Here is a 57,671-nt window from a genome sequence, read left to right on the forward strand (position 1 = left end):
CAGGGACGGCAGGGACGGCAGGGACGGCAGGGACGGCAGGGACGGCAGGTGCGCCGGGGACGGCAGGTGCGCCGGGGATGGGGTGGGATTGCACGGGCAAGCCCTTGCGGGCTTGTCCGTGGCACACCTGGGGTGATGGGGACGGGGTGTGGCGATTTGTGGGGGCGTCGCCTGGTGGTCAGATTAGGACGAGGTTGTCGCGGTGGACGACTTCGTCGTAGAGTTTCTGGCCGAGGATGGCCTGGATTTCATGGCTCTGTCGGCCCATGATGCGCGCGACTTCGGCGCTGGAGTAGTTGACGAGGGCGCGGGCGATGAGTGCGCCGTGCTGGTCTCGGATTTCGACGGCGTCGCCGGCGCTGTAGTCGCCTGTGGATTGTGTGATGCCGGCGGAGAGGAGGCTTTTGCCGTGGGTGACGATGGCTTCGCGGGCACCGGGGTCGACGGTGATGGCTCCGTGGACGGTTCGCCCGAAGGCGATCCAGCGTTTGCGGTGGGGGAGGGCGCTTTCGCCGGGTTTGAAGAGGGTGCAGCGGGCGTCGCCATCGAGGACGCTGTGGATGATGTTGGGTGTGTGCCCGTTGGCGATGACGGTGGGTACGCCGGCGGCGACGGCGATGCGGGCGGCGACGATCTTGGTGCGCATGCCGCCGGTTCCGGTGAGGGTGCCGGCCCCGCCGGCGAATTGCTCGATTTCGGGGGTGATTTCTTCAACGACGGGGATGTGGGGGACGTCGGGGTTGGTCTGGGGGTTGCCGGCGTAGAGGCCGTCGATGTCGCTGAGGATGATGAAAAGGCCGGCGCCGAGCTTGGCGGAGATTTTGGCGGCGAGGGTGTCGTTGTCGCCGAAGCGGAGCTGGTCGACGGCGGTGGAGTCGTTTTCGTTGACGATGGGGATGATGGATTTCATCTGGAAGAGGTGCTGGATGGTGTTGCGCACGTTGAGGTAGCTTCCGCGCTCATCGAGGTCGCGTAGCGTGAGGAGGACCTGGGCGGTGTGGAGTCCCTCGCCGTAGGTCATGAAGAGGGTCTCGTAGTAGTGCATGAGGGTGGCCTGTCCGACGGCGGCGACGGCCTGTTTGTCGGGCAGGGCTTCGGGACGGCGGACCAGCTTGAGCGTGTTCATGCCGCAGCCGATGGCGCCGGAGGTGACGATGAGGACGCTGAGGGGGTGGGCCTCCTTGAGGCGGCAGATTTCCTTGACGACGGACTCCATGACCTGGCCTTCGAAGGCGCGGCGTCCGCTGAGGAGGCTGGTTCCGATTTTGATCACCAGGGTCTGGATGCTGTCGGGATCGAACTTCATGGATGCTCGGGTGCTCTGTGTGTGGTGTGGCGGCGCGGGCCGCCGGGAGACCGTTCCGGAGCGTGGCGCAGGCGCGCGGCGCGGGGCCGAATCACCGGCGGGAAGGCGCTATCTGGCGCGTCCGGGGCCGGTGTCGCGTTCCGTTGCGGGGCTTCGGGACGGGCGAGTAGTATGCGGCTTATTCCGGGTGATACTCAAGCTCCAGGTCGCCGATGAAGACGGATTGTCCGGCGTGGGCTCCGAGGCGTTTGAGTGCGCGGTAGATCCCCATTTTTTCGAGGACCTTCTGGAGGTGGGCGACGGCTTCGGGGTTGCCGAAGTCGGTCATGCGTACGGCGCGTATGGCGCGGTCGCCGGAGACGCGGAAGCCGCCGGCTTCCTTTTCGATGGTGAAGGGGGCCTCGTAGACGTACTCCCGCTCGGGCTCGGGCTCGGCGGGTTCGGCGAGATCGGCCTGGCGGGCGGCTTCGACGAGTCCCCAGAGGTGTTCGATGAGCGCGGGGATGCCTTCGCCGGTGGCTCCGGCAATGGGGAAGGCCCCGGGGAACTGATCGAGGAGATCGCCGAGGCGTTCGCGGTTTTCGGTGATGTCGATTTTGTTCAGGGCGATGGCGAATGGGCGCGCGGCGAAGACATCGCTGTATTGCTGGAGCTCGTTGCGGAGGGTTTCGAGCGTTTCGGCGGGGTCGGGGTCGCCGGTGTCGATGAGGAAGAGGAGGAGGCGGGTGCGCTCGATATGGCGGAGGAAATCGTGCCCCAGGCCTTTGCCGCCGGCGGCCCCTTCGATGATGCCGGGGATATCGGCGACGGTGAGCGAACGGTGGTCACTCAGGGGGACGACGCCGAGGTTGGGCGTGATGGTGGTGAAGGGGTAGGCGCCGATTTTGGGGCTTGCGGCGGAGATTGCCGAGAGGAGCGTGGATTTGCCGGCGTTTGGAAGCCCGACGAAGCCGACTTCGGCGATGAGCTTGAGTTCGAGGAGGTATTCGCGGTCTTCGCCGGGCTCGCCGCGTTCGGCGAATTTTGGGGCGCGGTTGGCGTTGGTGGCGAAGCGGGTGTTGCCCTTGCCGCCCTTGCCGCCGCGGGCGGCGACGAAGGCCTGGCCGTCCTCGGTGAGGTCGGCGAGGATGTCGCCGCTTTCGAGGTCGCGGATCATGGTGCCGAGGGGCACGGTGACTTCGAGGCTGGCCCCGCAGCGGCCGTGGAGGGTCTTACCCTTGCCGTGCACGCCGCGGTTTCCCTGCCATCGGGGGTGAAAGCGGATGTCGGTGAGGGAGGAGGCGCGTGCGGCGGCCACGAGGACGACATCGCCCCCGTTGCCCCCGTCGCCCCCGTCGGGGCCGCCGAGAGGCACATAGGCCTCCCGGCGGAAACTCACACAACCGTCGCCGCCACGGCCACCGATGACGCGAATCTTAACGCGATCTACAAACATGGCGGGCGGCGAAACACGCTGCTATTCAGCAGCGGGAACGATATCGACGCACTGGCGGCCCTTCTTGAAGAAGCGGAACTGCACGATGCCGTCGGTCAGGGCGAAGAGGGTGTGATCGTTGCCCAGCCCGCAGTTCTTGCCCGGTGCGAACTTGGTGCCGCGCTGGCGGACGATGATGTTGCCGGCGACGACCGACTGGCCGCCGTAGCGCTTTACGCCGAGGCGTTTGGACTGGCTGTCGCGCCCGTTGCGGGAGCTGCCGCCTGCTTTCTTGTGTGCCATCTGGGTAACCCTTCCTTATGCCTTGATTTCGCGAATGGTGATTTCGCTGAAGCTCTGGCGGTGTCCGTAGGTCCGCATGTAGTTTTTGCGGCGTTTCTTTTTGAAGACGCGGATTTTCTTGCGGCGTCCGGCCCCGGTGACTTCGGCGATGACGCGTGCCCCGCTGAGCGCGTCGGGCTCGGCGACGATGCCGTCTTCGTTGACGAGCAGGCAGACGTTATCGAGCTCGACGCTCTCGCCGACGGGGGTGTCCAGCTTTTCCACCCGGAGGCGGTCTCCCTGGGCGACCTTATACTGTTTGCCGCCCGTAACCACTACAGCGTACATGGGTATTCTCCGTTGTTTTTCTCGCTGCCGGCGGCTGCGCCCGCAGATAATCTCACTTAATTCGTCTCACGCGAACGGGCCTGGCCGCGCCGTTCAGGAATCTGAAAACTGCCGCGTGAAGGCCATGGCCGCCGCGCGCAACTCCGCGCTCGCCGAGAGTGACGCCAGGTAGCTCGACTTGGCGTTTCGCGGCGATGGCAGGTTCGTCGTCACGGTTTTGAGCCGCCCGAAGGCGCCTTCCGCGTCCACTTCGTGGCTGTTGCGGGTGGCGTTCGGGTCGGCGATCACGCAAACCTTGGTTTCTTCGGGCCCGATGCCGATGAGGCTGAGCGCTCCCGCGACGTTCACATTTGCGGGAAAGGCCTTGACCGCCTCCAGGGCGTTGCCCTCGAATACGACTTTCGGTTCCGTCAGATTTTCGATGTCGATATTGTTTTCAACGAGGTACGGCGCGCCGGCGAGCCCTTCCGGGGGCTTGCGCGTGGTCAGGGTGACCATGTGCAGGCCGCCTTCCATGGCGGCGCGAATTCCGTCGAGGCCGCAGAGGGCTCCGGACGGTATCCGTACCTGAATTCCGCTTTTCCGGGCCTGTTCGAGGACATCGGGTACGGCCATCAGGCCGCCGACGCTCATGATCAGGCAATCTTTGTGGTGTTTCATGGCGGCTTCGAGCACGGCCTGAACCGCGCCGCCGACCGCGCACTCGATGATGAAGTCGACCTCGGCGGCGAGTTCATCGAGCGAGCAGATTTTTGCGTTCAACTGGAAGGTGCGCAGGAGCACGCCGGCGCGTTCGGGCGCGACATCGTGCAGGGCCGCGATTTCGGCCGGTATCGTCCCTTTGTGGAGGGCGATGCAGATATCCGCGCCAATATTGCCACACCCGACCAAACCAACCTTCATCTTGGCCATGGTGTTCCTCTCGCTATTTCGTCGGCAGCCCGCCTCGACTACCGCGATTGCCGCCGGTTACAAAACGGGGCGGGGAAGGGGGTATGCGGCAGGCTTAACACATAAACCGCGAGATAGTAGCATGTGGCGGAAGGGCAAGTCAATGTTATGGCGATGTTTAGGGGGCCGCGGTTGGAAGGGGGGCTGGTGATTTGGGCGGCTTCGCCGCGTTGGACAGCCGGGACGGCCGTCCTACATTTTTCCGAGCAGATATGGGCGGCTTCGCCGCGTTGGACAGGCGGGACGGCCATTCCGCCTTCGGCGGACTTTGAGCCTGCGTTCTTCCGGGATGGCCGGGTTCCCGAGGGGGTGGATGATGGGGTTGAAAAAGAAACCGGGCGCCCTGGCGGTTGGCCGGGGCGCCCGGTGGTGGTGGCTGGTAAGCGCTAGTTGTTGACCTGGATGAACGCGTTTTCGGTGCGCGTTACGGAGAAGCGGACACCGGTAATGGCGTGGTCGAACTCGACGGTCAGGGAGACGTTGTAGAGTCCCGGGTCGAGGTAGCGGTGGGTCGGGTTTTCATCCGCGCTCACCACGCCGTCGCCGAAGGTCCAGAGGCGGCTGAGGATGGGCTCGCTGTTGCTGTCGTCCGACTGGTCGAAGAACTGGACCTGGCTTCTGACGGGCGCGATCCGCGGCAGGGCGCTGAATGCGGGGGTTGGCGGCACATCGACCGCGATTTCGCGGGTTGTTGTGTCGGAATTGGTTGGTGTGGTCACGGTGAGCGTTACGGTGTAGGTACCGGGATTCTGGTACTGGTGCAGCGGCTGGCGCTGGGTGCTGGAGTTGCCGTCACCGAAATTCCAGGCGTAGGAGAGGAGCGCCGGGTCCGTTTCGGTGCCGGGCACGGTCTCGTTCAGGAACTGGAGCTGGTCGGTGGTGAGCGCGCCGTCTTCGAGCACGTTTTCGCGGGGTTCATCCTCGTTGGTCTGGACGCTGAAGCCCGCGACGGGCGGATTGAAGACGACGGTCACGGCCTGGGAGGTGGAAACTTCCCGGGCGGGGGTGATTGCGGTGAGGGTCACGGTGAACGTTCCGGCCGTTGTGAAGCGGTGGGTGGGGTTCTGGGCCGTGCTGGTGTTGTTCGGGCTGTTTGGATCGCCGAAGTTCCAGAGATAGCTGGAGATCGGTTCGCTGCCCTGCAGGGTCATGTTGTTGAACTGTACGACATCGGGCGCGGCCGGATTCGGCACGTTGAAGGTGAAGGCCGGGGCCGGTCCCTGCACGACATTGATGTACGCGGTTTTCACGATGGTATCGGCGTTGTTGGACGGGGCGGTTGTGCGGACCGTCAGCGTCACGGTGTAGAAGCCGGGCGCGTTGTAGGTGTGTACGGGGTTGCGGCTGTTGCTCATATTGGCGGCGCCGCTGTCCGGATCGCCGAAGTTCCACAGCCACTGGTTGATCGGGATGGATTGTGGCGCGATGGATTGGTCGGTGAACTGGACCGGTTCGCCCACGTTCGGGTCGAGGCGGGATGCGCTGAATTCGGCCCGCGGTGGCATGAAGGAGACGTTTATGGTCTCGGTTGCGGTATCGGAACCGTGGGCGGTGACGACGGTGAGCCGTACAACCAGCTGGCCGGCGATATTGTAGGAATGGGAGGGGTTTTCCTCGGTGCTGCCGGCGCTCGAATCACCGAATTCCCAGATATACCCGGTAATGGGCGCGGATCCCGGCTCGGAGGTGTTGGTGAAGTTGACGGTTTCGAAGACGAACGGCGTACGGTCGCTGATTTCGAAGGATGCGGTGGGTGGCACGGTCACCACGGTGACAGTTTGGGTGTGCGTGTCGCTACCGTGGGCGGTGACGACATAGAGTGAGACTTCGTAATTGCCGCCGGTCTCGTAGGTGTGCGCGGGATTCTGCTGGCGGCTGGTGGCGCCATCGCCGAAGTCCCAGAACCATTGGAGGATTGGCGAGGAGCCGGGATCGGAGACATCGGAGAATCGCGCTTGCTGCAGGGCAATCGGGCGCGAGGGGTTGACGGCGATCCGGGCTTCCGGAGCCACTTTGCGCTGGACCACGATGAGGTTTGGCTTGGTGACGGTCTGGGAGGAATTGGCGGTATGCACGGTCAGGGAGACGGTGTAGATGCCGGCGGTCCGGTACTGGTGTATCGGGCGAAGGTCCTCGCTGGTCCGCCCGTCGCCGAAGTCCCAGACCACCCGTGTGATGGGCTCGGCGCCCGGTACGGAGAGGTTGGTGAAGGTGACGGTTTCGCCCTCGATGATGTTGGTTCTTGAGGCTTCAAAGTTTGTGGTCGGGGCGGGATTCCCGACGGTGATCCACGCCGCTTTCCGGGTGGTTTCCTCGGCGTTTGCGGTGGTCACGGTGAGGCTGACGCTGTAGAGGCCGGGTGTCGCGTAGACGTGTACGGGGTCGGTGGCGGTGCTGGTGTTTCCGTCGCCGAAGTCCCACAGGCGGGCGACGACATCACCGGCGGACTCGGTTTTCTCGCTGGCGTCGCGGAAGTTGACGGCCTGGCCGACATCGGGGCGCCGGTTGCTCGCGGTGAAATCAACCTGGAGCAGGTCCTCGGCGTATACGGTGAGCTTCTGGTCGGCGGCGCCTCCGGTGCGGATGATGATTTCGCCGCGGTTCACGCCGAGGAGCATGAGATTCCTGTCGACGCGGACGGGGACGAAAAGCCGGTTTACCGGCCCGAAACCCACGCAGTTGTCGCGGTTCTCGGTGCACAACTCCGGGATAATCCAGGGTTGGCTACTGGAGACGACGACGGGTTCCGCGGGCGAATTGGTGAGATTCCGGTGGACCTGGAATGTCAGCGCGTCCTCATCCGTCCCGAAATCGAGCACATTCGGCGTTAGAATCAGGGCGAGCCCGTTGTCTCCCTTCCACGGGCATCCGGCCAGCATGGCCGCTAGACAAACCACTAACGCTACGCGAGTTACACTACCCCGATCAGCAAACATGCAAAAGACTCCTTGCTTCCGCTATTCTATCGATAACGGATCCCTCTGGTCCCGTCAGGCATTACGGCTCATGTTGGCATCATGCCATTTTCACAGTTCCGTGTCAACAGTATATTCGATCCGGCCGATCGCCCAGATTGCCCGGTAGCTCCTCCATCATAGAGAAACGGCGCGGCGGATTGCACGTTTTCGCAACCGGGCTGGTATACTCTACGCAGCCTGGACGTTTCTGTTACCTCCACCCCCTGTAACAGGCCCGCCACATTCCAAGTGGATCAGCGGCTCGTGGACGGGCCCCTTTCTCCAATTTCCGCAGCCGCCACGGGCTCCCGGGAGTTGTTTTCCGGGTTCCGGCGGGTACGCGCCCGCGGCGTGAGACCGCGAGAAGGGGCTCCATCGTATGATTCAGAACGATCCGGGCCACTGGCGGCCATCCCCGCCGGTCATTTATTGCGGCGGGATCCGCGCAAGTTGTTTTTGGCGCGGCCGGGGCCACCTGGCGCCCGGCCCGAGACGTATAGTGAAAGGATACCGATTTCCAATGCACAAGGGACGTTATTGCCTGTGCGCCGCGGTTTTGATGTTGGCGGGGGCGGGGTGCAACCGTTCGGACGGGGGCAAAGTGAACGCCACTCAGGCGGCCGGCCCGGTGCGGACCGCATCGCTGGTGGAGGCATCGCACCCGGAGCGCCGGGACATATCCTCGTACCTCGAGGAGACCGGCATTGTGACGGCGGAGAGCCAGGTTGAGGTGCTGGCGAAGGGGACGGGGCATTGTCTGTTGGTGCGGGTGGAGGAGGGCGATCTGGTTTCGGACGGCGACGTGCTCGCGGAGCTCGACAAGGCGGAGATGGAGGCGCAGGTCCGGCAGTCCGAGGTGAATCTGGCGCAGCAGCGGATCGTGTATGAGCGAACGGAGAAGGGCCTTTCGCAGGGGATTTTCAGCCGCGCGGAACGCGACAATGCGCAGGCCAGTTATGAGCAGGCGAAGGCGACGCTGGAAATGCAGCGCGTGCAGCTTTCGTTCCTGACGATCCGCGCGCCAATCAGCGGTGTGGTGACCCGGCGGATGCTTCAGGAGGGGATGCTCGTATCGACGGGCATGCCGGTATTTAATATTGTTGACCCCAATTCCTTCATCCTCCCGATCAATGTGGCGGAGCGGTATATCCCGCGCCTGCGGGTGGGCCAGGAGGCCCGTGTGCGGATAGACTCGGTGGGGGACCGCCGTTTTCTGGCGCGGGTTCGCCGGATCAACCCGGGGGTGGATCCTCAGACGGGCACGGTAAAGGTGGTGCTTGAATTTGAGCGCGCGGATCACCCTTATCTTCGGGAGTCGGCCTTCGCGCGGTACAGCCTGGTGATGGAGACGCACGAAAACGCACTGGTGGTACCGAAGGACGCGATTGTGGAGGAGAATGCGCAGCGCCATGTAATGGTGGTGCGGAAGGCGCAGGCCGAGACGGGGGAAGCCGGGGCGGAGGGCGGTGGCGCATCGGGGCTGGAGGCGTCGCGTATCGCGGTGGAAACGGGGTTGGAGGATGCCTTCTACACAGAGATACTCTCTGGAATCGGCGAGGATGATCTGGTGATTACGCTGGGCCAGCAGACGGTCAAGGATGGTGAGCCGATCCGCGCGGGCAACCTGGAGGAGACGCTCGAATCCCGGGGCGCGCTCCCTGCGGGCGCGCTGCTGGACCAGGCCCGCGAGGATCGGCGTCAGATTGACGCGGCGGATTCCGGGGGTTCCCGGGCGGAAACGGACGCGCCGGACTCCTGATCGGCCGGGTGAAGGGTGCAACCGCATGACTCCGCGCCCGGAGCGGGCCGGGGAAACAGGATCGCCATGAGTGAACAAACGACGACGCCGGCGCAATACCGGCTTGCCATCCGGCGCCCGGTAACGACGGCGATGCTGTTCTTGACGCTGATTGTGTTCGGCGTCCGGTCTTACCAGCAGCTCCCGATCAACCTGATGCCGGATATCGACTATCCGACGCTGACGATCCGCACGGAATACGAGGGGGCGGCTCCGGAGGTGGTGGAGAACCTGGTCACGCGCCCGCTCGAAGAAATGCTGAGCATTGTGGGCGGCCTGGTGGAAATCAGCAGCGTGTCCTCGCCGGGGCTTTCGGAGATCATCCTGGAGTTTACGTGGGGCACGGACATGAACGTTGCGCAGCAGGATGTTCGCGATCGGCTGGACCTGTTCGACGCCCCCCAGGAACTGACCGAGAAGCCGGTAATACTGCGGTATGATCCCACGCTGGACCCGGTAATGCAGGCCGCGATCACCACGCCACCGGGGACGGCTCCGGGCAGCGAGCGTGAGAAGCAGCTGCTGACCGAAATCCGCGATACGACGGAGCGCCACCTCAAGAGCGATCTTGAAGCGAAGGCGGGCATTGCGCAGGTGCTGGTGAAGGGCGGCCAGGAGGCGGAGGTGCAGGTACTGGTGGACCCGCAGCGCGCGAAGGGTCTGGGCCTGACGATGGAGATGATCGGGAACAGCCTTGCCCAGCAGAACATCAGCCGATCGAGCGGCATCTTGAAGGAGGGCAAGTCCGAATTCCTGGTGCGGACGTACAACGAATTCGAGACGGTGGACGAGATCCGGGAGGCGCTGGTGACGTCGGTGACGGGGAGCCCGGTCCGTCTGGGGGACATTGCGCAGGTATTCATGGGTACGAAGGATGTGGAGACGATCGTCCGGGTCAATGGCCGGGAGGCGGTGGGTCTCGAGATCTACAAGGAGGGGGACGCGAACACGGTTTACGTTTGCAATCTGGTCAAGGATCTGCTGGGGTTCGAGCGGGATCGCGGCATGATCGATCGGATCAAGGAGAAGATTCAGGAGCGCGCCCGCGAGGCGCAGTCCGCGCGCGGCGGCAAGCCGGCGCCGGTGCAGCTTGCGGACATCACGCTGTTGGACGAGCTTCCGAAGGGAATTGAGCTGGTGCTCATCAGCGATCAGTCCCGCTTTATCCAGGGATCGATCGACGAGGTCAAGCAGGCGACCATAGCGGGTGGCCTGCTTGCGCTTATGGTGCTTTTCGTGTTTCTGCGCGAGATGAAGAGCACGCTCATTATCGGGGTGGCGATCCCGATCTCGGTAATTGCGACGTTTATCCCGCTTTTCATGCGGGACATTTCGCTGAATATCATGTCGCTGGGCGGGCTTGCGCTTGGGGTGGGGATGCTTGTCGACAACTCGATTGTGGTGCTGGAGAGCATCTTTCGATGCCGCGAGGAGGGGGATGGGGTGGTCGACGCGGCGGAGCGCGGCACCCGGGAGGTTTCGAGCGCGGTTACGGCTTCCACGCTTACGACGGTGTGTGTGTTCATGCCGATCGCCTTTGTCGAGGGCATTGCCGGGCAGCTTTTTGGCGACATGGCGCTCACGGTGACGTTTTCCCTGCTCGCGTCCCTGCTGACGGCGCTTTATTTTATACCGCTGGTTGTGTCCCGGCGGGGATTGCAGGCGGGGCCGGGTGGCTCCCACGTTTTCTGGGCGCTTCGCGCGTACCACGCGCTGCGTGACGAAGGGCGGGGCCGGGTGGCCTCCGCCCTTGGGACTCCGGGCCGCGGCGCGGGATATGCGCTGGCCGCGCTGCGCCACCATACCCGGGAGAGCATGCGCCCGGCGGCGGGCCTGATCGGCCAGTGGCGGCGCGGCGCGGGCGGGAAGGCGCTTTGCGCGGTGGTGCTGCCGCTGGTGCTCCCGCTGATCCTCGTGTTGCTGGTTTGCCAGTTGCTGCTTTCGTTTCTTGCCGCGATAGGGATTACCTTTCTCTTCCTATGGGCCGCGTGCCTTCTTGCGGTGTTTCTGGGGGTTCGTACGGCGATGCGGCTGTTGCTTTGGGCTCCGCTGCGTGTATTCGATCTTGGGTACAATGGGCTGCGGGGGGCTTACGCGACGTTGCTCACCTTCGCCCTGCCGTTCAGCCCGGCCGTCATTCTCCTGGTGCTTGGCGTGGCGGTTCACGCCGGCTACACGGCCACGGAGCTCGGGGGGGAGCTGATTCCCCCGATGAAACAGGGCGAGTTCATGGTCCGGCTGGAGATGCGTGCGGGAACCCGTATTGAGGAGACGGAGTTGCGGGCCGCGCGTTTCGAGGAGATAATCCGGTCGAATCCGAATGTTGATCGTGTTACCGTGGAGGTGGGGGAAGAGCGGTCGCGCGGGGGGTCGGATCGGGGGGAGAACGTGGCTGAATTCACGGTGTTGCTGAAGGATCCCAAGCGGCTTGCGCTCGTGCAGGACGAAATCATCGAGACGCTCCGTGACGCGCTTCAACCGGGCCCGAACGAGGAGATCACGTTTCAGTTGCCGTCGTTGTTCAGTTTCAAGACGGCGATCGAGCTTCAGATCGTGGGCGACGACTTGCAGCAACTGCGCGCGATCGGGGAGGAGGCGCTGGCGCATGTGGCGCGGGTTCCGGGCGTAACGGACGCGGAGCTGAGCGTGAAGCCGGGGTATCCGGAGATCATCATCTCGCCGGATCGCCCGCTTCTTGCGGCGCGGGGGATGTCGACGGCGGAAGTGGCCGCCCGCGTGTATTCGGAGTTGCAGGGCGACGTGCCCACGCGGTTCAGCGTCGCGGGCGAGAAGATAGACATCCGCGTGCGCTCCGACAAGTCCTTCCTGGGGAGCCGGAAGGAACTTGAGTGGTTGAATTTGCAGTCGGCGGCGTCTCCGGTACCGCTTGCGAGCGTGACGAATATCCAGATTCAGGAGGGGCCGAGCGAGATCCGGCGCGTTGGGCAGCGCCGGACGGTGGTGATCACGGCGAATATTGACGGGCGCGACCTTGCGGCGGTGTCGCGGGACATACTGGCTTCGGTGGAGCCGCTTCCCCGTCCGCAGGGCTATTTTTTCGAGCTGGGCGGGCAGAACCGGGAGCTTGAGACGTCGTACGCGAGCCTGAAGTTTGCGCTGGCGCTGGCCATATTTCTGGTGTACGTGGTGATGGCGTGCCAGTTCGAGTCGATCTGGCATCCGGCGCTTGTCATGTTCAGCGTGCCCCTGGCCTTTATCGGGGTGATTTACGCGCTGCTGTGGTCGGGGATCGACCTGAGCATCATGGTCTTCCTGGGCGGCATAATTCTGGCGGGGATTGTGGTGAACAACGCGATCGTGCTGGTGGACTACATCAACCAGCTGCGGCGCCGCGGCCGGACGCGGGCGGAGGCGATTGTCGAAGCGAGCACGGTGCGGCTTCGCCCGATCTTGATGACCACGATAACGACGGTGCTGGGGCTGCTGCCGATGGTGGCGGCGTCGGGCGAGGGCGCGGAAATGCGGCGCCCGATGGCGATGACGGTGATGTCGGGGCTGACGTCGGCGACCCTGCTTACGCTGATCATCATCCCCATGGTGTATTACCTGTTTGGCGGGCGCGATCCCCGGCCCGAGCTGGAAGAGGCGGAAGAGCAGTGAAGTATTCGCTACCCGCGTTCGCGCTCAAGCGGCCCGTGACGGTCACCATGCTTACGGCGAGCATGGTGCTTCTGGGGGTAATTGCGGCCTACCGTATACCGCTGGAGTTTTTGCCGGACGTTGAGCCATCTTTCCTCGGTGTGATCGTGCCGTACCCCGGGGCGACGCCTGCGCAGGTGGAGCAGCAGATCGCGATACCGGTCGAGGGCGAGTTTCGGACGGTGCCGGGGCTGTCGAGCATCCGGACGATATCCGACAGCAACGGCTGCTTTGTGAGCATGCTTTTTAATGCCGAGACGGATATGGGGCTGGCCGCCGCGGAGGTGCGCGATCGGATCGAGCGGCTGAAGCTGGTCCTTCCGGACGACGTGGACAACATCCAGATCCAGCGTTTCAGTTCGCAGGCGATTCCGGTGATGGCGTTTGGGCTGTTCCGGCCCGGCGGGGACGCCGCTTTCGTGGAGTTGCTGCGCCGGGTGATGGAGCCCCGCCTTCGCCGCCTGGACGGGGTTGCGGATGTGGAACTGCGCTCTTCCAGCCCGGAGAAGGAGGTTGTGATCGAGTTCGAGCAGGATTACCTCCGGAATCTCAACCTCGGCCTGTTCGATTTGATTTTGACGCTTCGTGACAGCAGCCTGAATGTTTCCGTTGGCGAGCTGGTGGACGGCGATCGCAAGTACATCGTTCGCGTCGTGGGCGAGTACAACCGGCTCAGCGAACTTGGGGAGCTGACGGTCACTCCGGGCGGGAAGCGCCTGAAGGATATTGCCGACATCCGCTATGCGACGCGCACGGATACGCTGCACGTGTCGTTGGACGGGCAGGGCGGGGCGCTGGTGCTGATCACGAAGGAATCCGAGGCCAATACCGTGTCGACGTGCCGGCTGGTTCGGGAGGAGATGGAGCGGATCATGGCGCTGGAGGACTTCGAGGGGGTGGGGAAGAAGACGTTTTTCGATCAGTCGGAGTACATCACGAGCGCGCTTGAGAATCTTTTCAAGGAGGGGATTTACGGCGGCGCGATGGCGCTCATCGTGCTCTTTGTGTTCCTGCACCGTTTGCTCCCGACGGTCGTCGTGGCGCTGATGATTCCGACATCGCTGGTCGTCGCGCTGGTGTTCATGTTTTTCGCGGGCATTACGCTGAACATGATCACGATGGTCTCGCTGATCATTGTGGTCGGGATGCTGGTGGACAACGCGATCGTGGTGGTGGAGAATATCATCCGCCACCGCAATCTCGGGGAAAGCCCGGTTGCGAGCGCGCGCCGGGGCGCCCAGGAAGTGGGGCTGGCGATTCTCGCGGCGACCACCACCACGTGGGTTGTATTCGTTCCGATGTATTACATGGATACCGGCACGATGTCGGTGTTCATGCGGCAGCTCGGGCTTCCGCTGATCGTGGCGCTTGGGGGCAGCCTGGTGCTTTCGCTGACGGTGGTTCCGCTTGTGATGACGCGGCTGGGCGCCCGGGACCCCTTCGACTTCATGCGGGTGATGCACGGGGAGGTGCGGCCCCGCGGCCGAATCTTTCGCGTGCTCCGCCGGCTCGGCAGTTTCCACCTGGTGGATCGGATCATCGGGGCCTACGGCGCCACGTTGCGTCTGGCGCTTTCCAACCGGCTCGCGGCGTTGCTCCTGCTTGCCGCTCTGGGGGCGGTGACGTACCTGATACCGTTCAAGAACGTGGGGATGCGGGGCATGCCGAAGCTGGACACGCGCGAGGTGGCGATCAACGTACGCCTCGACCAGAGCTACGACATGGAGCGGGCCACCCGGCTTTTCACGGCGTTCGAGGACCAGCTCAACCGGCGGCGCGACGAGCTCGGGATCAAGAACATCATGACGTTCTTTTCCGCAAATGAAGGGAACATGAACCTGTACCTTTACACGGAAGAGGACGGCCCCATCGGGAAGAATCCGCCTTACACGACCGACGAGGTGCGCGAGATTGTATCGGTGCTCCTCGGGAAGCGTATGCCGGGCGCGGAAATCCAGTATGTCGTCACCGACACCGGGAATACGGGCGAGGGGGAATCGGTCCGGATGTATGTACACGGGGACGATCGGGAACGCCTTGAGTTCTACGCGCAACGCTTTCTGGAGCGGGTGGAGCGGCTGCCTTCGGTGAGCGATGTGAAAACGGACCTGGAGAACGAGCGGAACGAGATCCAGATCCGAATTGACGGCCCGCTTGCGGAGCAGTATGGCGTGAGCGCGCAGGCCATCGCGCTGACGGCGGACGCGGCGATGCGCGGTGCGCGCCTCCCCTTCATGAAGCAGGGGAACCGGGAGATCCCGGTGTGGGCGCAGTTTCGGGAAGAGGACCGCAAGTCACGGTCGAACCTGGACAAGGTATCGGTGCTTGGGGCGAGCGGCGAGCTGGTGCCGCTGAACCGCCTGGTGGACTTTTCCAAGATGAAGACGGCGGCCTCGATCCACCGCTTCAACGGGAAGAATGTAATTCGCATCACGGCGCAGGCGGATTCGGAGGATCTGGGCGGCATCCGGCGGGATCTCGCGGAGGCTATCAATGACTACCCGCTGCCGCCGGGGTACTACATCGATTTCGGGGATTCCCTGCGCGAGGTGGGCGAGAACATGGCGAACTTCACGAGCACGATGATCATGGCGCTGATCCTGATTTACCTCGTCATGAGCGCGCTCTTCGAGTCGGTGTTTTTCCCGATGTCAATCCTGACGTCGGTGCCGCTGGCGCTTGGCGGCGCGGTTTGGATGCTCTACGGGATGGGTTCGCAGTTCGACAGCGTGACGCTGATCGGTTGCATTCTCATGGCCGGGGTCATTGTGAACAACGGGATTGTGATTGTCGATCACATCAACACGGTGCGCAAGTCCGAGCGGTCCTTGACGGACGCCATCGTGCGTGCGGGCGGCGATCGCTTCCGCCCGGTGATGATGACGGCGCTTACGACGATCCTGGGGCTTGTGCCGCTTGCGTTTATGACGACGGGCAGCGCGGCGACATTCGCGGGGTTGGGCCAGGCGCTGATAGGGGGGCTTACGGCGGGGACGGTGCTGACGCTGGTGATCGTGCCGGTGTTTTACAGCATCATCGACGAGTTCCAGGGCTGGTTCCTGCGCTTCATCGGGGGTTTCAAGCGGCGCGTCGCGCCCGCGGCGGAGGGCGCCGGGGAGGGGTGATCGCGCCCTATGAAGCGGCCGCCATGGCGCGCTCGGGGTGCCGGAGATCCTCATCATATGCGGCGAGATCCGCCTCGATTTTGGCGATCTTTTCGGCCCGCGCGATCATATCCTCCCGGTAGCGCTTGAGGAAGTAGCCGATGGTTTCCACGCGGATCTTGATGGCTCCGGCGGGCTTGTTCTCGTCGATGTCCTTGAAGTAGAAGAAGGGCGTGCCGGAGTTTTCGACGATTTCCTCGATCACGGTGTAGATGGGGGCGTCGTGGCCGCACTTGAAGTTGCTCAGTTCGAGGGCGACGAGGTTGGGGTGGCGGGCGACATATTTCGCGGCCCATACCTTGCGGGAGGTGTTTTCCGAGTAGCTGTTTTTCCAGACATCGGCGATATCGAAGCCGCTGTCGATTTCGCCGCGGGCGATTTCGTCGCCGAAGAGGCGATCGATGATGTCGCTGTCGATGGGAAGGCTGTCCTGGGTGAAGACGGGGTAGCCGAGCTTCTGGAACTCGTCCATGATTTCGTGGTTGATGCCGGGGTCGTTGTGGTAGGGGCGCGCGAGCAGGACGATGCCGAGGCGCTGTTCGCGCTCGAGGGTGTCGAGCATGGCGCGGGCCTCGTCCCGCCGGGCCTGGTAGAAATCGGCCAGGGCCTTCAGGCCGGCGTCGGTGGCGCGGCGTGCTTCGGGCATGGAGAGCCCGAGTTCCGCGCCCCAGTCCTCGTACATTTGCTTTGCGCAGAGGGCGGGATTGTCCATGTTCAGGAAGGTCTTCTTGTAGACGATGCCCTTTTCCGCGAAGAGGTCGCGCTCCTTGATGAAGGCGGCGTGCACGGCTTCCGGGGTAGCGGTGACGGTGGGGCAGGCGCGGCTTCCGAGGATGTTTTCCAGCCAGGTGGGGAAGGAGTCGACCATCGGGAAGAGGATGTAATCCAAGGGTTTCTTCGGGGTGTGCTTGTGGTAGAGCAGGTTGTGGACGTGGGGTATGCCGACCTTGCTGGGGAAGCAGGGGTCGATGGAACCGCGCTTGGCGCCTTCCTTGTAGAGCCCTTCGCTGGTGAAGTCGGACCAGACGAGGTTGCGATCGCGGATGCCGAGGCTCTGGAAGAAGGCCATGAAGAAGGGGGCCTGGGAGTACATGTTGAGGGCTTTGGGCATGCCGATGCGTATGCTCCCGCGGCGATCCATGGCGGCGCGGCGGGCCTGGATGGCCGCGCGCCGGCGGCCGCGCGCGTACCATCGGGCGGCGGGCGGCGGGTCGGCCAGGTTTTCCACGGTGACCGGCATGAAGGCCTTCACCGCGGAGCGATCGACGAGGTTGGGGTATTTTTCCTTCAGGGTGTCGAGCCCCTTCTTGATCTGTTTCATGTCGTTGACGTCTTCGACCGTGCCCTTTTCGCAGGTGGCGATGATGAGGCGCTGTTCGTCTTCCGCCAGGGGGACTTTCGACTCGAAATCCGGGGACTTTTTCTCCTCCTCGCTCGCGCCGCGCTTCATCCGCGTGTGACTCACGGTTGAGGAGTTGAACTTCATCGTGTTCGCGTCGAGCGCGATGTTTGCGGCTTCCTTCGAGGCCGCGGACTTTACATCGATGAAGGTGCGGAGGCAGTTGTTCTTGCAGAAGTAGCAGCGCGTGTTCTCGTCGCGCGTGGTGCGGTATTCGATGGTGTGGACGGCGCCCATGCCGATGAAAGTGGTGTTGCGCCTGCGCTCGTTGTGGAGGCGGTGGGCCTCGAAGGCGGCTCCGATCGCACCGGACTCGCCGCAGTGCTTGTGCACGATGACGCGGGGATCGATGCCGGTGCCGTGGAAGCGGCTGGTGATGAAGTCGGCCTGCGCCTTCACGGCGGCCATATTGTTCTGGGTGCCGCCCTGGAGGACGAAGGTGCTGCCGAGCTTGGGGAGGTTGGGGATCTGGGAGACGTAGAGCCAGATGTTCTTCGGGAGGACGTCGGCGAGTCCGGCCATGATCTCGGGGGCCTGCCAGCCCTGGCGCTGGAAGTCGACGATGTCGGACTGCATGAATACGGCGCATCCGTAGCCGAATTCCGGCATGGCCTCGGCCTGGAAGGCCACATCCGCGTAGCGCCGTACGTCCACGCCGAAATCCTGGGCGGTGCTCTGGAGGAAGTAGCCGTTGCCCGCCGAACACTGCGTGTTGAGCTTGAAATCCTTGACGGCTCCGTTGCGCAGGATAATGACCTTGATGTCCTGGCCGCCCACGTCGCAGATGACGTCGGCGTCGGGGTAGAAGTGGAGGCCGCTTTGCGTGTGCGCCACGGTTTCGACGAGCGCGACGTCGGCGTTGAGCACGTCCTTCAGGACGTCCTTGGCGTAGCCGGTTGTGCCGACGCCGAGGACTTTCAGCTTGCAGCCCTGATCGTGGATTTTGGCTTCGAGCTGGGCGAGGACGTCCATCGTGTCTTCGATGGGGTTGCCGTTGGAGAGCTGGTAGACCTTGGCGAGGATTTCCTTGTCGCGTCCGATGAGGACGGCCTTGGTGCTGGTGGAGCCGCCGTCGATGCCGATGTAGCCCTCGACTTCCGAGCCGGGCGCGAAGGCGGCGGGCTCCCAGGGCTCGACGGTGTAGCGCGCGTAGAAGCCGTCCAGCTCCTCGGAGGTTTTCACGAGGCCGGTGCGTCCGGCGGCTTTCTTTTCCTCGACACGACCGACGTCGAGATACCACCGCAACTGATCCGTTCCCTGGTAGGCGCCGGTGTTCGCGTCGTCCTCGATTTCGGACTTGCCGAACTCGACGGCGCCGATGGCCGCGAAGTACTGGGCATTTTCCGGGACCTTCACCAACTCTTCGAGGGGGCGGTCGGGAACGGGGACATTGCGCTCTTTCCAGATCTGGGGGATGTTGTGGCGCCAGCATTCGGCCATGCCCTTGACGTAGCAGTTGGGTCCGCCGAGGAGGAGGACATTGGGCAGGAGGGTGTGGCCGCGCGTGAGGACGGAGAGGTTCTGCTGGATGATGGACTCGAAGAGGGAGGCCATGAGTTCTTCGCGCGGGACGCCCTGCTTCTGGAGACCGTTGATGTCGGTTTCCGCGAAGACGCCGCACTTGCCGGCGACGGGGTGGAGCTTGTGGCCGACATAGCCCATCTGGCAGAGCTTTTCGGCGGGGATCTTGAGCTTGGCGTTGATCTTGTCGATGACCGCGCCTGTGCCGCCGGCGCATTTGTCGTTCATCGAGGGGATCTTCTTTTTGGAGCCGTTATCTTCGTTTTCCTTGAAGACGATGATTTTCGCGTCCTGGCCGCCCAGTTCGACGACGCTCATGACGTCGGGGTAGAGCTTTTCGACGGCGAGCGAGACAGCGTTGACTTCCTGTACGAAGCGCGCGCCGATGTGGCGCCCGACGCCGGCGCCGCCGGAGCCGGTGATGAAGACGCGGACGGCGTTGTGGGGCACGCCGGGCAGCGCCGCGCAGGCGGCCTGGAGCAGCTCAAGGCATTTCTCGGGCTGTTTGGTCTCGTGGCGCTGGTAGTCCTTCCAGAGGATTTCGTCGGTCTCGGGGTCGACCAGAACGGCCTTCACGGTGGTGCTGCCGACATCGAGGCCCATGAGGAGTCCCTGGGGGTAGCGTTCCGTGCCCTGGAACGGCGTGAATTCGCGGCGTGGGGCGCGGACCTGGGGGAGTTCCGCGGGTTTGGTTGCGCAGCCGCAATTGCCGCCGGACGAGCAGGAGGATTTGGGGAGTTCGGCGGGCGCGGCGGTGGCCGTGCCGCAGCTGCCTGTGCCGCAACTGCTGGAGCTGGTGGATGTGCTGCAACAACCCATGGGATCGATTCCTTGATTCGCGTAGTGACCGACGCGGTCGTGGAGGACCGCTTGTGTGGTTTGTCGTGTTTTACAGGGACAGCAGGGACGTCAGGGACAGCAGGGACGCATGCACCGGGCCGTCTCCGAGGCGTCCCGGTGGCGCGACCGCTCGCCTACACCACCGCCCGCGTTGCCGCGCCTTCCCGATCCACCTTCCATGCCCTGTCTTCCGCCATCCGTTCGCCGACATAGAGCACGAAATTGGCGGCGCGTCCGACGACGCCTTCGTAGTGCGGGAGTTTCTGGAAGGGCTTGCGGAAGTCGGGGTGGGCTTCGACGTAGGCGCGGATCTGGTCGATGGTGTAGCCGGAGCGTTTTACGCAGGCCTGGAACTCCTGTTTGGACTTGAGCTTGGCCTCACCGAGGGCCATCTGCGCGCGGCTGTGGGCGTTGACGTCGCCCTCGCCGGAGGTTTCGATGGGGATGAAGATCATGTCGGAGAAATGGGTGGTGACGGCGGCCTGGGCGCCGTCGGACTGTGCGGAGGGCATGCATCCGAAGGGCTTGAGGCTCATGACCATGTGGGCGAGGCTCTTGTTGGCGTAGTAGATGTTTTTGGCGACTTCGAGGTGGCCTTCGCCGCCGGCGGCCTTGCTGTTGTAGTAGGGGTGGCCCATGCGCTGGAGTTCGAGCTGGCAGACCTGCCGGTGGGCCGTGCCGCCGAGGGCCTTGCGGAGGCGCTCGTACTCGCGGTCGAGGAAGCGGCGGGCGATTTCGATTCGGGCGAGCTTCCAGCGGTTCCGAAGCCTGCCGCGGAGCGCGCCGAAGGGGCCTTTGGGATCTTCGAGACCCGCCTGGTCGGCGATTTTTCCGCGCGCCTGGTTGATGAGGTAGTTGATCCAGGTGGTGATGGTTTCCACGAGGACTTCGGCTCCCTGGGCTTCCAGGAATTCGAACATGTGGAAGTTGCCGTCGCCCTCGGTGGTCTGGGCCCAGAATTCGCCGGTGACTTTGCAGACGGGTCTGGGGCGGGTGAAGTCGACTTCGACGTTTTCGGCGATAATCCGGCAGGCCTCCGCCATGGTCTGGACGTAGAAGGGCTCCCAGCGTTGCTGCAGGATGCGGAGGCCGTCCTTTTCGCGGAGGCTTTTCGGCAGGCGCTTCCACCAGGCGGGCGCCGCGCCGATGCGATCGTTGGCGGTCTGGAAGGCGTCACAGATGTGATCCAGGGCGCGGTCGAAGGCGCGGTTGACCTGGCCGGGCTCGGCTTCGTAGGGCCGGAGCTGGTAGGCGACTTCGTTGAGGAGGTCGCCCATGACGATGGCGTTGAGGAGGCGCAGCGCGAAGGCCGCGTTGAACTCGAGCCCCTGTTCTTCGCCGACGGCCTGCTTGAGGCCGCCCTGTTGCTGGAAGAGGATAACGCGGAAGCCATCGAAGCCGCTGTTGCGGAGGGCGAGCCGGTATTCGGCTTCGTACATGCCGAATCGGCAGGGGCCGCAGCTTCCGGCGGTGACGAAGATGTAGTCGCGGAGAATGGCTTCGGTGGCGATGCCCTGGCGGTCGCGCAGATCCTTGAGGTAATTCACGAGGGCGCCCACGGTGAAGTAGGTGGGATTGCACTGGCCGTTGTTGCCGTATTCCTTGCCCGCCTGGAAGTCGGCCTTGCGCGGGGTGGGGATCACGGACATCCGGTAGCCCAGGGAGGTGAACGCGGCGTGGATGAGGCGCTCGTGCCGGAGGGTGAGGCCGCCATAGAGGATGGTCGTGGTGTCCCGCTCGGCTTTGGTGAAGGGGCGCTCCCCGGGGCGCTTGAAATGTTTACGCTTGTCGAGGTCGAGGCCCGCTTCGGCATAGCGGCGGCGGCGCTCCTTTTCGATTTCGAGGGCTATCGCGTCCGCGGTCGGGGCGCTCCCGGCGTAGTTGATCGTTTCCATGGCGTGATACCCCTCCTGCGTTGGAATCTGGCGACTGTCATTGTGCGCGGACAGGGCTGCCGGCGTGTGCGCGCGCGGTAGACCCGCCTGGCCTTGCCGTCTCCGGAGTAGCCCGCTCCGGGCGACGAGCGCGCGTTGCCGCCTGTCAACAGTTTTTATAACATAAGGCTCCCGGGATAACAAGGGTTTTGAGATAAAACGGCGCGGGGCCCGGTGAAATCACCGGGCCCCGCGGGGGTGGGGCGGCTCGGAAGCGCGCCCCTTTCTATGGTTACCAGAGGGTGGTCTGGATCACTGACCGGCGGCGGCCAGGGCGCGGCCGGCGCGGTTCATGGGGAAGTCGCCTTCGACGGCGTATTTGACGAAGGCCACGTGGCCGTCCATGTAGAGCACGTTGGAGCCGCCGGGGATGTGGTTATAGTTGAAGGCGTCTTCGGCAACGGCGTCATACATTACAACGATTTCGGACTGGGCTTTGGCGCTGCCGCCCGCATTGTTGATATCGGTGATGAAGAAGCGCTCGACGCCCTCGCGGAGGCGCATTGCGCTGCTGAATCCATTGACGGGCGTCGGGTTGCCACCGATGTCCTCCAGGTACCAGTCTTCCTCCACGAGGTCCGGAAAGCCGCCCACCATGTACTGGTCGTAGGCTTCAATGGCGAGGTCGAAGTTGTCGAAATCCGCGGTGGTGACGAACATGTTGGAGGTCAGGACGTAGCCGTAGTAGAGGTAGGGCTGCCCGGTGATCTCGCAGGTCTCCACGATCCTGTTGTTGCTGTAGCCGGCGACTTCGACCCACTGCGGAGCGCGCGACTGACCGGCGTCCCAGAGTTCCAGCGCGGTGGAGCCGGCGGCGTTGCTGGGGCATACGAGCGCGTTCCAGTCCGTGAGGTAGTCGGGGTAGGTCAGCGCGGCGTCGGGCGCGGCGTTGAAGGAGTGGGGATCGCCGTTGCAGTCATAGACCTGCATGGGCGGGTATTTGCCGCCTTTCGATTCGTTGGCGTACATCTTGAAGACGAGGCCGAGTTGCTTGAGGTTGTTCTGGCAGCTGCTGCGCCGGGCGGCTTCCCGGGCGCGTGCGAGGGCTGGCAGGAGGATGGCCGCCAGGATGCCGATGATGGCGATGACGACGAGTAGCTCGATGAGGGTGAAACCTTTTTTTTGCATGGTACTGCTCCATTTCGTTTGGGTCTTGGGGTTGATTGCGCTGTTGCGGCAAGCATTCGGGGCGCGTTCGCGGGTGGCCAGCCTGCGATGCGTCCGGTTTGCGCGGTACCCGTTTGGGCTGTACTTGGTCGCGTACCGCGCGGTGAACTTTCCGCTGTTGGTTTTTTTCAACTTTACGTTGTGGCCGTCGCACCGCGGGGAGTCGCGTCCACGTGAACCGTTCTGCGTGAACTTTAACTTAAATTCGCTGATTTGTCAAACCGTGTTTACGGTTTTACATGCGAAAAATGCGTTCGGGGTGCGCGGGGGTGCGCGAACGCGCTATACTTTGGCCGCTGAATCCGCCCATTGCCCCCGTGAAAGGACGCTCGAATGCCCGCATTGAATCCGCTCGAAGATGAAGTACTCCAAGGACTTCTGGACCGCCGCCCCGACCTGGCGGGCTGCCGGGAGGGGGTGTTGTCGCTGCATGCGGCGCTGGTGCGCTGTTATGACGGCGGGGGGACGCTTTTTACGTGCGGGAATGGCGGATCGAACGCGGACGCGCTGCACATTGTGGGGGAATTGAACAAGAGTTTTGAGCGGTTGCGCCCGTTGCGGCCGGAGATTCGGGAGAAGTTTCGGGGGCTGCCGTTCGGGGAGGAGCTGGCGGTGAACCTGGAGGCGGGGCTTTCCTCGCATGCGCTGGGCTTCAATGGGGCGCTGAAGACCGCGGTGGAGAACGACAATGCGATTCGGGACATTGCGTTTGCGCAGGAATTGAACGCGCTGGTGCGCCCGGGCGATGTGTTGCTGGCGATTTCGACGTCGGGGAACGCGAACAATTGCCTGATGGCGATGTCGACCGCGAAGGCGTATGGGGCGCTGGCGGTGTCGCTGACGGGTCCGAAGGGCGGCGCGATGGGGGAGTTCGCGGATCTGGCGATCAAGGCGCCGGGGGATTCGACGAAGGTGATCCAGGAAGCGCATATCGCGTTGTGGCATACGATGTGTTTGTTGATTGAGGTGCATTATTTCCCGGAGCGGCGGGTGTAGGGCGGGCTGGGCTTGCCGCGGAATGTCCGCGGCAGGGTTCATGGTGCGTTTCAAGCGGGGCCGTCATGTTGTAGGAAGACACCGATTTCCCGTCATCTCCACGAAAGTGGAGATCCAGTGACCGAGCGACCCAAACCGCGCGAACCCACTGGATTCCCACTTTCGTGGGAATGACGCCCTTTTGCCCAGCGACTCCTTTACAAGCCTGCGCGGCCTTCGGCAAGCGCCGCTGCCTTTGCCGCGGACACGAATGTCCGCGATCCTTTGCGCCTTCGGCGCATTCTCAGGAATGTCTGAGTTCCTGGTGCGCTGTTCCCGAGATGCTTCTGAAATGGGCGGTGGTTGTGTAGAATCTGGGCTTCAGACGATTGGAGTGTCCGCCGTTTTTTTGGAGGGCCGGGTTGACCGGCTCCGGGGATCGCGCCCGCCATGCTTTTTAATTCGATGCCGTTTTGCCTGTACTTTCCCGCGGTGGCGGGGGTGTACTTTCTGGCTCCGGAACGGTGGCGGTGGGCGTGGCTGCTGGCGGCGAGTTACGGGTTCTACATGGCGTGGGAGCCGGGGTATGTGGCGCTGCTGTGGATTTCCACGGCGGTGGACTATGTGGCGGCTCGGCGGATCGCGGCTTCGTCGGGGGGCGCGCGCCGGGTTTGGCTTGGGGCGAGCCTGACGGCGAATCTGGGTCTGCTGTTTTTCTTCAAGTACTACAATTTTTTTCGGGATAGCCTGGGCGCGGGGGCGCGGTCGGCGGGGCTTTCGCTGGAGCTGCCGTACTCCGATTTTCTGCTGCCGCTGGGGATATCGTTTTATACGTTTCAGACGCTGAGCTACACGATCGATGTGTATCGGGGCGAGCGTGCGCCGGAGCGGCATCTGGGTTACTTTGCGCTGTACGTATGTTTTTTTCCGCAGCTGGTGGCGGGTCCGATTGAACGGGCGTCGCGGCTGCTGCCGCAGCTCCGGCGGGCGCACGCGTTCGATTATGATCGGGTGTGCGATGGGCTCCGGCTGATGGCGTGGGGCTTTTTCAAGAAGATGGTGATAGCGGACCGGCTGGCGGTGGCGGTGGAGCGGGTGTACGCGGAACCGGGGGGGCATAGCGGGCCGGTGCTGCTATTGGCGACGCTGGCGTTTGGGTACCAGATCTACTGCGATTTTTCGGGGTACAGCGATATCGCGATCGGGGCGGCGCGGGTGATGGGGGTGGGGCTTTCCCCGAACTTCAACCGGCCTTATGCGGCGTCCTCGATTCGGGACTTCTGGCGGCGTTGGCACATGACGCTCTCGGCGTGGTTCCGCGATTATGTGTACGTGCCGCTGGGCGGGAACCGGAACAGCGCGGCGGGCTGGGCGGCGGCGATCCTGGTGGTGTTTGCCGCCAGCGGGCTCTGGCACGGGGCGAACTGGACGTTTCTGGTCTGGGGGCTCATTCATGGCGGGCTGCTGATTGCGGAACGGGGCGCGGTGGCCGTCGCGCCGGGGCTGGCGCGGATCCCGCATGCGTTGAAGGTCGCGCTGACGTTTTCGGCGGTGCATGTGGGGTGGATCTTCTTTCGCGCGGCGGACCTGGGGGAGGCGCTGGAGGTGGTGTCGGGGCTGTTGGGCGGTTGGGGGGAGGTGGCTGAGGCAACGTTCTGGGGGGCGGCGGTCCGCGCGCTGGGACTGGGCTGGGGGGAGGTCGTTCTGGTGTGCGTCGCGGTTGCGGTGGTGGAGGCGGTGCAGTATGCGGGGAGCCGGGCCGCGCTTCAGCCGTGGTTTCGCGCGCAGCCGGTGGCATTGCGCTGGGCAGCGTACACGGCGATCTTCTGGACGATTTTTTTGGCCGGGGTGTTTCGGCAGACGGAGTTTTATTATTTTGTGTTTTGATGGGGTGGACGGAGTGGACAGAGTGGACCCGCCTTCGGCGGGCAGGCCCGTGGACGGAGTGGACGGAGTGGACCCGCCTTCGGCGGGCAGGCCCGTGGACGGGGTGGACCCGCCTTCGGCGGGCAGGCCCGTGGACGGGGTGGACCCGCCTTCGGCGGGCAGGCCCGTGGGCGGAGTGGACGGGGTGGACGGGGTGGACGGGGTGGACGGGGTGGGGTGAGGGATTGGGGTCTGTAAATCGGGGTTTGCGTGTAGTACAATAGGGGGCCGTGATGCATGCGGCCCTATTGGGCGGCCGCGGCCGGCGCGCGTTGATCCCGCTTATCCCGAGATTCCCTTTGCGGGCGCGCTATTCACGCGATAACCCCCTACCGAGGCCCCGGGCAGCATTTGGCCGGGCCGCCGAACACGAAGGAGAAGGACCATGTCGGTTGGCAAGAAGTTCAAGATCGCATCGATCGGTGCGGGCAATGTGGGCGCGTCGGCGGCGCAGTACTGCCTGGAGCTGGAGCTGGGCGATGTCGTGTTGACGGACATTGTCGAGGGGCTGCCGCAGGGGAAGGCGCTGGACCTGACGGAGGCGGGCCCGATTCGGGGCTATAGCAGCCAGTGTGTCGGCACGAACGACTACGCGGACATCGAGGGCTCGGATCTGGTGATTGTGACGGCGGGGCTGCCGCGTAAGCCGGGTATGACGCGCCTGGACCTGCTGGAGAAGAACGGCAACATTATTTCGGGCATCTGCGAGAACATCAAGAAGTACGCGCCGAATTCGACGGTGATTATCGTAACGAATCCGCTGGACGTGATGGTGTACCTGGCGTATAAGAAGCTGGGCTTCCCGGCGGAGCGGGTGATCGGCATGGCGGGCTGCCTGGACAGCTCGCGGATGCGCTCGTTCGTGGCGATGGAGCTGGGGGTGAGCATGAAAAACGTGGACACGATGGTGCTCGGTTCGCACGGCGACGACATGGTTCCGCTGCCGCACTACACGACGGTATCGGGCATCCCGATCACGAAGCTGTTGCCGCAGGATCGCATTGACGCGATTGTGGAGCGGACGCGGAAGGGCGGCGGCGAGATCGTGGCGCTGCTGAAGACGGGCAGCGCGTACTACGCGCCGGCGGCGAGTGCGGTGCGGATGGCGCAGAGCATTCTCCGAGACGAGAAGCAGCTGCTTCCATGCGCGGCGCTGCTGACGGGGCAGTACGGCCTGGACGACATCTACATGGGCGTGCCGTGCGTCCTGGGCAAGAACGGCGTGGAGCAGATACTCGAGCTGGAAATCTCGGACGCGGATCGGGCTTCGCTGCACAAGTCGGCGGAGGAAGTGCGTTCGGGTATTGCGGGGCTTCAGGAGCGGGGCATCCTATAGGGAAGCTGCAAGACGTTTCTATTCGCCGCCCGCAACGTACCAACGTTGCGGGCGGTTCCATGTAGGGACTGACACGCCTCAATACCCCAGGCACCATGAAAAGCCCAACGCCAACAGCCGAACCCGCAAGGAAGCAACACACCCACGAGGCGTGGCTGTCCTGATCCCATCCCCGCGATGGGACCTATCGCCCCAACGGCACAACTTTCAAGTCCGCTCGCCGTTGCTCGGCCTGCCACAGGTCGTACTGCACCTGCTGATTCATCCAGCTCTCCGATGTCGTATCGAATGCAATGGACAGGCGCACCGCCATCTCCGGACTGATACCCGCGCGGCCGTTCAAAATGCTGGAGAGCGTTTTCCGGCTGACGCCCAGGGCCTTCGAGGCGTCCGTGACGCTAAGTCCGAGGGGTTTGAGGCAAAGCGCCCTCAGTATTTCGCCCGGGTGGGGCGGGTTGTACATCATCATCGTGTCACCTCAATGGTAGTCTTCGTAGTCCACGTGAATCGCGTCCTCACCGTCAAATTGGAAGGTAATCCGCCAATTTCCGCTCACGCGCACAGACCACGTGTCCAGCCGCGCGCCGCGGAGCCGGTGAAGATACAAGCCAGGTAAGTTCATATCGCTCGGGCCGGTAGATGCGTTCAGACGCCCCAAAATGAGGCGCAGCCGCGCCACATGTGCGGCCTGAACGCCCGACGTCACGCCGCTACGGAAGAATCGTTCCAGCCCTTTGTGTTTGAAGCTCGCGATCACAACCCAATTGTAACCCGGGTCGTTATGGGTTGCAAATATGCATGACGGTCCTAGTCTGGCTCCCGCTACAGCGCACCTGCGGGCTTTCGACCAGGTAGGCCTATGCTGGTGAGGGTTGCTGTGCTTATCTATCAAGCCAGAAGACAATCGATCCGACGTGTTCTCTGCCTCCCAGATCATAGGCATCATGGGCAGAAAGGTTGGAGGAGAGCCTGTCGTAGATGTGGGCCACTCGTTTCACCACTTCTTCGCGGCTGAAACAGATCCAAAGACTGGGCATATCGCTATTCGTAAAGGGTTCTATAATCTCTATTGCGGCGTCGCAATCCCTTTGCACGAGGCGTTCCATGGCAGCCTTAAACGCGTCACCGGAACGCTTTAGCATAGTATTCAGTCTTTTCTTCGTGGCCGGCTTCTGGCTCCGCCGTATGGCATCTTCGATTTGCATAGACGAGTATAGGATGACACACTCAGTGCCGCCTATTCCGAAGGCTTCCTCGGCCATGCTTCTGCCTATCTGGAGAAATTCTTCATCCATGGAACACTACCCTTTTCAGCTTCGACGGGTCTCTCTCCTAATGGTTTCCCGTATGCGCACGTCGCTCGCGAAACAGCGAGAAGCGAGCAATCCAGCCTGTGCACCAAGAACCGTTCCGGCCCTTTCGGCTTCTCCCCCAATTCTAGGCCGAGTTGTTGCAGGTCCCAGATTCCATCGTCATCCCGGAACATTGTCCTTGGCACCACTGCACCCCGCTCACGTATACTATAAGCGGAAAACTCAATCGTCAACCACCACAGGGCGGCCCTGCAACCCCGCCCCATAGAGGTTTCAAGAAATGCCCATTTACACCTACCAGGTGATTCACGATGACGGCACGGAGGGGGAGGTGTTCGAGTACAGCCACGGCATGAGCGAGCCGGCGCTGACGGAGCACCCGGAGACGGGGGAGCAGGTGGTGCGGGTGTTTCAGACGCCGCACATTGCGGGGAACAGCAACGAGCGCATTCAGAAGCAGAACACGAGCGACAAGAATCTGGAGCGGATGGGTTTTACGAAGTACGTGCGCAATGGCAAGGGCCACTACGAGCGCCACGTAGGGAACGCGGGCCCGGACCGGCTGCAGTCGACGGACTGAGCGTTTGGGGATTGGGACGGCGCGTTACTGTGTGGTTGTGCGGGAACGTGCCAGGCTCCTGGTCGCGCTGAGCGGCGCGGTGGGTCTGGTCATGGCAAAGCGTGACCGTGCATGGAACCGTGGCAAGGCGGAATTCTGATGTCAGATTGTGGGCGGCGAGAATGATCGTTGACAGGGGGGTATTACGACTGAATCCTTGCCAGGAAGTCGCTTGGCGTCGAAACGGGCACGTGCGAACTTGGGAAGTCTTTCGTATTTCGCGTGACAATGTAATCGCAGGACGCGAAGCGAGCGCATTGCGCAACGATTGCATCTTCGAAATCCACCATGGGAGCATTGAGCGCGCTGTCAAGGATTCGTCTGTCGCACGGGACGATCTCCAAGAACCCCAAGACCCACGTGATTGATTCTCGTGTTGTGTCCCTGTCCGCATACTTATTCAAGATATAGTACAAGGTTGGCACGGCATGCGCCGAAAAGTATCCGACCGCTCTGCCGGTAAGGCTGATATTCAGCGACATTGCCGAGTCGCGGTAGTGCGGCTGGCGAAACTGGAAGACGTCAAGGAGAATATTGGTATCGTACAGCACTTTCATCCGTGTTTCGATTCCAGCGCTTTCCTGTATTCTTCTTCTCCGTTCACGCTCCCGGGAATGATGCCTGTGAAGCGTATGATGTCGGGGTGCAGGTCTTCGGTGACTGCCGCGCCGATCAACTCCACCTTGACGATGGCCCCTTCGGGCAACTTAATCGCGTTTTCCAGTTCTATTTTGCCCTGTCTGACTTGTCCTTTATACGTCATCGATTGCTCCTTTTCGCTGTTATTGTACCACGGCTGCCGCCTGTGCGAATGGAGCGTTTCCCGCCTGCTACTTTCGCTTGTCGAGGCCCTGGGCGATGGCGAGTAGGAAATCGCGGTTGTCGGCCGTGAGGTAGCGCATGGCGCCGCCCATGCGGTTGAAGCTCTTGTTGTAGCGGAGGTAGTAGTCGGGGTTGTCGACCGGCGGTTCGCCCTGGGTCCAGTCCCAGTGGGATTCCTGCAGGTCGACGATGACCATGTAGTGGTTGTCGATGTGCTGGTTTTTCTGGATCGCGAGGTTCTGCGACATGGAGAGGGACTTCTCGAAGACCATGGGGGACATGACGGCGGACCCGATGCTCATGTAGACGCCGCCGTCGAGGTTGGCGACGTTGTGGGCGAAGGTGAGGAAGTCGCGCTCGGCGGTGCGGCCGATGCTGGCGCCCTGGTTCATGGGATGGACGTAGATGATGTCGTGCCCGATCATGGGGTGGCTGGTGAAGGGCACGCCGAGGCGCCAGGCGGCTCCCTGGAGTCCGTATTGCTTGAAGGGGTGCGGGATTTTCATGAATCCGGGGGGGAGTTCGAAACGTTTGACGACGTTGAGCAGGTCGCATGCGGCGGCCATGGCCTCGCCATAGTCCTGGTCGGCTCCGGTCAGGATTTCCTTGGTGAGCTTGTCGGCGGAGGGGATGTCGAGGCCCTGCCGCTCGACCATTTTGCCGACGGATTCGCCGTAGCCGAGGCCCTCGTAGGCGCCGACGACGATGGCGAGGTTCAGGTAGAATCCGGTTTCCCGCCATACGCCGAACTCGCCTCGGGCCACGTTTTCGCGGACGTCCTCGCTGCTGTGGCCCTGGAAGGCGAATTCCCAGTCGTGGATGATGCCGGCGCCGTTTGTGGCCAGGTGGGTGACCCAGCCGTCCTGCATGAGCTTGATGAAGACGGGGGCGAGACCGTTCTTGATGGAATGCGCGCCGAAGGTCAGCATGCGGGATTTGCCGGCTTCGCGCGCGGCCACGATACGGTTGATGGTCTCGTCGATGACCTTCTGTCCCTTATCGTCAAAGGGGCGGAAGGGGGCGTCGGGCGCGACGTGGTCCTTTTCGATGTAGACCTTGTCCTTGCGATCGCTGAGGGGCTTTATGTGGAGGGCATGCCGGTTGAATTGCGGGTAGGGCATGGTTTGTTGCCTTTATTTTGGGTGAGCTTTTGACATTGCCGATGCTTTACAAGCGCTATGAAGCGGGCTTTCAGCCCTCGTGCCTTTTCGAATCCCTCTTCCTGGTCAAAGGACCGAAAGGACATAAACGACTGAAGGATACGGGGGGCGCGAGAGATGTCCGGCGCTAATTGCCGGCGTTTTTGATGGTCTCCAGGGCCACATCGAGCACGTCGGTGAGGATATAGTCTACACCGGCCTTATGCAGGCGCGCTATCAGCGCGGGATCGTTCGCGCCGAACCAGTTGACGGTGACGCCGGCCTCATGCAACTGCTTGACCTCCGCCTCCAGGTTTTCGTGTCCATCGCGCTGGTGTAGCTGGATGAACTCGCATTTATGCTTAATGGTATCCGCGATATAGGCGGCGCGGTTTCCGGCCTGTCGCGACATGTTGCAGGTCTTGATTTCGGGGACGGCGGCGCGGGCTGCGGCGATGCTTTCGAGGTTTGTGGCGAGGAAGCACTGGTCGAGCCGGCCCATTTCCCGAATGAGCAGGGCGGCCTTTTGGGCCAGTTCCTCACCGCCCTTGAGGTGGACGTTGCAGAGGATATGCTCCGGAATGGCTTCCAGCGTTTCGCGCAGCGTGGGGACGCGCGTACCCCGGAAGTCCTCGGAGAACCAGGCTCCCGCGTCGAGCGCGCGGATTTCGGCGAAGGTGAGATCGGTGACTTTTCCCGAGCCGTCGGTGGTGCGGTCGACGGTGGCGTCGTGCATGATGACGAGTTCGCCGTCCCGGGTGAGCTCGACGTCGAACTCGATCTGGGGAACGCCTTTTTCGACGGCGGATTGGAAGGCGGGGAGGGTGTTTTCCGGCGCGGCGGCGACATCGCCACGGTGGGCGCAGAGGTTCGCGGCGGCCAGGGGCGCGAGGAGCAGCGCGAGGGCGGTGGTGATTGCTCGGATGTGCATGGTGGGGCTCCTTTGGGATTTCGGGCGGCCGGCGCCGGGTTGCAGGGACGGCAGGGACGGCAGGGACGGCAGGGACGGCAGGGACGGCAGGGACCTGAGGGACCTGAGGGACCTGAGGCGCCTAACCGACCAGGCCTTTCACAATTTCCGGGACCTTTGCCAGGGCTTCGGGCAGTTTATCGGGCAGCTTTCCGCCGGCCTGGGCCATGTCGGGCTTGCCGCCGCCGCCGCCGCCGACGATGGGGGCGACTTGTTTTACGATTTCACCGGCCTTCACCTTGCTGGTAAGGTCGTTTGTCACACAGACCGCAAGCGCGACTTTGTCGTCGGCGACGCTGCCGAGGACAATGACGCCGGAGCCGATTTTGTCGCGCATGCGTTCGATGAGGCTCTTGAGGCCTTTGCCGTCCTGGCCGTCGACGCTCGCGGCGACGACCGGTATGCCCGCGACGTCTTGCGCCTGGGCGAGGAGGTCGCCAATATTCGCGGCGGCCGCGGCGGCCTTCCACTTCTCGACTTCCTTCGCCAGCTTTCGATTTTCTTCGAGGAGGATCTTGACGCGATCCTCGACGGCATCGACGCTGGTGTGGAGCAATTGCGCGGTGTGGTTCAGCTGGCGCTCGCGGGCCTGGATGGTGGCGACGCAGGGCTCGCCGCAGACGGCTTCAATGCGCCGGACGCCGGAGGAGATGGATGCCTCGCTGAGGATCTTGCAGTAGCCGATGACGCCGGTGCGGGGGACGTGCGTTCCGCCGCAGAGCTCCATGGAGAAATCGCCCATGCTGACGACGCGGACGACGTCGTCGTACTTTTCGCCGAAGAGGGCCATGGCTCCGGCGGCGCGGGCATCTTCGAGGGCTTTGAGTTCGATCTGGACGGGCTCGTCGCGCCGGATGTAGTCGTTCACGAGGCGCTCGATATCGTCGAGGCGATCGGCGTCGATGCCTTCGAAGTGGGTGAAGTCGAAGCGGAGGCGTTCCGGGGAGACCAGCGAGCCGGCCTGGTGGACGTGATCGCCGATGACATTCTGCAGGGCGGCCTGAAGCAGGTGGGTGGCGCTGTGGTGGCCTTCCGTGCGGCGTCGCGCGGCGGTGTCCACGATGGCTTCGACCTTGTCGCCGACTTTGAGCACGCCTCCATTGACGCGGACCTGGTGGCAATGCATCTTGCCGACGACTTTCTTCACGTCGGTGACCATGGCGTTGCCGTTCGGGCAGTCGAGCACGCCGGTATCGCCGACCTGGCCGCCGGATTCGGCGTAGAAGGGGGTCCGGTCGAGGATGATTTCGCCGTGCTGGCCTTCCTTGAGTTCGGCGACGCTCTGCTTGTCCACGATGATCGCCTTGATTTCGGCGGTGGATTCGGTGGATTCGTAGCCGACGAACTCGGTGTCTCCGTGCTGTTCGCGGACGGTGTTGTAAACGGGCGCGATTGCGTCCTGTCCGCTGCCGGCCCAGGCGCTGCGCGCCATTTCCTTCTGGCGGGCCATGGCCTTCTTGAAGCCTTGGTGGTCCACGGTGTAGCCGCGGTCCTCGGCGATGTCGGTGGCGAGGTCCAGCGGGAAGCCGTAGGTGTCGTGGAGCTTGAAGAGCTCCTCGCCCGGGGTTTCCTTGAGGCCGTCCTTGTCCATTTGCGCGAAGATGTCGTCGAGCAGGTTCATGCCGCGCGCGAGGGTGCTGCCGAAGCGCTCCTCCTCGGTCTGGATGATGCGCTGGATCTGTACGCGCTTCTCGATGAGCTCGGGGTAGTGGTGGCCCATGCGTTCCGCGACGGTGGGGGCGATCTGGTGGAGGAAGGGCTGTTCCAGGCCGAGTTCGCGGCCGAAGCGGGCGGCGCGGCGCAGCAGGCGGCGCTCGACGTAGCCGCGGCCTTCGTTGCTCGGGAGGATGCCGTCGGCAATCATGAAGGAGAGGGCCCGGATGTGGTCCGCGATGACGCGGTAGGGCACGGGATTCTCCGCGTAGGGCACGTTTGCGATGGCCTGGGTGGCTTCGATAATGGGGAAGATACCGTCGGTGTCGAAGACGGTTTCCTTGCCCTGCAGGAGCGCGGCGAGGCGCTCGAGGCCCATGCCGGTGTCGATGCCCCGGTTTTTCAGGGGCGGGCGGCTGCCGTCAAGTTGCTGGTCAAACTGGGGGAAAACGAGGTTCCAGAATTCGAGGAAGCGTTCCTTCGGATCATTTTCGGGGTCGGCGTTGGGGTCGATGTGCTCGCCCTTGTCGTAGAGGAGCTCCGAGCAGGGCCCGCAGGCGCCCGTGTCTCCGGCGGGGCCCCAGAAGTTGTCCTTTTCGCCGAGACGGTGGATCCGCTTCTCCGCGACGCCGATTTCCTTGTGCCAGATATCGTAGGCTTCGTCGTCATCGCGGTATACGGAGACGTGGATGGCCTCGGGGTTGAAGCCGAGCACGTCGGTGGAGAATTCCCAGCCCCACTGGATGGCCTCGCGCTTGAAGTAGTCGCCGAAGGAGAAATTGCCCAGCATCTCGAAGAAGGTGAGGTGGCGGGAGGTTTTTCCGACTTCATCGAGGTCGTTGGCCTTGCCGCCTGCGCGGAGGCACTTCTGCGAGGTGGCGGCGCGCCGGTAGGGCACGGGGACCTCGCCGGTGTAGAAGGGCTTGAACTGCACCATACCCGCGCTGGTGAAGAGGAGGGTGGGGTCGTTGCCGGGGACGATGGTGTCGCTCCGCTCGATTACGTGGCCGCGCGCTTTGAAGAACTCGAGGTATTTTGCGCGGATTTCGTCGCTTTTCACGGGTATTCTCCAGGTCGTAGGGCTTGTTTGGGGAAGTGCTTACTCTAACAAATACAGGGGTATAGGTGCACCTTTTGGCGGCGCGGTCGAAATGTGGCGGGCAGGGGCTACGGGCGTGCGTGGGAGGCGGCGTAGAGGCGCTCGCGCGCCTTGACGAGGCGGGTGATGGTGCGGTTGACCGGACATTCCACGCCCGAGGCTTCGCCGAAGCGGACGATGGCTCCGTTGAGTGCGTCGACTTCGGTGCGGCGGTGGAGTCGGAAGTCCTCGTGGGTGCTTCCGAAGTGGGCGGCGGTCGGGGGTACGAGTTTTTCGTAGAAGAGGTCGAGGTAGGCCTCGTGGGTGGGGGGATCGAGGGGGATGCTGCGCGCGGCGGCGACGTTGTAGAGCTCGCGGACGACATCGGCCATGATGGCGCGGGTCTCGGGGAGTTCGGGCAGGCCGCCGTAGGGCAGGTCCAGCAGGGCGCAGAGTGCGTTGAGGGCGCTGTTGTAGGCGACTTTCCGCCAGAGTTCGGCGGCGATTTGATCGGAGTAGACGGTGGGCAGGGCGGCGTCGTCAAGCGCCTGGGCCAGGGCGCGTACGCGTTCGGGATCGGGCCCGTCCGGATAGACGCCGAGGGCGGTGGGCCGCGCGATGACGGTGACGCCGACGTGGCCGGGTTCGGGGATGTGGACGCCGAAGATGACCATGGCCTCGACGACGCGATTCCAGCCGGTGGTTTCGGCGATGGTTTCGGCGTTGCCGAGGCCATTCTGCCAGGAGCAGACGAGGGTGTGATCGGCGAGGAGGGGGGCGGCCTGGGCGATGGCGGCGGCGGTGTCGTAGGACTTCACGGCGATGAAGACGACGTCGAAATCGCGGTCTATGACATCGGCGGCGGCGGTTACGGCGCGCATGCCGGTGATGTGGTGTTCGCCCCAGATGCCGGTGACGTGGAGGCCGCCTTCGCGGATGGCGTTCATGTGCGCGGGACGTCCGACGAGGGTGACCTGGTGTCCCGCGCGGGCGAGGAATCCTCCGAGAATACTGCCGAGCGCGCCCGCGCCCATCACCAGAACCTTCATTTGTAATTGGTCTCCTTTGGGGGGAAGTTTACGGGATAGGGCGGGGGTGGCGCATCCTGTGGGTGGGGGACGGAGGGTTGGGGAGCCGCTCGTGTGGGGTGGTTGGGATGGATTCGGGGTTGGCGTTGCTCCAGGCACACGAAGGCGCTGGGGCGCCATCGCGTGGCACGGGAGTGGTGGGGTGGTGTGGAGGTTGGGGTGGGTTGGGGGCTTTTCGGGTTAATAGACGGTGATGTGTGGGCGGAGGGTGGCCATTTTGGCGGGGCCGATGCCGCTTACGTTTTCGAGGTCGTCGATGTGTCGGAAGGGCTGCTGGCGGCGGTGGGCGATGATTTTGGCGGCGGTGGCGGGCCCGATGCCGGGGAGTGTTTCGAGGGCGGCCTGGCTTGCGGTGTTGATGTTGATTCGGCCGGTGGCGGCGTGTTGGTTGGCGCGTTGGTTTGAACCTGGGCTTGCGGCGGCGGTGTCCGGGCTGGCGTGGGAAGCGGTGTGCTGGTCGAACTGGTACCAGGCGGAGCGGGTGTAGGCTGGGGGATTGTGGGGGTTTGCGGGGTCGCTGTAGACGCCGCCCTCCCCGCGCGCGAGCCGGGGCACGAGGAGGGTGGTTTCGTCGGCGAGGAGGGCGGAGCGGTTGATGTCGGAGAGGTCGCTTCCGGGAAGCGGGCCGCCGGCGGCGTCGAGGAGGTCTTGTACGCGGGCGCCGGGATCGAAGAAGTAGAGGCCGGGCTTTTCGACGGCTCCGAGAATGCCGACGCCGATGGGTTCGGGCGGGGGCGCGACCGGTTCGGGGGCGGGGTTCAGTCCGGGCGGACGGGGCGCGTGGGGTTCCGGCAGGGCGGGCGCCGGTGTTGCGCGTGCCGCGAAGGTCTCTGCTTGCGGCGGGGGCGCACCGGTGGTGTCGCGCGCCGCGAGCACGGCGGCTCCGAGGAGAATGGCCCCGGCGAGGCCGAGGAGCATCCACTGCTCGCGGGCGGTGAAGAAACGGTTTTGCATGCGCGCCCCCCCGGCACGGTTCCTCTACTGCGTTTCGGTTTTTCCGCGTACTACGCGATGATGTCGTTTACGATGCGCCCGTGGACGTCCGTGAGCCGGAAGTCGCGGCCCTGGAAGCGGTAGGTGAGGCGTTCGTGGTCGATGCCCATGAGGTGCAGCATGGTGGCGTGCAGGTCGTGTACGTGGACGGGGTCCTTGACGACGTTGTAGGAGTAGTCGTCGGTCTCGCCGTGGACGTGTCCGGGTTTGACGCCGCCGCCGGCCATCCAGATGGTGAAGTTGCGACCGTGGTGGTCGCGGCCGTAGTTGTCGAGGTCCATGCCCTGGCAGTAGACGGTTCGGCCGAATTCGCCGCCCCAGACGACGAGGGTGTCTTCGAGTAGGCCGCGTTGCTTCAGGTCGCGGACGAGGGCGGCGGAGGCCTGGTCGACGTCGCCGCACTGGAGCGCCAGGTCGCTGGGCAGGTTGCCGTGCTGGTCCCAGCCGCGGTGGTAGAGTTGTACGAAGCGGACGCCGCGCTCGATCAGGCGTCGGGCGAGCAGGCAATTGGCGGCGTAGGTGCCGGGCTTGCGGGAATCGGCGCCGTACATGTCGAAGATGTGGTCGGGCTCTTCGTTTACATCCATCAGATCGGGAACGGAGGTTTGCATGCGGTACGCCATTTCGTACTGCTGGATGCGGGCCTCGATCTCGGGGTCACCGAAGGCGTCGAAGGCCATGCGGTTGAGTTCGCCGAGGCTGTCGAGCATGTTGCGGCGGCTGGCGGTGGTGATTCCGGGCGGGTTGGTGAGGTAGAGGACGGGGTCCTTCCCGCTGCGGAAGTTGACGCCCTGGTGCTCGGAGGGGAGGAATCCGGAGCCCCAGAGGCGCTGGAAGAGGGCCTGGGCGTCGCGCTTTGCGCTGCCGTGGGAAATCAGCACGATGTAGCCCGGGAGGTCTTCGTTGTCGCAGCCGAGTCCATAGTTCAGCCAGGCTCCCATGCTGGGGCGTCCGGGCTGCTGGTGGCCGGTCTGGAAGAAGGTCATGGCGGGGTCGTGGTTAATCTGGTCGGTGTGGAGCGTCTTGACGACGCAGAGATCGTCGGCGATTTTGGCGGTGTGGGGGAGCAGTTCGCTCATCCAGATGCCGGATTCGCCGTGCTGTGCGAATTTAAATTTGGACGCGACGACGGGGAAGCGGTCCTGGCCGGAGGTCATGCCGGTGAGGCGCTGTCCGCCGCGTATCGATTCCGGCAGGTCCGTGCCGTGGAGCGGGTCCATCTGGGGCTTGTAGTCGAAGAGGTCCTGCTGTGCGGGCCCTCCGGACTGGAACAGGTAGATGACGCGCTTGGCCTTCGGGGCGAAGTGGGGGTGTCCGAGGGCGCCGCGCCCGGCGGGCGGAACGGCGGCGTGGCCATTGCGGGCCATTAGCGCGCCGAGGGCGGCGACGCCGATGCCGGCGCTGGCGCGGCCGAAGAACTGGCGCCGGGTGACGTGTTGGAGTTTCTTGATTTCGAATTCCATGGGCCTGTCTCCAGAGATTCCTGCTACCGGGCCATTATAAACCGATAAGGAACAAAATTATAGCCAGGATCGCGCCGGTAAAGGGGACGACCACGGTCAATGCCGCGACGGGCAGGTAGGCCGTGCGGTGGGTTTCGCCGCAGATGGCGCGGATGGTGGTGACGACGTAGCCATTGTGCGGGAGGGAATCGAGCCCGCCGGAGGTGATGGCGATGACGCGGTGGAGCGCGTCGGGGTCGACGCCGGCGGCTGTGTAGTGGGGTCCGAGGATGGGGAGCGCGATGGCCTGGCCGCCGGAGGAGGAGCCGGTGAGGGCGACCACGACGCTGATGGCGACGGCGGCCCCGATGAGTCCGTTTCCGGGGATGGCCTCCATGTAGGCGAGGGCTCCCTGGAAGGCGGGGGTGAGCCTGGCGATGCTTCCGAATCCGACGACGGCGCAGGTGTTGCTGATGGCGACGAGTGCGCCGAAGGTGGAGGCGGAGAGGGCGGATTCGAGGTCGACCAGATTGCGCCAGTAGATGGCGACGGAGAATATTAGGCCGGCGAGCAGCGCGACCACGAGGGCGGCGTCGCCGATACCGGCGATGACGCTGCAATAGAACGATACGGCCAGCACGAGCACGAGCGGGAAGGCTCCGAGTAGGGGGTGCGGGAGGTTTCTGTGGCGCGGGCCGGTGGCGTCGCCGCGATCCTCGAAGCGCTCGCCGCGGTCTCGGGCGCGCTTGAGCATCTTTGTGAACCACCACATGCCGGCGCAGGCCATGAAGAGGGCGACGGGGAGGCTGACTTGCCATCCGGCATAGTGGGTGGTGCCGAGGTACTTCATGGGCAGGAAGTTTTGGATTTCCATGGAGCCGGCGGAGGTCATGGTGAAGGTGCCGGAGCCGAAGGCCAGCGCGGCGGGGATGAAACGGCGGGGGAGATCGGCCTGTTTGAAGAGGCTGACGGCCATCGGGTAGACGGAGAAGGCGACCACGAAGACGCTTATGCCGCCGTAGGTCAAGACGGCGCAGGCGAGTACGACGCCGAGTGCGGCGTGGCGTATGCCGAGTTTGCGCACGATGGCGCTGGCGACGCTGTCGGCGGCTCCACTGTCCTCCATGACCTTGCCGAACATGGCTCCGAGGAGGAACACGGGGAACCAGTCGCGGAGGAAGCCGGCGAAACCGGCCATGTAGCCGGCGAGGAAGCTGTTCCCGCCCTCGGCGGCGGGCAGGAGGAGCGGAATGCCGCTCGCGAGGGCGACGGCGACGCCGCACAGGGGCGCGGCGAGGAGGATGTTCATCCCGCGAATTGTCAGGGCGATCAGCAGGGCCAGGCCGCCAATCAGCCCGGCCATGCTGAGTATCATTGCCAGGGTCCTTCCGCGCGGTGTCGCGGGATCAGGTCTTTGTAATGGTTTCGTCCATGTTGAGAATCACGCTTGCGACCGTACTCCAGGCGGCGAGCTCGCCGGGGTCGAGATCGGGGTTGGCGGGGGCCATTCCGACGGCCAGGAGATCGGTTGCGCGCGCCGGCTCGCTTGCGAAGGCCGCGCGCTCCTTTTCGTAGAGGCCGCGGAGGACGGCCATTTCTTCGGGCCGCGCGGGGCGCGCCAGTGTGAGGAGGAAGGCGTGGTTGATGCGCACTTCGGGCGAATCGCCGGCCTCGGTCAGCATGCGCTCGGCCAGGAATCGGGCGGCCTCGACGAACTGGGGGTCGTTCAGGAGCGCGAGGGCCTGGAGGGGGGTGTTGGAGCGGCTTCGCTTAACGGTGCAGGTCTCTCGGTTGGGGGCGTCGAAGAGCATCATGGTGGGCGGCGGGCTGGTGCGCTTCCAGAAGGTGTACATGCTTCGCCGGTGCAGGTGGGGCATGTCGCCCAGCTCAAACTTCTGGGCGGTGAAGCCGGCTCCGTAGGCGACCTCTTCCCAGAGGCCGAGCGGCTGGTAGGGGCGGACGCTCGGTCCGCCGACGTCCTTGCGGAGGAGGCCGCTCACGGCGAGGGCGTTGTCGCGCACGACCTCGGCGTCGAGGCGGAAGCGCGGCCCCGTGGCGATGAGGCGCTCACCGCCGGGGATTTCCTTCAACTCGGGGCGTCGCGCGGAGGACTGGCGGTAGGTGGCGGAGGTGACGATCAGGCGGTGCATGTGGCGCACGTCCCAGCCGCTTTCCATGAATTCGGCGGCGAGCCAGTCGAGGAGGGCCGGGTGGCTGGGCATTTCGCCCTGGGAGCCGAAATCCTCGGCGGTGCGGACGAGGCCGGCCCCGAAGTATTGCTGCCAGAAGCGATTGATGGTCACGCGGGAGGTGAGCGGGTGGTTGGGGCTGACGAGCCACTCGGCCAGGCCGAGACGGTTTTTCGGGGCTTCCTCCGGCATGGGCGGCAGGACCGCGGGGACGCCGGGTTCGACTTTTTCGCCGTAGGCGTCGTACTGGCCGCGCAGGAGGACAAAGGTCTCGCGGGGCTCGGCCATTTCGCGCATCACCATGGAGGTGGGGAGTGTTTTCTCGAACGCGGTGCGCTCTTCGCGGGACTGAGCCAGTTGCGCGTCGAGGTCCCGCCACTGCGGGGAGTTTGCGCGGCGGTAGAAGGTGCGGAGCTGGGCGGATTCGGCGTCGGTGCGGGCGTCGGGGGCCTTCGCCAGGGCGAGTTCGATGCCGATGGGGAACTCGCCGGTTTGTTCGTTGGTGTTCTTGAAATAGAAGGCGTAGGCGTTGCCGTAGTTGACGACCTTCATGAGCAGTTCGTTCTCGCCGGCTTCCAGGTTCACTTCGACGCGATCCTGGTCCGCCGCGACGCCGCGCTGCGTGTTGTTGTCGTGGACGACGCGCCCGTTGAGCCAGATCTTGACGGCGTCGTTGCTGCCGACGGAGAGGGTGGTTTTGCGGGCGGTCGGGGCGATGACCTTGCGGTAGAGATAGGTTGCGCAGACACGTCCGCTCAGGGAATGAATCTTGCCGTCTTCATAGCCGGGCACGGCGAGCTGCCACTTCTGTCGCCCGTCGGGGTAGGTGGCTTCCAGGTCGATTCCCTGTTCCGGCTCGAAGGCGGTGTTGTAGGCGGCGTCGCCGTCGGCGGCGGTGTAGGGGCCGGCGATATACCACTGGTCGAGGCGGGCCAGGGCCATGTCCTGGTTGGCGGTGACGGCGAGGCGTACGCGCGCGGCGGCGTGCTGCGCGAACTCGCTTTCGTGCCGGATGCGCAGCTTGAGGCGCGTGCCGGAAGCGTATCCAAAGGGCGCGCGCGGGACAAAGACGGCGGTTCGGGCTCCGGGCGCCTCGTGTCCGCCGGCTCCGTATCCGGTTTCGGGTTTTCCGTCGATGGCTTTGGCGATGCCGAGGTTGGGCTGGGCGTAGTCGACATCGGCGGAGACGAATTCGAGGCGCTGGAAGTTGGGATCGCCGGTTGCGGCTCCGGTTTCGACCTCGATTTCGCTGATGACGACATTGCCGTTGTCGGAGCGCCCGATCGAGGCGTTGGGAGATGCGGGATCGGGCAGGAGTTCGAGGCGCAGGCCGGTGATTCCGGATTCAGTGAGCGCGTACTCGATTTCGTAGGTGTCCGCGGCCGGGTTTTCACCGCCGGCGAGTACGGAGCCGTCTTCCTGTACGGTGAGGTTCGATCCGCCGGTGGAGGCCGCGCTGGCGGGGGTGAGGACGCGCCATTTGTTCTGTAGGCGCGCGCGGCTGGCTTCTTCCCAGGCCGCCTGGGCCGCGTCCACCTCGGGCATGGGCCCGTCCATGGCCTCTTCGAGGGTGCGCACGCGCTCATTGAAGCGGGCGAGTTTGGCGTCCTGCGTATCGGTGGAGGCGCGCAGGAGGGGAACCGCGTTGCCGTCGCGCCCGTCGATGCCCTGTTCTTCAATGGTGTTGAAGAACGCGTACATCTTGTAGTACTCGTCGTGGGAGATCGGGTCGTATTTGTGTTCGTGGCACTGGACGCAGGCCATGGTGAGGCCGAGCCAGACGGTGCTGGTGGCGTCGACGCGGTCCATGACGTAGGCGGTCTGGTATTCCTCCGGGATGATGCCGCCTTCGAAGTTGATCATGTGGTTGCGGTTGAATCCGCTGGCGATGAGCTGGTCCTTGGAGGGGCTTGTGAGCAGGTCGCCGGCGAGCTGTTCGACGGTGAAATCGTTGAAGGGCTTGTTTTCCTGGAACGCGCGGATGACCCAATCGCGCCAGGGCCACATGTAGCGCTCGTTGTCGATATGGTAGCCGTTGGTGTCGGAGTAGCGTGCGGCGTCGAGCCAGTAGCGGGCGAGGTGCTCGGCATGCTCGGTGGAATCGAGGAGGCGGTCGGCCAGGCGTTCGTAGGCGTCATGCCGGGGGTCCGCCATAAAGGCCTCCACCTGCTCGATGGTGGGGGGAAGGCCGGTGAGGTCGAGGTAGAGGCGGCGCACCAGGGTTCTTTTGTCGGCTTCGGGTGCGGGCGACACGCCTTTAGCGGCCATGCGGTGGAGGATGAAGGCGTCCACCGGGTTCTTGACCCAGGCGGGATTGGGGGTTTCCGGGAGTTCGGGGCGAATGATGGGCTGGAAGGACCAGTGTTCCTCCCACGGGGCTCCCTCGGCGATCCAGCGGGTAAGGACATCGATATCGTTCGTGGTCAGTTGCTTGGGGTGGTCCGCCGGGGGCATCCGGTCATTGGGGTCTTCGGCGGTGATCCGGGCGATGAGCACGCTTGCCGCGGGGTCGCTGGGCACGATGGCCTGCTTTCCGGATTTCAACGCGGCCGTGGCTCCGTCGAGCGAATCGAGGCGCAGACCGGCCTTTCTGGTGGCGTCGTCGGGCCCGTGGCATGCGAAGCATTTGTCGGACAGGATGGGGCGAATGTCCTGGTTGAACTGGATGGGATCGCCCGGGGCGGCGGCTTCGGCGGCGGCGTGGCCGGTGGCCGCAAATGCGCCGGCGGCAATGAAAAGAGTGAATGCGTATGTTTTCATGGGTTAAGTATCCTCAACCCAGCATTATTCCAGAGTTCTTTTGGGGAGTCAACAAAGGGACCGCCGTTATTCGCCCGTTGCGGGTGCTATGATGGAACGGCGCACGGTGCGCGCCGGAGCGAAGGATGGCCACGCATTCTGTACATGAATGGAAGCCCGAGGGCCCGCCGCGCGCTGGGCTGCTGATCGCGCATGGGTACGCGGAGCACGGGGGGCGTTATGGGGCGCTGGCGGCGGCGCTGAACGGGGCCGGGGTGTATGTGCGGGCGTATGATCAGCGGGGGCACGGGCGCAGCGGCGGGCGGCGCGGTCAGCTGCCGGCGTTCGACACGCTGGTGGGAGATTTGTCGGCGCAGCTGGACGCGGCGCGGGGGGCGGAGGGTGCGATGCCGTGGTTTCTGCTGGGGCATAGTATGGGCGGGTTGGTGGCGGCGCATTTTCTGGCGGTGTCGGCTCCGCCGGTGGCCGGGGCGATCCTTTCGAGCCCGTTTCTGGCGTTGCCGGACGATGTGCCGGGGTGGAAGCGGCGTTTTTCGGGGGTGCTGGGGCGTGCGTTGCCGTGGCTGCCGGTGGCGCGGCTGGAGACGGCGGCGCTTTCGCGGGATCCGGCGGCGGTATCGGCGTATGAGGGTGATCCGCTGGTGTATCACGGTCCGGTGCGGGCTGGCGCGGGTTTGGTGCTGCTGGAGGGGGTGCGGCGGAGCGCCGGGCTTGGGCGGCGGGTTGGCGCGCCGCTGTTGTTGCTGCATGGGACTGCGGACCGGATTGCGCCGGTGCGGGGGAGCGATGGTTTCTTTGCGGGGGTGGCTCCGGGGCGGGGGACGTATCTCCGGGAGGAGGGTGGCTACCACGAGCTGTTTCATGATGTGTGCGGGGAACGGATGGTGTGTGCGGTGGTGGGGTGGGTGGAGGCGCGGTTGGGGTTGTGAGGGCTGGGGGTTGGGGGGGTGGGGGAATCGCTCGTTTGGGGTGGTAGGGCTGGATATGGTGGTGGTGTTGCTCCAGGCACACGAAGGCGCCGGGGGCGCCATCGCGTGGCACGGGCGTGGTGGGGTTTGGGTGGTTTGGGTTGGGGGGCGGTGTTGTGATGTTGGTTGCGGTTGTTGCCGCAGGCAGGAATGCCCGCGATCCTTTTCTGGCGGATCGCTTGGTGGGCGTGGTTGGGTTGGGGTGCGTCGCTCGTGTGGGGTGGCTGGGTTGGATGTGGGGTTGGTGTTGCTCCAGGCACACGAAGGCGCCTGGGGCGCCATCGCGTGGCACGGGCGTGGTGGGGTTTGGTTGGATTTATTTGGGTCGCGGGGTGTATCAGTGGTTTGGGCGGGGGCTCCTGGTGAGACGGGTGAGGCCGAGGAGGGTTGCGATGAGGGCGGCGATGAGGGCGAGTTCGGCGAGGGGGCTGGCTCCGGGGTGGGCGGCGGGGGCGCAGGCCATGCCGTCTTCCTTGATGGGCTCTGAGCCTTCGGGCGCGACCATGGTGAGGATGGCGCCGCGGGCGAGGGTGGCGTTGAGGGCGCCGTTTACAGCGAGCAGGCCGGAGATGCCGTCTGCGGACCAGGCGGCTTCGGTGGCGCGGAGGAGCATGTTGCCTTCGATGCCGAGGGCGAGCTGGGCCGGGTAGGCGGCGAATCGCGCCGTCGCGACGGCCCCGCCGACACCGCGTAGCGAGACGCTTATGGGGCGGGCCTGGAGGGCGGCGGCGGAAATGGGGGCGAAGGTTATGCCGCCGTCCTGGCTTGCCGCGAGCGCGATGGCGAAGTAGGGCGCGGTGTCGAGCTTGTTTGCCGGCGCGGCGGGCAGGTGGCCGGTGGCGTTGGGTCCGATGAGGGTCCGCATGTCGTCCGCCAGTTTGACGAGGAGGAGGCCCTGCTCGCCGCAGGCGATGAGGTCGCGCGAAATGGCGATGACAAGGACTTCTCCCGTGGCGGCGGGATGCGGGATTTCGAGGAGGAGGTTGTCGCCGGGGGCGTTATCGCAGGGGCCGAACCAGGTGATCATTTGGGCGGCGCCCTCCTGGCCGGAGATGGGCGCGTACCAGCGGTCGCCCTCGGCGACGAGATGGCCGAAGGGATCGTCCAGCACGCCGTCCGCGTCGCGGTCCGGGGCGCTCCGGACGGCGAAGGTGCGTAGGTCCTGTACGGCTCCGAGGGTGATCTGGTCTTCGGCGGCGGCGACGGCGGTGTAGACGCCCGGGGGGAGGGTATAGGTCACGGGGAATGCGGCGGGCTGGTCGGTGGAGGATTGAATGAGCGCGCCGATAACGTAACTCATCACGATATCGCCCGTGTCGCAGCCGGCGGGGCTCAGGGTCACGCCATAGGCCGGTTTGGCGGTCAGCGTGAGATCGAAGTCTGGCTGGCCGGGCGGGATGACGATATCGCCGGCGGGGGCGAGGAGGGTGACGCCCTCGAGGGGGCACACGGGTCGCGCGCCGGCGCATCCCGTCCCCTGAACGCGGACGGTGCGCGTAGTGACGGCCAGGTTTCCGGTGGCGTCTTCGGCGGTGTAGGTGATGGTGTATTCTCCGGCGATATCGGTGTCGAGGACGCTGGCGGCGTCGCTGGAGACGAGCAGGGCGTTGCCGCAGCTGTCCATGGCGGATACGCCGGGATCGCGGTAGAAGGTCCCGCAGTCGAGGGAGAAGACGGATTCGCCGGCCAAAGTGATGAGGGGCGGGGAGAGGTTTTGGACGGACACGATCCGTTCCGCGGTGGCGGTGCGTCCGGCGGCGTCCGATGTGATGTAGGTTACGGTGTACTCGCCGATGGTGTTCACGTCGACGTTGGAGACGATGCGGTATTCGAGATCGCCCTCGCAGGGGTCGATGGCCTGGGCGCCGGCCTCTTCGTAGGGCGCGCCGCATTCGAGCAGGACTTCCGAGTCGCCGAGGAGGGTAATCTGGGGGGCGGCGTCGCGAACGACGACGACGCGGGTGGCCTGTGCGGTGTTTCCGAATCGGTCCACGGCCTGGTAGCGCACGGCGTACTCGCCGGGCGTCAGGGGATCGAGCTCGTTCACGATCTCGACGGGAATTTCGCCCTCGCAGGCGTCTTCCGCGATGGCTCCGGGCTCGTCGTAGATGTCGCCGCAGCGGATCGTAATGCGGAGGGCACCGAGCAGGCGGATGGCGGGCGGGGCGGTGTCCTGGACGACCACGATCCGGCTTGTGCTTGCGGTGTTGCCAGCGGCATCCGCGACGGCGTAGGAGATGCCGTAAATGCCGGGCGTATTGCTTCGGACGGTATCGCCGCCGATGACGACTCTGGCGGTGATATCGCCATCCACATTATCGGATGCGAGCACACCGGGGTCGGAGAAGGGGGCGCCGCATTCGAGTTGCACGAGCTCGCCGCCGAGCAGGGTGATAACGGGCGGCGTGGTGTCCGCGGGCCCTTCGCCTTCGCCCTCGCCTTCACCCTCGCCTTCACCCTCGCCCTCGCCTTCACCTTCACCTTCACCTTCACCTTCACCTTCGCCTTCGCCTTCACCCTCGCCTTCACCCTCGCCTTCACCTTCGCCTTCGCCTTCGCCTTCGCCTTCACCTTCGCCCGGCGGGTCAAAGGGCAGTACATCCGGGAGGACGCTGACCTCGGTGGTGAAGCGGAAGGGCGGTAGATTCAGGGAGCGGGCGGGAAACTCGCCATTCGGGAATTCCAGTTCCACGAAGAATGCGGTCCAGCCGTTCGCGGGCGTTGGCACGCTGCCGACGTAGACGCCGCCGCCCTGGCTCTGGAGCACGGTGCTGGTGTAGGCAGCGCCGATGAAATTGCGGGCGGCGGGGTTGGTCGATTGCCAGAGCAGCACACGGGTGGGCTGGGTCTCCGTTTGGACAACGAGCCGCCCGTCGGCGGTCTTGGTCCAGGAGAACTTGGGCCGTGGTGTATTGAACAGGTAGGAGCCGTAATAGGCGGAGAAGTCCTGAAAGGCTTCCTGGTTGAGGCTGTGGGTGGTGTTGGGTACGTAGCGCAGGTATTTCTGGCCCACGAGATCATCCCAGTAGAACTGGGAGGAGTCCGGCAGGAAGAACTCGTCGCCGGCGGAGTTGATGATGAATTTTGGCATGGTGTAGCGGTCGCGGTAGCTGTAGGGCTCCACGATGTCGAGCAGGTCCTGGAAGTCGGGTCCCTGGAACCATTCGAAGATGTTCATGTCGACGTAGTCGCCGACGGCGTCGGCCCAATCGCCGTAGGCGGCGTAGTGGTGCTCGAAACTGGGGACCAGATTGAGTAGATCGATGACGTGGGGGGCGATGGCGCGAATTCTCGGGTCGACGGCGGCGACGGTCCAGGTGGTCCATCCGCGCTTGGAGTTGCCGGCGGCCATGAAGCCGTGGATACTGGTAAACTCGGCCTGTATGGTGTCCATGGCGCGTACGACGGCCTTGGTCATGGGGAGGCGGGGCAGCCAGAGGGGGTCCTTGGTGGTGCGGAACTTGTCCCAGGCGTAAGCGATGAGTTCGTCCTCCTCGCGGCCGGCTTCCAGGTAGCGCGGGTCGGTTTCATCGGCGAATCGCAGTTCCTGGTTGGGGATCATGCGGACTTCGGCGACGATGGAGCGCGTGCTTGCGGCGAGGGCGCCATGCTCGGGGCGGACTTCCGCTGGCATGGGGTCATCGTTGTCGCGCCCGCCGATCCACATGAGCGCGTCGTCGTGGAGGAGGTCGTCGGGTATGGCGACCATCAGCCAGTGCTGCCAGAGGGGCCGGTCGACCTCGGATTCGTCGCGCCATACCTGCGAGTTCATGGTGTAGATGCGCGAGGTGTAGCCTTCGCGATCAACCTCGCTCACGAGGCTGTAGGAATAGTTGGCGTCGGGGGCGTTGACGTAGTCGTCGAGGGGGGTTGGATCCGTGATTTCGGGGCGTATGTTTTCGTTTTCAAAGGGGAGTGTATCCGGCACGACGCTGACGCCGGTGGTGAACTGGAAGGGTTGGGCGAGGCCGCTTTCGAATTCGAGCTCGGCGAAGAAGGCGCGCCATCCGCGGGCGGGTTCGGGGACCTGGGCGATGTATACGCCGCCGCCCTGGCTGGAGAGGGTGGCGCTGGTCCAGGCGTTTCCGATGATCTCCTGGCGGAAGTCGCGGGCTTCGGGGTTTGCGGCCTGCCACAGGAGGACCCGGGTTGGCGGGGTCTGGGTCTCAATGCGAATGGCGCCATTTTCCTGGATTGCCCAGGTGAACTCGGGGCGGGGCACGTCATTGAGGTAGGCGTCGAAGTAGGCCGTGAGGTCGTTGTAGGTATCCGGCGAGCCGAGGCCGTGGTCGGTGTTGGGCATCATGCGCAGGTGCTTTTCGCCGGCCAGATCGTCGAAGTAGAACTTGGAGGAGTCGGGCAGGAAGAACTGGTCGCCGGTGGAGTTGATGATGAACTTGGGCATGGTGAGGCGTTCGCGGTAGGCGTAGGGGTCCACGATGTCCATCATCCGCTGGAAGCCTTCGGAGTGGAGTACATTCATGAGCCCCATGTCCGCGTAGTCCTGTATGGAGAGGGACCAGTCGCCGTAGGCGTTGTAGTGGTGCTGCATGCTGGGGACGACGTTGAGGACATCGATCACCATGGGGGCGATCGCGCCGACCCGGCTGTCCACGGCGGCGGTGGTCCAGGTGGTCCAGCCGCGTTTTGAGGCTCCGGTGACGAAGAATCCGGTGACGCCGAATTCGGTTTCGACGGTATCCATGGCGCGTACGACGGCCTTGGTCATGGGGAGGCGCGCGAGCCAGTTGGCGTCGCCGGTCTTGAGGTATTTGTCCCAGGTGTAGGCGATGAGCTCGTCTTCGGTACGGCCGATGGTCACGTAGCGGTAGTCGGTTTCGTCGAGGAAACGGATACGCTGATTGGGGATCATGCGGATTTCGGCGACGATGGCTCCGGTTGCGGCGGCGATTGCGCCGAGGTTGGCATCGGCGGCGGTTGGCGGGTCGCCGCCGTTTCGGCTGCCGCCGATGAACATCATGGCCTTGTCGTGATCGCGCACATCGGGGACGGCGACGCGAATCCAGTGCTGCCAGACGGGCCGGTCGACCTCGGCGGCGGTCCGCCAGGTCTGTGAATTCATGGTGTAGATATGGGAGGTGTAGCCCGCACCGGGGGAGGTGCTCAGCAATTCGTAGGAATAGGTGGGGTCCGGCGCGGCGACATAGTCATCGAGCGGGGTGGCGGCGGCTGGGTCGCCGGCGGCGAGGGTGAATAGAAGGAGGATTCCGGCCAACGGCCTGGCTGCGCGCAAACCCATGATGCTCATCCTGTGGTTGCGGGCGCCATCGATGGACTGGCGCCCGGGCGCGCGGGGTTACCCGACGCCCTCCCATACATCCGCCGCGACAAGCGGCATCAGACTACATCGCGCCGAATCCCCAGTTTCCGGCGAATCCGCGCGCGTGATATACGAAATGCGCCTCAGGCTTCGGATTCCCTCCGCCTTCCCGCGTACGCGAGCACGGCCAGCAGCCCGGCGATGAGTATTGCGTCCGTCATGGGGGCGCTCCCCGCGCCTGATCCGGGGGCGCAGCTTGGGCCGCCTTCCTTTTCCGGTTCGGTGGCGGCGGCGACGGGAACGAAGAGCGAGAGGTTGCTGGCGGAGGCCGACAGGGCGGATCCGGTCGCGGTTACATTTTCGAGGGCGGTTTCGGTCCACTCGCCGGTCCCGGCGTTGATGGCGAATCCACCCGCTCCACTGGGGGAGACGGCCGTTGGGAAGCGGGCGAAACGCGCTTCGGCGGGCTGGTCAATCGAAATGCCCGAGAGGGTGATCCATACCGGGCGCGCGGCGAGGCGGGAGGCCGCGATGGGCGCGAAGGCGCCGCCGGCTTCCGGTTGTACCGCGATGCTGATGTCGAAGTACGGGCCGTTGGCGGCGGCGCCCGCGGGCGGCGCGGGCACTTTTGCCGCCTCGGCGGATCCCAGGAGGGCGGCGACGCGATTGGCGAAGGCGACGGTCACGATGGCCTGTTCGCCGCACGCGATCAGATCGCGTTCCACCTCCACAGTCAGCAGCTGGCCGGGAGCTTCGGGGTTGCGGAGGCGCAACACGATGGTTTCGCCCGATTCCCCGCCGCAGGGTCCGGACCAGGCGGTCATGGCGACACGGCCATCGGTGTTCCCCGCGCGCGTTCCGGCCACCCAGGTGTCGCCGTCGCCTTCCAGAACGCCGAAGGGCGCGTCGAGCAGGCCATTGGCGTCCGCATCGGGGGCCGCGGCGATGTCAATCGTGAACGCTGTTTCGATGCGGTCGCCGGTTTCCAGCACCTCGGCGACGGCGATCACGGGATGCGAGCCTGCGCCGAGGAAATAGGTGACCGGGAAGCCATCGGGGCCGGCCTGGGAGAACTGGACGGCGCCGTCCACGTCCCAGGTGACGCGGACCGTGCCGGCCTCGCAGTTGGCGGAGTTTTCGAGGGCGATAGCGGCGGCGAGGAGGACAGGCGCGGCGCCCGCGCCCTCCGGGATGTACACCGAGGCGGTTCCTTCGCGCGGTGCGGGCTGCGCGATCTCCAGGCTCGCCAGGTCGCAGTAGAGGGCGCCGCCCTCGCAGGCCGGCCCGCGTACGATAACCGTGCGGGAGGCAAATGCCGCGTTGCCGCTGGCGTCACGCGCGGAATAGGTGAGTTCGACGGTATTGGCCCGGGAGGTGTCGACGAGCGAGATGGCGTCGCTGCTGACGTTGAGTTCGCCGCCGCAGACATCGAGGGCGGTTGCATTTGGATCGACGAACAGGGCGCCGCAGTCGAGGATGAGCGGGTTGTCGCCGAGCAGCGTAATGACGGGGGGCTGGGTATCCTCGACGATTACCTGGCGCGTGACGGCGGACTCGAATCCGTTGCTGTCGGTTGCGCGGTAGCGGACGGTTTGGGTTCCGGGCGCGGATGTGTCGATGGTGTTGTTTTCGATGGTTACTTCGGGGCTCGTGGCGTCGCAGGAATCGATCGCGGTCGCGCCGGGCTCCTCATAGGGGGTCCCGCATTCCACGCGCAGGGGATTGGCGCCGTTGAGGGTGATAATCGGTCCCTCCGCGTCGCGCACGATCACGGTTCGCGTCACGGATGCGCTGAGGCCCGAGTCGTCGGTGGCGGTGTAGGTCAGTGTGTAGACGCCCGGTTCGGCGGCGTCGACGCGCCCATCGATTTGCACCGCCACGGCGAGATCGCAGGAATCGGTGGCCAGCGCGCCGAGCTCGACATAGGGCGTTCCGCAGGGATGCTCGATACTGGCGGGGCCGGTCAATTCGATCACCGGTGGCCGCGTGTCCGCGACGGTCACGAACCGCACTACCTGCGGGGCCTGGTTGCCGTCGCTGTCGTTTACGTTGAAGGTGACGGCATAGTTGCCGGGAACGCGCGTGTTGACAACGCCGCTGCGCACGATGGCGGGCGTCAGATCGCCGTCTTCGGGGTCGGTGGCGGTGGCGCCGGCATCGCCGTACGGTTCGCCGCATTCGACCGTAACGTTTGCTTCGCCGTTCAGGGTTATCGTTGGAACGCCGGGCATTTCACCCTCACCCTCGCCTTCACCTTCGCCCTCTCCCTCACCTTCGCCTGCCGCCTGAAAACAGACGGCCGTCAGTACGGTGGCTCCCGTTTGTTCGCCGGCGGCGAGGCGGTAGATCGGCGCTCCGCTCAGTGTTCGCTGGGAGGTTTCCGAGGCGGGTACCGCGAGGATGTAGGTGAAGGTGGCGGGGAATGCCGGCAGGTCGACCCAGGCGAATTCCGCCGTGCCCAGCGCGCCGGGATTGCTCTCCAGTGCGGGGGGATTGGGGCTGCCGTCCGCGATGCCGGCATAGGCCCATCCGGCGGGCAGGGTTTCGCGCAGGGCCAGCGCGGTGAGGGCGTCGCCGCAGGCGCTCTCGATGGTAACGGTGATCCGGACCTGCTCCCCGGGCTCGGCGCAGCCTTCGGCGGCGCGCGAGATTGTTATGCATGGGCCCTGGGCGAAGGCGCTTTCGAGCAGCAACCCGAACACGGCCAAAACCCACAATACGCGCGTGCGACGCTTAAGAAACATACGAAGTACCACCTTGTTGGCGTTGTGGCCCCAACATCATCTTTGGCTTCCCAGTCTTCCGGCTCCCCATGCGGTAACCCCTCGGGTTCTCTGATTGTAAGGGGGGCGGGGGGGATTGTCAATGGAATGGCGGGCTGGCGGAGGGGGTGAATTGGGTTGGGGGGCGGTGGTGGGATGTTGGATACGGTTGCTGCGCCAAGCTGGAAGCTTAATCAGCCTTCGGCGGACTTTCAGCCCACGATCGCGCCCGCTGCTAAATCGGGGGGCCTGGGCGTGTCCGTCACCTGGGGGGACTGGCACGGGCAAGCCCTTGCGGGCTTGTCCGTGGCACGCCGGGAGGGTGGCGTGGTGCGTGGGGTGGTTTTGGCGCGCGTGCGGGGTGGTTTCGCCGCTCGTGTGGGGTGGTACTGGCGATGGTGGGCTGGTGTTGCACCGGGCACACGAATCCACCGGAGGCGGAATCGCGTGGCACGGGGGATGGCTACTCGGCGACCGGGGTCTCTTCGGTTGCCGACGCTGCTTCTGCGGCGGGGGCTTCGTCTGGTGCGGGGGCCTCTTCGGCTTCGGGGGCTTCGGTTTCCGACGCTTCCTCGGCTACGGGCGTTTCTTCGGCGGCGGGGGCCTCTTCGGCCGGGGCTGCTTCTACGGCGGGGGTCACCTGGATGGCGGGGGCGGGGGTGGTTGCGGGTAGCGCGGCGTCGAGCCCGGTTTCGATGGGTTCGGGGAAGAGTTCGGGATGATCGGCGCGAAGCTGGCCGAGTGCGCGGTCGGCCTGGGCGGCGACGGCGGAATCGGGAAAGACTTCGGCCTGTTTTTCGTAGAATTTTCTGGCTTCGGTGAGGTTGCCGAGTGCTTTGTGCACCCGGGCGATATTGAGGGGTTGCCGGCGCGCGATGAAGGTGTCGCCATGGGTTTCGTATACCGAAGTGTAGCCGGCGAGGGCTTCTTCGAGCTTGCCCTCGTTTTCGTCGAGAAAGGCGAGGGCTTCGGCGGCGGGGGCGGCGAATTCGGAGCGCGGGTGTTTGTCGAGGATACGGGTGAAGGCTTCGCGGGCCTTGTCGTAGGCCTTCGCTTCGAGGGAGGCTTCGGCGGCGAGGTAGAGGGCTTCGGTGCTCCAGCGGGAGCCACCCTGGGCTATCTGCTGGAGGGCTCCGGCGCGTTCGGCGGGGTCTTCCATGGCGATGGCCCCGGCGTATTGCGTCATGACGGCGCGATCGCTGGCGATATTGTAGAGGCTGTATATGCCGCCGGCGGCGACGCAGAGGAGGACGAAAACGATGCCCGCGATAACCTGGCGGGGATTGTGCTGGACGTAGTCCACCACTTTTTGCCAGTCCGCGCGCGGTACACTTTCTCCCGCGACGCCCGCGGATTCCTTCGACTCGATCTCAGCCATGAATTCTCACTTTCCAGAAACTGCACTTGTTGAACGCCGCGGGAGGCCGCGGCCGAAAGAAGACGCGTATTCTAACTAATGGCGCCCCACTCTACAATTTTCCACTTGCCCGCCTCGCGCACGAGGAAGACCGACACCTGGCCCTGGATATTGAGGGGGGGCGTCCGGTCGTTGTCTGGCTCGGCTCGGGTTCCGAAGGCCTCCAGGGCGCGGGCGCGATCGCCTTCCACGATCACGGTGGGCACGGAACGGCGGATCGTGATTGCGCGATAATTCTTCATGATTTCGTCCAGATAGGCCCGGATACCTTCGTAATCCCGGCCTTCCTGGTCCAGGTAATCGGGGGATACGTGGGCCATCACCTGGTTTAGTTTTCGGGTCTGCATGGCGCGGTGCACGTCATTGAGCAGGCGCGTGATCTTCTCTTCCTCGGTGTCTTTGAGCCCGAGGCCTGGAAGTTCGAGGCTGGGCCCGCCCGCACATCCGGAAAGCAGGACAAGGGCCGGCAGACATGCCAGTATGAACGCTTTTTTCATGGTGTGCGATCCTCCAGAAGTCGCCCGGCTGAAAATGGGCAGCCGGTAGCTCTCTCGCGGTTGGGCGGGTGGCGCGGCGGTCAGGACCTGCGTCCCGTCCGAAGTTTCATAGCTTATCACAGCAAAAAGTTCCGGCGCCAGCGGCATGCGGGTTGGGGGAGGTGGTGTTGGGGTGGGTTGGGGCGCCGCTCGTTTGGGGTGGTTGGGATGGGTTTGGGGTTGGTGTTGCTCCGGGCACACGAAGGCGCTGGGGCGCCATCGCGTGGCACGGTGCTGGTGGGGTTGGGTGGAGTTTGTGGGGGGAGGGTTTGTTGGGGTCCTGGGCTGGTGTTGCCGCGGGTATGCCCGCGATCCCGTGCTGGCGGCTTCGGGGTATTGTGGCAGGGGTGTGGGTTGTCTGGAATCTTGGGTTGGCGCAATGTCAGGCAGGGATGCCTAATCCGCCTGCGGCGGACTTTCAGCCTACGTTGACTCCGCTTGTTTGGGGTGTTGCTGGTAGGGTTGGCAATGCGGGACAACGGGCACACGAAGGCGCTGGGGCGCCATCGCGTGGCACGGTGCTGGTGGTGTTGGGTGGTGTTTGCGGGGGGAGGGTTTGATGGAGTCCTGGGCTGGTGTTGCGCGGGATGCCCAACCTCCTTTGGGTTAGGTGCGCTGGCGGATGGCTTTGGCGGTTTTCTGGAGGCGGCGGCGGGTGGTGGGGGCGGGGTTTCGGGCGGCGATGATGTCGATCCGGGTGGTTTTTCGGCGCGGGGCTTTCCAGTGGTCGGCGTCGAAGATGCCGAGGATCGTGAAGCCGGCTTCGGCGAGGAGGGTCTCGATGCGGGGGAGTTCGTAGATCCGCTCGCGGATGGTGGTGATCCGTCCGGTGTTTACCTGGACGCGGGATTCGGCGAGGCGTTGTTGCTTGTTGTAGGTGCTGGCCCAGCGGCTCTGGAATCCGTCGTTGCTTTCGACCCAGTCCCGGCCCTCGAAGTGATCGACGACCATGCGCTCGGTGATGAAATCGGCGTAGAGGAGGCCGCCGTCTTCGAGGACGGCGTGGAGCGCGCGAAGGGCCTGGGCGAGGTCTGCTTCGTCGAGGAGGAAGTTGAGGCTGTCGAAGAGGCAGGTGACGATGTTGAAGCGCGGGCCGAAGGGGAGGGCGCGCAGGTCGGCGACGGCGACGGGCATGCCGGGGTGTTTGCGGCGGGCTTCGCGGGCCATGGCGGGGGAGAGGTCGGCTCCGAGGCTTTCCCAGCCGGCGGCGCGGAGCATGCCGGCGAGCACGCCGGTGCCACAGGCGGCGTCGAGGTGGCGGGGTTCTTCGTCGAGCATATCGGCCAGGGCGAGGGCCGTGGTGAACCAGCGGTCGTAGTTCACGTGGGACATGAGGGGATCGTAGTAGCGGGCGAGATCGCCGAAGGCATCGGCGGGGCTCACGCGGGGTATTCCTGGTCCAGCCAGTGGAGGAAGTCCTCGAGATTGGGGTCGATGACGGCGCGGGTCCTCTGGAACTCGAGTTTGGCGCGGGCGGCGAAGCGGAGGGCGGCCTCGAAGCCGGCCTCCCGGACGAGGACGCGCGCCTCGACGGCTTCGGGGAATTTCCGGGAGGGCTCGGCGAAATCGGCGAGAAAGAGGACCTGTCCGATGCGTCCGAGTCCGGGGTGTCCGGTGGTGTGCCAGTAGATGGCGCTGTACACGTCCTCGTCCCAGATGCCGAGTTCATCGCGGCATTCTTCGGCGGCGACGGGCCCGTGGAGCAGCGCGGGCATTTCGAGCTGGACCTCGGATACATCGAGGCCGTAGCCTCGGGCGCGGGTGAGGAGGATTTCGGGATCCTCGGCGCGGCAGAGGTCGTGGAGGAGGCCGGCGGTGACGACTTCGTCGTGGGGGGCGCCGGCCCGTACGGCGATGGATGCGGCGTATTCGGCGACGAAGATGGAGTGGGTGACTTTTTCGTCGGGCAGGCGTTCGCGGAGGAGCTTGAGGAACTCCTTGTAGCGGGGGAATCTAGCGACGGGCATCGTAGAGACCCTTCTCCTCGACGAGGCTGCGGACGGCATCCGGGAGCGCGCCGCCGGTGGATTGTCCGGCGGCGATGCGTTCCCGGACCTGGGTGGAGGAGAGGTCGCTGAGATCAAAGGGCAACAATTCGTACTGCCCTTCGAGGGATTCGGGGAGGGCTCCGTTGAAGCCGGGACGCGGGAGCACGAGGAGGCGCACTTCGCTCAGGATGGCCTCGGGGGAGCGCCATTTCGGGAGGTCGAGGAGGGCATCCTGGCCGATGATGAGGTAGAACTCGGCTCCGGGGTAGCGTTCGCGCAGTGCGCGGACGGTATCGGCGGTGTAGGAAGGGCCTTCCCGATGGAGTTCCAGGTCGCAGGGCTCAAGGCCGGGCTCGTTGGCCAGCGCGGCCTCCACCATGGCGTAGCGGGTGTCCGCCGGGGTAATCTCGTCGCCGCCCTTGTGGGGCGGGTCGGCGGAGACGACGAAGAGTACGCGGTCGAGGTTCTTGTGGCGCAGGGCCGCGCGGCCTATGGCCACGTGCGTGGTGTGGATGGGGTCGAAGGTGCCGCCGAAAACGCCGATCCGCAAACTCCTACTCCCGGATCTGCCCGTTGCCGCGGATGACCCATTTCTGGGCCGTCAGGCCCTCCAGCGCCATGGGCCCGCGGACGTGCAGTTTGTTGGTGCTGATGCCGATCTCGGCTCCCATGCCGAATTCGAAGCCGTCGGTGAAGCGTGTGGAGGCGTTCACGTACACGGTGGCGCTGTCGACCTCGTCGAGGAAGCGCTCCGCGGCCTCGTAGCCTTCGGTGACGATGGCGTCGGAGTGGTGGGAGCCGTATTCGTTGATGTGTGCGATGGCTTCGTCGAGGGAGGCGACGATTCTGACGGCCAGGATGGCGTCGAGGTATTCGGTGGTCCAGTCGTCTTCGGTGGCTGGTTCGCAGGGGATGAGCTGGCGCGTGCGGTCGCATCCGCGGATTGTGCATCCCCGGCTGGCGAGCTCGCGGGCGATTTCGGGGAGGAGCATGGGGGCGCAGGCCTCGTGCACCAGCATGGTCTCCATGGCGTTGCAGACGCCCGGGCGCTGGAGCTTGGCGTTGACGGCGATGGTCCGGGCCATGTGTTCGCCGGCGTCCTCGTGGATGTAGGTGTGGCAGACGCCGTCGAGGTGGGCGATGACGGGGATGCGCGACTCCTCGTAGATCCGCGCGATGAGGTTCTTTCCGCCGCGCGGAATGATGACGTCGATGTATTTGTCCTGCTTGAGCATGGCTCCAACGGCGACGCGGTCGGTCGTGGCGAGTATCTGCACGGCGTGATCGGGTACGCCGGCGGCCTTTGCGCCTTCGACGAAGATCTGCGCGATGATGGCATTGGAATGGAAGGCTTCGGAACCGCCGCGCAGGATGCAGGCGTTGCCCGACTTCAGGCAGAGGGCGGCGGCGTCGGCGGTGACGTTGGGGCGGCTTTCGTAGATAATGCCCACGACGCCGATGGGCTGGCGAATGAGGGCCATGCGGAGGCCGTTGGGGTGGACGTACTGGCGCGCGATGTCACCGACCGGGTCGGGCAGCATGGCGACGGTGTCCAGGCCGGCGGCCATGCTTTCGATGCGGGCGTCGGTGAGTTCAAGGCGATCCAGCATGGCGCTGGAAAGGCCTTTATCGCGGCCGGCGGCGAGGTCCTTCGCGTTTTCGGATTTCAGTCGGT

General features: G+C 64.6%; 39 protein-coding genes and 1 pseudogene (1 of these 40 running past the window's edge). 9 read left to right on the forward strand and 31 right to left on the reverse strand.

The annotated features are described in order from the left end of the window. Window positions 1-178: 178 nt before the first annotated feature. The 6 genes from proB to KF886_24755 form a co-directional block, all read right to left on the reverse strand. The gene (gene proB / locus KF886_24730; protein MBX3180565.1) at window positions 179-1,306 is read right to left on the reverse strand and encodes a glutamate 5-kinase; all 1,128 of its coding nucleotides are present in this window, start codon (window positions 1,304-1,306) and stop codon (window positions 179-181) included. A 178-nt stretch (window positions 1,307-1,484) separates the two neighbouring features. Beyond that, on the reverse strand, window positions 1,485-2,741 hold the full coding sequence (gene obgE, locus KF886_24735) for a GTPase ObgE (GenBank protein ID MBX3180566.1): 1,257 nt from the start codon (window positions 2,739-2,741) through the stop codon (window positions 1,485-1,487). A gap of 21 nt (window positions 2,742-2,762) precedes the next feature. Further along, complete coding sequence (rpmA, locus tag KF886_24740) at window positions 2,763-3,023, reverse strand: 50S ribosomal protein L27 (protein ID MBX3180567.1); 261 nt, start codon at window positions 3,021-3,023, stop codon at window positions 2,763-2,765. Window positions 3,024-3,038: 15 nt separating this feature from the next. Next, complete coding sequence (gene rplU / locus KF886_24745) at window positions 3,039-3,350, reverse strand: 50S ribosomal protein L21 (protein MBX3180568.1); 312 nt, start codon at window positions 3,348-3,350, stop codon at window positions 3,039-3,041. Window positions 3,351-3,443: 93 nt separating this feature from the next. Then, a complete protein-coding gene (locus tag KF886_24750; protein ID MBX3180569.1) occupies window positions 3,444-4,262 on the reverse strand; it encodes an aspartate dehydrogenase in 819 nt (272 codons plus the stop codon). 425 nt (window positions 4,263-4,687) lie between these two features. Beyond that, window positions 4,688-7,180, reverse strand: coding sequence for a PKD domain-containing protein (locus KF886_24755; GenBank protein ID MBX3180570.1), 2,493 nt, complete (start codon window positions 7,178-7,180; stop codon window positions 4,688-4,690). Window positions 7,181-7,778: 598 nt separating this feature from the next. Between KF886_24755 and KF886_24760 the strand changes: the two genes are divergently transcribed. The 3 genes from KF886_24760 (at window position 7,779) to KF886_24770 (ending at window position 15,841) form a co-directional block, all read left to right on the forward strand. Next, on the forward strand, window positions 7,779-9,017 hold the full coding sequence (locus tag KF886_24760) for an efflux RND transporter periplasmic adaptor subunit (GenBank protein MBX3180571.1): 1,239 nt from the start codon (window positions 7,779-7,781) through the stop codon (window positions 9,015-9,017). Window positions 9,018-9,083: 66 nt separating this feature from the next. After that, window positions 9,084-12,677, forward strand: a complete 3,594-nt coding sequence (locus KF886_24765) for an efflux RND transporter permease subunit (GenBank protein MBX3180572.1) — start codon at window positions 9,084-9,086, stop codon at window positions 12,675-12,677. After that, window positions 12,674-15,841, forward strand: a complete 3,168-nt coding sequence (locus KF886_24770; GenBank protein MBX3180573.1) for an efflux RND transporter permease subunit — start codon at window positions 12,674-12,676, stop codon at window positions 15,839-15,841. Before KF886_24765 ends, KF886_24770 begins: the two co-directional genes overlap by 4 nt. A 7-nt stretch (window positions 15,842-15,848) precedes the next feature. On the opposite strand, the gene KF886_24775 is transcribed toward KF886_24770, so the two are convergent. The 4 genes and pseudogenes from KF886_24775 to KF886_24790 form a co-directional block, all read right to left on the reverse strand. Further along, entirely contained in the window at window positions 15,849-19,619 is a 3,771-nt protein-coding gene (locus tag KF886_24775; protein MBX3180574.1) for a CoA activase, read from the reverse strand. 155 nt (window positions 19,620-19,774) lie between these two features. Then, window positions 19,775-21,535, reverse strand: a complete 1,761-nt coding sequence (locus tag KF886_24780) for an activator of (R)-2-hydroxyglutaryl-CoA dehydratase (protein MBX3180575.1) — start codon at window positions 21,533-21,535, stop codon at window positions 19,775-19,777. 291 nt (window positions 21,536-21,826) lie between these two features. Beyond that, window positions 21,827-22,234: a hypothetical protein gene (locus tag KF886_24785; GenBank protein ID MBX3180576.1), complete on the reverse strand. Its 408-nt coding sequence runs from the start codon at window positions 22,232-22,234 to the stop codon at window positions 21,827-21,829. A 153-nt stretch (window positions 22,235-22,387) separates the two neighbouring features. Next, window positions 22,388-22,702 (reverse strand): annotated as a pseudogene (locus KF886_24790) (DUF1559 domain-containing protein). 372 nt (window positions 22,703-23,074) lie between these two features. Between KF886_24790 and KF886_24795 the strand changes: the two are divergent. The 4 genes from KF886_24795 to mdh all read left to right on the forward strand — a co-directional run bounded on the left by KF886_24795 (window position 23,075) and on the right by mdh (window position 26,978). Next, window positions 23,075-23,737, forward strand: a complete 663-nt coding sequence (locus KF886_24795; GenBank protein MBX3180577.1) for an SIS domain-containing protein — start codon at window positions 23,075-23,077, stop codon at window positions 23,735-23,737. A 429-nt stretch (window positions 23,738-24,166) separates the two neighbouring features. Continuing rightward, window positions 24,167-25,603 carry an MBOAT family protein gene (locus tag KF886_24800; protein ID MBX3180578.1) on the forward strand — a complete coding sequence of 479 codons (1,437 nt, stop codon included), beginning with the start codon at window positions 24,167-24,169 and terminating at the stop codon, window positions 25,601-25,603. A 13-nt stretch (window positions 25,604-25,616) separates the two neighbouring features. Further along, a complete protein-coding gene (locus KF886_24805) occupies window positions 25,617-25,823 on the forward strand; it encodes a hypothetical protein (protein MBX3180579.1) in 207 nt (68 codons plus the stop codon). A gap of 204 nt (window positions 25,824-26,027) precedes the next feature. Then, window positions 26,028-26,978: a malate dehydrogenase gene (gene mdh, locus KF886_24810; GenBank protein ID MBX3180580.1), complete on the forward strand. Its 951-nt coding sequence runs from the start codon at window positions 26,028-26,030 to the stop codon at window positions 26,976-26,978. A gap of 184 nt (window positions 26,979-27,162) precedes the next feature. Here the strand turns inward: mdh and KF886_24815 are convergent, their stop codons facing one another. From KF886_24815 to KF886_24825, 3 genes are all read right to left on the reverse strand, one after another. After that, window positions 27,163-27,447: a HigA family addiction module antidote protein gene (locus tag KF886_24815; GenBank protein ID MBX3180581.1), complete on the reverse strand. Its 285-nt coding sequence runs from the start codon at window positions 27,445-27,447 to the stop codon at window positions 27,163-27,165. A 9-nt stretch (window positions 27,448-27,456) separates the two neighbouring features. Further along, a complete protein-coding gene (locus tag KF886_24820) occupies window positions 27,457-27,735 on the reverse strand; it encodes a type II toxin-antitoxin system RelE/ParE family toxin (GenBank protein ID MBX3180582.1) in 279 nt (92 codons plus the stop codon). Window positions 27,736-27,859: 124 nt separating this feature from the next. Next, a complete protein-coding gene (locus tag KF886_24825) occupies window positions 27,860-28,273 on the reverse strand; it encodes a hypothetical protein (protein ID MBX3180583.1) in 414 nt (137 codons plus the stop codon). A gap of 298 nt (window positions 28,274-28,571) precedes the next feature. Here KF886_24825 and KF886_24830 point away from each other — a divergent pair, with 298 nt between their 5' ends. Continuing rightward, a complete protein-coding gene (locus tag KF886_24830) occupies window positions 28,572-28,871 on the forward strand; it encodes a zinc ribbon domain-containing protein (GenBank protein ID MBX3180584.1) in 300 nt (99 codons plus the stop codon). 182 nt (window positions 28,872-29,053) lie between these two features. Here the strand turns inward: KF886_24830 and KF886_24835 are convergent, their stop codons facing one another. From KF886_24835 to KF886_24880, 10 genes are all read right to left on the reverse strand, one after another. Further along, window positions 29,054-29,467, reverse strand: a complete 414-nt coding sequence (locus KF886_24835; protein ID MBX3180585.1) for a PIN domain-containing protein — start codon at window positions 29,465-29,467, stop codon at window positions 29,054-29,056. Continuing rightward, a complete protein-coding gene (locus KF886_24840) occupies window positions 29,464-29,673 on the reverse strand; it encodes a hypothetical protein (protein ID MBX3180586.1) in 210 nt (69 codons plus the stop codon). The genes KF886_24835 and KF886_24840 overlap by 4 nt, the downstream gene beginning before the upstream one ends. Window positions 29,674-29,740: 67 nt before the next feature. Next, on the reverse strand, window positions 29,741-30,853 hold the full coding sequence (locus KF886_24845; protein MBX3180587.1) for a hypothetical protein: 1,113 nt from the start codon (window positions 30,851-30,853) through the stop codon (window positions 29,741-29,743). Window positions 30,854-31,019: 166 nt separating this feature from the next. Next, the gene (locus tag KF886_24850; protein ID MBX3180588.1) at window positions 31,020-31,802 is read right to left on the reverse strand and encodes a glycerophosphodiester phosphodiesterase; all 783 of its coding nucleotides are present in this window, start codon (window positions 31,800-31,802) and stop codon (window positions 31,020-31,022) included. A 121-nt stretch (window positions 31,803-31,923) separates the two neighbouring features. Beyond that, entirely contained in the window at window positions 31,924-34,554 is a 2,631-nt protein-coding gene (gene alaS, locus KF886_24855) for an alanine--tRNA ligase (protein ID MBX3180589.1), read from the reverse strand. 107 nt (window positions 34,555-34,661) lie between these two features. Beyond that, window positions 34,662-35,621: a ketopantoate reductase family protein gene (locus tag KF886_24860; GenBank protein MBX3180590.1), complete on the reverse strand. Its 960-nt coding sequence runs from the start codon at window positions 35,619-35,621 to the stop codon at window positions 34,662-34,664. Between the two features lie 219 nt (window positions 35,622-35,840). After that, entirely contained in the window at window positions 35,841-36,614 is a 774-nt protein-coding gene (locus tag KF886_24865) for a ComEA family DNA-binding protein (protein ID MBX3180591.1), read from the reverse strand. 50 nt (window positions 36,615-36,664) lie between these two features. Next, entirely contained in the window at window positions 36,665-38,116 is a 1,452-nt protein-coding gene (locus KF886_24870) for a DUF1501 domain-containing protein (protein MBX3180592.1), read from the reverse strand. A 34-nt stretch (window positions 38,117-38,150) separates the two neighbouring features. Continuing rightward, complete coding sequence (locus KF886_24875) at window positions 38,151-39,467, reverse strand: GntP family permease (GenBank protein ID MBX3180593.1); 1,317 nt, start codon at window positions 39,465-39,467, stop codon at window positions 38,151-38,153. A gap of 34 nt (window positions 39,468-39,501) precedes the next feature. Then, window positions 39,502-43,044 carry a PSD1 domain-containing protein gene (locus KF886_24880; protein ID MBX3180594.1) on the reverse strand — a complete coding sequence of 1,181 codons (3,543 nt, stop codon included), beginning with the start codon at window positions 43,042-43,044 and terminating at the stop codon, window positions 39,502-39,504. A gap of 125 nt (window positions 43,045-43,169) precedes the next feature. On the opposite strand from KF886_24880, the gene KF886_24885 reads away from it, so the two are divergent. Further along, window positions 43,170-43,973: a lysophospholipase gene (locus KF886_24885; GenBank protein MBX3180595.1), complete on the forward strand. Its 804-nt coding sequence runs from the start codon at window positions 43,170-43,172 to the stop codon at window positions 43,971-43,973. A gap of 376 nt (window positions 43,974-44,349) precedes the next feature. Here KF886_24885 and KF886_24890 read toward each other — a convergent pair whose 3' ends face one another. From KF886_24890 to KF886_24925, 8 genes are all read right to left on the reverse strand, one after another. After that, window positions 44,350-49,272, reverse strand: a complete 4,923-nt coding sequence (locus KF886_24890) for a DUF5011 domain-containing protein (protein ID MBX3180596.1) — start codon at window positions 49,270-49,272, stop codon at window positions 44,350-44,352. A gap of 164 nt (window positions 49,273-49,436) precedes the next feature. Then, window positions 49,437-52,037, reverse strand: coding sequence for a DUF5011 domain-containing protein (locus tag KF886_24895; protein MBX3180597.1), 2,601 nt, complete (start codon window positions 52,035-52,037; stop codon window positions 49,437-49,439). A gap of 481 nt (window positions 52,038-52,518) precedes the next feature. Next, entirely contained in the window at window positions 52,519-53,433 is a 915-nt protein-coding gene (locus KF886_24900) for a tetratricopeptide repeat protein (protein ID MBX3180598.1), read from the reverse strand. Between the two features lie 71 nt (window positions 53,434-53,504). Continuing rightward, a complete protein-coding gene (locus KF886_24905; protein MBX3180599.1) occupies window positions 53,505-53,969 on the reverse strand; it encodes a nuclear transport factor 2 family protein in 465 nt (154 codons plus the stop codon). A 645-nt stretch (window positions 53,970-54,614) separates the two neighbouring features. Then, on the reverse strand, window positions 54,615-55,391 hold the full coding sequence (locus tag KF886_24910) for a class I SAM-dependent methyltransferase (protein MBX3180600.1): 777 nt from the start codon (window positions 55,389-55,391) through the stop codon (window positions 54,615-54,617). After that, complete coding sequence (gene yqeK, locus KF886_24915; GenBank protein MBX3180601.1) at window positions 55,388-55,975, reverse strand: bis(5'-nucleosyl)-tetraphosphatase (symmetrical) YqeK; 588 nt, start codon at window positions 55,973-55,975, stop codon at window positions 55,388-55,390. Before yqeK ends, KF886_24910 begins: the two co-directional genes overlap by 4 nt. Then, window positions 55,962-56,546, reverse strand: coding sequence for a nicotinate-nucleotide adenylyltransferase (gene nadD / locus KF886_24920; protein ID MBX3180602.1), 585 nt, complete (start codon window positions 56,544-56,546; stop codon window positions 55,962-55,964). The genes yqeK and nadD overlap by 14 nt, the downstream gene beginning before the upstream one ends. A 4-nt stretch (window positions 56,547-56,550) precedes the next feature. Next, window positions 56,551-57,671, reverse strand: partial view of a glutamate-5-semialdehyde dehydrogenase gene (locus KF886_24925; protein ID MBX3180603.1) — the 3' portion only. Its footprint extends 133 nt past the window's final position; the window shows 1,121 of its 1,254 coding nt (coding positions 134-1,254); its start codon lies off the right edge, out of view; the stop codon is at window positions 56,551-56,553.

The sequence above is a fragment of the Candidatus Hydrogenedentota bacterium genome, assembly GCA_019637335.1.
Taxonomy (GTDB): Bacteria; Hydrogenedentota; Hydrogenedentia; order Hydrogenedentales; family JAEUWI01; genus JAEUWI01.

Coding starts and splice junctions, on each gene's coding strand:
- proB (MBX3180565.1), bottom strand. CDS start 1,306: ATGAAGTTCGATCCCGACAGCATCCAGACCCTGGTGATCAAAATCGGA.
- obgE (MBX3180566.1), bottom strand. CDS start 2,741: ATGTTTGTAGATCGCGTTAAGATTCGCGTCATCGGTGGCCGTGGCGGC.
- rpmA (MBX3180567.1), bottom strand. CDS start 3,023: ATGGCACACAAGAAAGCAGGCGGCAGCTCCCGCAACGGGCGCGACAGC.
- rplU (MBX3180568.1), bottom strand. CDS start 3,350: ATGTACGCTGTAGTGGTTACGGGCGGCAAACAGTATAAGGTCGCCCAG.
- KF886_24750 (MBX3180569.1), bottom strand. CDS start 4,262: ATGGCCAAGATGAAGGTTGGTTTGGTCGGGTGTGGCAATATTGGCGCG.
- KF886_24755 (MBX3180570.1), bottom strand. CDS start 7,180: ATGCTGGCCGGATGCCCGTGGAAGGGAGACAACGGGCTCGCCCTGATT.
- KF886_24760 (MBX3180571.1), top strand. CDS start 7,779: ATGCACAAGGGACGTTATTGCCTGTGCGCCGCGGTTTTGATGTTGGCG.
- KF886_24765 (MBX3180572.1), top strand. CDS start 9,084: ATGAGTGAACAAACGACGACGCCGGCGCAATACCGGCTTGCCATCCGG.
- KF886_24775 (MBX3180574.1), bottom strand. CDS start 19,619: ATGGGTTGTTGCAGCACATCCACCAGCTCCAGCAGTTGCGGCACAGGC.
- KF886_24780 (MBX3180575.1), bottom strand. CDS start 21,535: ATGGAAACGATCAACTACGCCGGGAGCGCCCCGACCGCGGACGCGATA.
- KF886_24785 (MBX3180576.1), bottom strand. CDS start 22,234: ATGTTCGTCACCACCGCGGATTTCGACAACTTCGACCTCGCCATTGAA.
- KF886_24795 (MBX3180577.1), top strand. CDS start 23,075: ATGCCCGCATTGAATCCGCTCGAAGATGAAGTACTCCAAGGACTTCTG.
- KF886_24800 (MBX3180578.1), top strand. CDS start 24,167: ATGCTTTTTAATTCGATGCCGTTTTGCCTGTACTTTCCCGCGGTGGCG.
- mdh (MBX3180580.1), top strand. CDS start 26,028: ATGTCGGTTGGCAAGAAGTTCAAGATCGCATCGATCGGTGCGGGCAAT.
- KF886_24815 (MBX3180581.1), bottom strand. CDS start 27,447: ATGATGATGTACAACCCGCCCCACCCGGGCGAAATACTGAGGGCGCTT.
- KF886_24825 (MBX3180583.1), bottom strand. CDS start 28,273: ATGGATGAAGAATTTCTCCAGATAGGCAGAAGCATGGCCGAGGAAGCC.
- KF886_24830 (MBX3180584.1), top strand. CDS start 28,572: ATGCCCATTTACACCTACCAGGTGATTCACGATGACGGCACGGAGGGG.
- KF886_24835 (MBX3180585.1), bottom strand. CDS start 29,467: ATGAAAGTGCTGTACGATACCAATATTCTCCTTGACGTCTTCCAGTTT.
- KF886_24840 (MBX3180586.1), bottom strand. CDS start 29,673: ATGACGTATAAAGGACAAGTCAGACAGGGCAAAATAGAACTGGAAAAC.
- KF886_24845 (MBX3180587.1), bottom strand. CDS start 30,853: ATGCCCTACCCGCAATTCAACCGGCATGCCCTCCACATAAAGCCCCTC.
- KF886_24850 (MBX3180588.1), bottom strand. CDS start 31,802: ATGCACATCCGAGCAATCACCACCGCCCTCGCGCTGCTCCTCGCGCCC.
- KF886_24860 (MBX3180590.1), bottom strand. CDS start 35,621: ATGAAGGTTCTGGTGATGGGCGCGGGCGCGCTCGGCAGTATTCTCGGA.
- KF886_24865 (MBX3180591.1), bottom strand. CDS start 36,614: ATGCAAAACCGTTTCTTCACCGCCCGCGAGCAGTGGATGCTCCTCGGC.
- KF886_24870 (MBX3180592.1), bottom strand. CDS start 38,116: ATGGAATTCGAAATCAAGAAACTCCAACACGTCACCCGGCGCCAGTTC.
- KF886_24880 (MBX3180594.1), bottom strand. CDS start 43,044: ATGAAAACATACGCATTCACTCTTTTCATTGCCGCCGGCGCATTTGCG.
- KF886_24885 (MBX3180595.1), top strand. CDS start 43,170: ATGGCCACGCATTCTGTACATGAATGGAAGCCCGAGGGCCCGCCGCGC.
- KF886_24890 (MBX3180596.1), bottom strand. CDS start 49,272: ATGGGTTTGCGCGCAGCCAGGCCGTTGGCCGGAATCCTCCTTCTATTC.
- KF886_24895 (MBX3180597.1), bottom strand. CDS start 52,037: ATGTTTCTTAAGCGTCGCACGCGCGTATTGTGGGTTTTGGCCGTGTTC.
- KF886_24900 (MBX3180598.1), bottom strand. CDS start 53,433: ATGGCTGAGATCGAGTCGAAGGAATCCGCGGGCGTCGCGGGAGAAAGT.
- KF886_24905 (MBX3180599.1), bottom strand. CDS start 53,969: ATGAAAAAAGCGTTCATACTGGCATGTCTGCCGGCCCTTGTCCTGCTT.
- yqeK (MBX3180601.1), bottom strand. CDS start 55,975: ATGCCCGTCGCTAGATTCCCCCGCTACAAGGAGTTCCTCAAGCTCCTC.